The 57671-nt window shown below is 69.9% G+C and carries 46 protein-coding genes and 1 riboswitch; of the genes, 26 read left to right on the forward strand and 20 right to left on the reverse strand.

The window, feature by feature from the left end:
- The 3 genes from AB0I66_RS36590 to AB0I66_RS36600 all read right to left on the reverse strand — a co-directional run.
- On the reverse strand, nt 1-875 hold an 875-nt coding region (locus tag AB0I66_RS36590), incomplete at its 3' end, for an alpha-amylase family glycosyl hydrolase (protein ID WP_363212383.1).
- Nucleotides 872-2992, reverse strand: coding sequence for an alpha-1,4-glucan--maltose-1-phosphate maltosyltransferase (locus AB0I66_RS36595; RefSeq protein WP_363212384.1), 2121 nt, complete (start codon nt 2990-2992; stop codon nt 872-874). The genes AB0I66_RS36595 and AB0I66_RS36590, both read right to left, overlap by 4 nt.
- Before the next feature lie 377 nt (nt 2993-3369).
- Nucleotides 3370-4584: a S8 family peptidase gene (locus AB0I66_RS36600; protein WP_363212385.1), complete on the reverse strand. Its 1215-nt coding sequence runs from the start codon at nt 4582-4584 to the stop codon at nt 3370-3372.
- A 345-nt stretch (nt 4585-4929) separates the two neighbouring features.
- On the opposite strand from AB0I66_RS36600, the gene glgP reads away from it, so the two are divergent.
- Complete coding sequence (glgP, locus tag AB0I66_RS36605; protein ID WP_363212386.1) at nt 4930-7560, forward strand: alpha-glucan family phosphorylase; 2631 nt, start codon at nt 4930-4932, stop codon at nt 7558-7560.
- A gap of 71 nt (nt 7561-7631) precedes the next feature.
- On the opposite strand, the gene AB0I66_RS36610 is transcribed toward glgP, so the two are convergent.
- The 4 genes from AB0I66_RS36610 to AB0I66_RS36625 all read right to left on the reverse strand — a co-directional run bounded on the left by AB0I66_RS36610 (nt 7632) and on the right by AB0I66_RS36625 (nt 15711).
- Nucleotides 7632-9266 (reverse strand): M4 family metallopeptidase, encoded by a 1635-nt coding sequence (locus AB0I66_RS36610; protein WP_363212387.1) that lies wholly within the window; start codon nt 9264-9266, stop codon nt 7632-7634.
- A 297-nt stretch (nt 9267-9563) separates the two neighbouring features.
- Nucleotides 9564-11618, reverse strand: coding sequence for a M4 family metallopeptidase (locus AB0I66_RS36615; protein ID WP_363212388.1), 2055 nt, complete (start codon nt 11616-11618; stop codon nt 9564-9566).
- Nucleotides 11619-11980: 362 nt separating this feature from the next.
- Nucleotides 11981-13813 carry an ABC transporter ATP-binding protein gene (locus AB0I66_RS36620; protein ID WP_363212653.1) on the reverse strand — a complete coding sequence of 611 codons (1833 nt, stop codon included), beginning with the start codon at nt 13811-13813 and terminating at the stop codon, nt 11981-11983.
- Between the two features lie 65 nt (nt 13814-13878).
- Complete coding sequence (locus tag AB0I66_RS36625; RefSeq protein ID WP_363212389.1) at nt 13879-15711, reverse strand: ABC transporter ATP-binding protein; 1833 nt, start codon at nt 15709-15711, stop codon at nt 13879-13881.
- A 207-nt stretch (nt 15712-15918) separates the two neighbouring features.
- Between AB0I66_RS36625 and AB0I66_RS36630 the strand changes: the two genes are divergently transcribed.
- Genes AB0I66_RS36630 through AB0I66_RS36645 form a run of 4 tightly spaced genes read left to right on the forward strand, consistent with a single transcriptional unit; the run spans nt 15919 to nt 19526 of the window.
- Nucleotides 15919-16821 (forward strand): ABC transporter ATP-binding protein, encoded by a 903-nt coding sequence (locus AB0I66_RS36630; protein WP_363212390.1) that lies wholly within the window; start codon nt 15919-15921, stop codon nt 16819-16821.
- Nucleotides 16818-17612 carry an ABC transporter permease gene (locus AB0I66_RS36635; RefSeq protein ID WP_363212391.1) on the forward strand — a complete coding sequence of 265 codons (795 nt, stop codon included), beginning with the start codon at nt 16818-16820 and terminating at the stop codon, nt 17610-17612. Before AB0I66_RS36630 ends, AB0I66_RS36635 begins: the two co-directional genes overlap by 4 nt.
- Nucleotides 17613-17638: 26 nt before the next feature.
- Nucleotides 17639-18904, forward strand: a complete 1266-nt coding sequence (locus tag AB0I66_RS36640) for a sensor histidine kinase (protein WP_363212392.1) — start codon at nt 17639-17641, stop codon at nt 18902-18904.
- Nucleotides 18897-19526: a response regulator transcription factor gene (locus tag AB0I66_RS36645; RefSeq protein ID WP_363212393.1), complete on the forward strand. Its 630-nt coding sequence runs from the start codon at nt 18897-18899 to the stop codon at nt 19524-19526. The genes AB0I66_RS36640 and AB0I66_RS36645 overlap by 8 nt, the downstream gene beginning before the upstream one ends.
- Before the next feature lie 10 nt (nt 19527-19536).
- Here the strand turns inward: AB0I66_RS36645 and AB0I66_RS36650 are convergent, their stop codons facing one another.
- The 3 genes from AB0I66_RS36650 to glgX form a co-directional block, all read right to left on the reverse strand.
- Nucleotides 19537-20919: a carbohydrate-binding protein gene (locus AB0I66_RS36650; protein WP_363212394.1), complete on the reverse strand. Its 1383-nt coding sequence runs from the start codon at nt 20917-20919 to the stop codon at nt 19537-19539.
- A 684-nt stretch (nt 20920-21603) separates the two neighbouring features.
- Nucleotides 21604-22557 carry a LysR family transcriptional regulator gene (locus AB0I66_RS36655; RefSeq protein ID WP_363212395.1) on the reverse strand — a complete coding sequence of 318 codons (954 nt, stop codon included), beginning with the start codon at nt 22555-22557 and terminating at the stop codon, nt 21604-21606.
- 68 nt (nt 22558-22625) lie between these two features.
- Nucleotides 22626-24962 carry a glycogen debranching protein GlgX gene (gene glgX, locus AB0I66_RS36660; protein ID WP_363212396.1) on the reverse strand — a complete coding sequence of 779 codons (2337 nt, stop codon included), beginning with the start codon at nt 24960-24962 and terminating at the stop codon, nt 22626-22628.
- A gap of 221 nt (nt 24963-25183) precedes the next feature.
- On the opposite strand from glgX, the gene AB0I66_RS36665 reads away from it, so the two are divergent.
- The 7 genes from AB0I66_RS36665 to AB0I66_RS36695 all read left to right on the forward strand — a co-directional run bounded on the left by AB0I66_RS36665 (nt 25184) and on the right by AB0I66_RS36695 (nt 32452).
- The gene (locus AB0I66_RS36665) at nt 25184-26383 is read left to right on the forward strand and encodes an Ig-like domain-containing protein (protein WP_363212654.1); all 1200 of its coding nucleotides are present in this window, start codon (nt 25184-25186) and stop codon (nt 26381-26383) included.
- A gap of 157 nt (nt 26384-26540) precedes the next feature.
- Nucleotides 26541-27785, forward strand: coding sequence for an Ig-like domain-containing protein (locus AB0I66_RS36670; RefSeq protein WP_363212397.1), 1245 nt, complete (start codon nt 26541-26543; stop codon nt 27783-27785).
- Between the two features lie 84 nt (nt 27786-27869).
- Nucleotides 27870-28640 (forward strand): enoyl-CoA hydratase-related protein, encoded by a 771-nt coding sequence (locus AB0I66_RS36675; protein ID WP_363212398.1) that lies wholly within the window; start codon nt 27870-27872, stop codon nt 28638-28640.
- 296 nt (nt 28641-28936) lie between these two features.
- Nucleotides 28937-29440 carry an ATP-binding protein gene (locus AB0I66_RS36680; RefSeq protein WP_363212399.1) on the forward strand — a complete coding sequence of 168 codons (504 nt, stop codon included), beginning with the start codon at nt 28937-28939 and terminating at the stop codon, nt 29438-29440.
- Between the two features lie 373 nt (nt 29441-29813).
- The gene (locus AB0I66_RS36685) at nt 29814-30611 is read left to right on the forward strand and encodes a polysaccharide deacetylase family protein (protein WP_363212400.1); all 798 of its coding nucleotides are present in this window, start codon (nt 29814-29816) and stop codon (nt 30609-30611) included.
- Complete coding sequence (locus AB0I66_RS36690; protein WP_363212401.1) at nt 30611-31798, forward strand: hypothetical protein; 1188 nt, start codon at nt 30611-30613, stop codon at nt 31796-31798. Before AB0I66_RS36685 ends, AB0I66_RS36690 begins: the two co-directional genes overlap by 1 nt.
- Before the next feature lie 99 nt (nt 31799-31897).
- A complete protein-coding gene (locus AB0I66_RS36695) occupies nt 31898-32452 on the forward strand; it encodes a glycoside hydrolase family 25 protein (RefSeq protein ID WP_363212402.1) in 555 nt (184 codons plus the stop codon).
- Nucleotides 32453-32468: 16 nt separating this feature from the next.
- On the opposite strand, the gene AB0I66_RS36700 is transcribed toward AB0I66_RS36695, so the two are convergent.
- The 4 genes from AB0I66_RS36700 to AB0I66_RS36715 form a co-directional block, all read right to left on the reverse strand.
- A complete protein-coding gene (locus AB0I66_RS36700; RefSeq protein ID WP_363212403.1) occupies nt 32469-33068 on the reverse strand; it encodes an SMI1/KNR4 family protein in 600 nt (199 codons plus the stop codon).
- Nucleotides 33069-33176: 108 nt separating this feature from the next.
- Nucleotides 33177-33950, reverse strand: a complete 774-nt coding sequence (locus tag AB0I66_RS36705; RefSeq protein ID WP_363212404.1) for an endonuclease domain-containing protein — start codon at nt 33948-33950, stop codon at nt 33177-33179.
- A gap of 76 nt (nt 33951-34026) precedes the next feature.
- Nucleotides 34027-34686, reverse strand: a complete 660-nt coding sequence (locus tag AB0I66_RS36710) for an NAD(P)-binding domain-containing protein (protein ID WP_363212405.1) — start codon at nt 34684-34686, stop codon at nt 34027-34029.
- A 109-nt stretch (nt 34687-34795) separates the two neighbouring features.
- Entirely contained in the window at nt 34796-35809 is a 1014-nt protein-coding gene (locus AB0I66_RS36715; RefSeq protein ID WP_363212655.1) for a zinc-dependent alcohol dehydrogenase family protein, read from the reverse strand.
- A gap of 107 nt (nt 35810-35916) precedes the next feature.
- Between AB0I66_RS36715 and AB0I66_RS36720 the strand changes: the two genes are divergently transcribed.
- Entirely contained in the window at nt 35917-36861 is a 945-nt protein-coding gene (locus AB0I66_RS36720) for an AraC family transcriptional regulator (protein ID WP_363212406.1), read from the forward strand.
- 91 nt (nt 36862-36952) lie between these two features.
- Here the strand turns inward: AB0I66_RS36720 and AB0I66_RS36725 are convergent, their stop codons facing one another.
- Nucleotides 36953-37645: an FCD domain-containing protein gene (locus tag AB0I66_RS36725; RefSeq protein ID WP_363212407.1), complete on the reverse strand. Its 693-nt coding sequence runs from the start codon at nt 37643-37645 to the stop codon at nt 36953-36955.
- A 314-nt stretch (nt 37646-37959) separates the two neighbouring features.
- On the opposite strand from AB0I66_RS36725, the gene leuA reads away from it, so the two are divergent.
- Both leuA and AB0I66_RS36735 read left to right on the forward strand, forming a co-directional pair.
- On the forward strand, nt 37960-39666 hold the full coding sequence (gene leuA, locus AB0I66_RS36730; protein WP_363212656.1) for a 2-isopropylmalate synthase: 1707 nt from the start codon (nt 37960-37962) through the stop codon (nt 39664-39666).
- Nucleotides 39663-40463 (forward strand): ATP-binding cassette domain-containing protein, encoded by an 801-nt coding sequence (locus AB0I66_RS36735; protein WP_363212408.1) that lies wholly within the window; start codon nt 39663-39665, stop codon nt 40461-40463. Before leuA ends, AB0I66_RS36735 begins: the two co-directional genes overlap by 4 nt.
- A gap of 55 nt (nt 40464-40518) precedes the next feature.
- On the opposite strand, the gene AB0I66_RS36740 is transcribed toward AB0I66_RS36735, so the two are convergent.
- Nucleotides 40519-40734 carry an EF-hand domain-containing protein gene (locus tag AB0I66_RS36740; protein WP_363212409.1) on the reverse strand — a complete coding sequence of 72 codons (216 nt, stop codon included), beginning with the start codon at nt 40732-40734 and terminating at the stop codon, nt 40519-40521.
- 81 nt (nt 40735-40815) lie between these two features.
- Here AB0I66_RS36740 and AB0I66_RS36745 point away from each other — a divergent pair, with 81 nt between their 5' ends.
- The gene (locus AB0I66_RS36745) at nt 40816-41475 is read left to right on the forward strand and encodes a GNAT family N-acetyltransferase (RefSeq protein ID WP_363212410.1); all 660 of its coding nucleotides are present in this window, start codon (nt 40816-40818) and stop codon (nt 41473-41475) included.
- Between the two features lie 22 nt (nt 41476-41497).
- Here the strand turns inward: AB0I66_RS36745 and AB0I66_RS36750 are convergent, their stop codons facing one another.
- From AB0I66_RS36750 to gcvT, 4 genes are all read right to left on the reverse strand, one after another.
- The gene (locus AB0I66_RS36750) at nt 41498-42868 is read right to left on the reverse strand and encodes an L-serine ammonia-lyase (RefSeq protein ID WP_363212657.1); all 1371 of its coding nucleotides are present in this window, start codon (nt 42866-42868) and stop codon (nt 41498-41500) included.
- Between the two features lie 161 nt (nt 42869-43029).
- On the reverse strand, nt 43030-44289 hold the full coding sequence (gene glyA / locus AB0I66_RS36755; protein ID WP_363212411.1) for a serine hydroxymethyltransferase: 1260 nt from the start codon (nt 44287-44289) through the stop codon (nt 43030-43032).
- A gap of 30 nt (nt 44290-44319) precedes the next feature.
- The gene (gene gcvH / locus AB0I66_RS36760; RefSeq protein ID WP_363212412.1) at nt 44320-44697 is read right to left on the reverse strand and encodes a glycine cleavage system protein GcvH; all 378 of its coding nucleotides are present in this window, start codon (nt 44695-44697) and stop codon (nt 44320-44322) included.
- Between the two features lie 58 nt (nt 44698-44755).
- Nucleotides 44756-45889 (reverse strand): glycine cleavage system aminomethyltransferase GcvT, encoded by a 1134-nt coding sequence (gene gcvT / locus AB0I66_RS36765; RefSeq protein WP_363212414.1) that lies wholly within the window; start codon nt 45887-45889, stop codon nt 44756-44758.
- Nucleotides 45890-46036: 147 nt separating this feature from the next.
- Nucleotides 46037-46142: riboswitch (glycine riboswitch) on the reverse strand.
- 153 nt (nt 46143-46295) lie between these two features.
- Here gcvT and AB0I66_RS36770 point away from each other — a divergent pair.
- The 10 genes from AB0I66_RS36770 to AB0I66_RS36815 all read left to right on the forward strand — a co-directional run bounded on the left by AB0I66_RS36770 (nt 46296) and on the right by AB0I66_RS36815 (nt 57627).
- Nucleotides 46296-46970: an AAA family ATPase gene (locus tag AB0I66_RS36770; protein WP_363212658.1), complete on the forward strand. Its 675-nt coding sequence runs from the start codon at nt 46296-46298 to the stop codon at nt 46968-46970.
- 61 nt (nt 46971-47031) lie between these two features.
- The gene (locus tag AB0I66_RS36775) at nt 47032-47835 is read left to right on the forward strand and encodes an enhanced serine sensitivity protein SseB (RefSeq protein WP_363212415.1); all 804 of its coding nucleotides are present in this window, start codon (nt 47032-47034) and stop codon (nt 47833-47835) included.
- Between the two features lie 125 nt (nt 47836-47960).
- The gene (locus AB0I66_RS36780; RefSeq protein WP_363212416.1) at nt 47961-48734 is read left to right on the forward strand and encodes an enhanced serine sensitivity protein SseB C-terminal domain-containing protein; all 774 of its coding nucleotides are present in this window, start codon (nt 47961-47963) and stop codon (nt 48732-48734) included.
- Nucleotides 48735-49087: 353 nt separating this feature from the next.
- Nucleotides 49088-50092, forward strand: a complete 1005-nt coding sequence (locus AB0I66_RS36785; protein WP_363212417.1) for an ABC transporter permease — start codon at nt 49088-49090, stop codon at nt 50090-50092.
- 101 nt (nt 50093-50193) lie between these two features.
- Nucleotides 50194-51963, forward strand: a complete 1770-nt coding sequence (locus AB0I66_RS36790) for an ABC transporter substrate-binding protein (protein WP_363212418.1) — start codon at nt 50194-50196, stop codon at nt 51961-51963.
- 122 nt (nt 51964-52085) lie between these two features.
- A complete protein-coding gene (locus AB0I66_RS36795; RefSeq protein ID WP_363212659.1) occupies nt 52086-53087 on the forward strand; it encodes an ABC transporter permease in 1002 nt (333 codons plus the stop codon).
- Nucleotides 53084-54181: an ABC transporter ATP-binding protein gene (locus AB0I66_RS36800; RefSeq protein ID WP_363212419.1), complete on the forward strand. Its 1098-nt coding sequence runs from the start codon at nt 53084-53086 to the stop codon at nt 54179-54181. The genes AB0I66_RS36795 and AB0I66_RS36800 overlap by 4 nt, the downstream gene beginning before the upstream one ends.
- A 35-nt stretch (nt 54182-54216) precedes the next feature.
- Complete coding sequence (locus AB0I66_RS36805; RefSeq protein WP_363212660.1) at nt 54217-55413, forward strand: dipeptide ABC transporter ATP-binding protein; 1197 nt, start codon at nt 54217-54219, stop codon at nt 55411-55413.
- 108 nt (nt 55414-55521) lie between these two features.
- A complete protein-coding gene (locus AB0I66_RS36810) occupies nt 55522-56913 on the forward strand; it encodes a M1 family metallopeptidase (protein WP_363212420.1) in 1392 nt (463 codons plus the stop codon).
- A gap of 45 nt (nt 56914-56958) precedes the next feature.
- On the forward strand, nt 56959-57627 hold the full coding sequence (locus tag AB0I66_RS36815) for a trimeric intracellular cation channel family protein (protein WP_363212421.1): 669 nt from the start codon (nt 56959-56961) through the stop codon (nt 57625-57627).
- Nucleotides 57628-57671: the final 44 nt, after the last annotated feature.

The raw sequence follows: 57671 nt of genomic DNA on the forward strand, positions 1-57671 counted from the left end.
GGCATGACGGGGAAGTGGAAGGCCATGTGGCATTCGTCGCCGCCGTCTTTGAAGTCGCCGAAGTAGTCGACGACGTCTTCGGGCCATTGGTTGGCTTCGGCGAGCAGGACGGTGTCGGGGTAGTGGGCGTCGATTTCGGCGCGGACGCGTTTGAGCAGGCCGTGGGAGCGGGGGAGGTTTTCGCAGTTGGTGCCCTCTTCGGCGAAGAGGTAGGGCACGGCGTCCAGGCGGAAGCCGTCGATGCCCAGGTCGAGCCAGAAGCGCAGGGCGGAGATGATTTCTTCCTGGACGGCCGGGTTCTCGTAGTTGAGGTCGGGCTGGTGGGAGAAGAAGCGGTGCCAGAAGTACTGTTTGCGCACCGGGTCGAAGGTCCAGTTGGAGACCTCGGTGTCGACGAAGATGATGCGGGCGTCCTGGTACTGCTTGTCGTCGTCCGCCCAGACGTAGTAGTCGCCGTAGGGGCCCTCGGGGTCGCTGCGGGACTGCTGGAACCACGGGTGCTGGTCGCTGGTGTGGTTCATCACGAAGTCGATGATCACGCGCATGCCCCGCTGATGCGCGGAGTCCACGAACTCCACGAAGTCGGCGAGATCGCCGAACTCCGGAAGGACCGCGGTGTAGTCCGATACGTCATAACCGCCGTCCCGCAACGGCGACTTGAAGAACGGCGGCAGCCACAGGCAGTCCACGCCCAGCCACTGCAGATAGTCCAGCTTGGCGGTGATGCCCTTGAGGTCGCCGATGCCGTCGCCGTTGCTGTCCTGGAAGGAGCGGACCAGGACTTCGTAGAAGACCGCGCGCTTGAACCACTCGGGGTCGCGGTCCTTGGCGGGCGTGTCCTCGAATGTGTCCTGGACGGGCTCGTTGATGATCATGGTGTGGGTGACCCTCCGATCAACGGTGAGGACGGTCGCAGAACCCGGCTGTGCTCATCCGGGGAGAAATCCCCGGGCTCCCGGCCGACGAGCAGCACATGCGCGCCGCCCGGACCGAGCCGCACGTAGTTGGCCCTGCCCCAGTGATAGGTGTTGCCGGTGAGCTCGTCGCGCACCGGCACGGACTCATGCCAGTGGAGGCCGAGTTCCGGCATGTTCAACGAGACCGTGGCCTCCTGGGTGTGGTGGGCGTCGAGGTTCACGACCACCAGAACCGTGTTCGATCCGTCCTTGCCACCGGCCGTCTTCGAGTACGCGATCACCGCTTCCTGATCCGTGGGGTGGAAGTGCAGGCCACGCAGTTGCCGCAGGGCGGGGTTGGAGCGCCGTACGCGGTTCAGCGTGGTGATGAGGGGCGCGATGGTGGAGCCGGTGCGCTCCGCCGATTCCCAGTCGCGCGGGCGCAGTTGGTACTTCTCCGAGTTCAGATACTCCTCGCTGTCGGCCCGTGCCGGGGCGTTCTCGCAGAGTTCGTATCCGCTGTAGACGCCCCAGGTCGGCGCGAGGGTCGCGGCGAGCACCGCGCGGGCCTCGAAGGCGGGGCGGCCGCCGTTCTGCAGGTAGGCGTGCAGGATGTCCGGGGTGTTGACGAAGAAGTTCGGCCGGAGGTAGTGGGCGGTCTCGCCCGCCAACTCACGCGCGTAGTCCGTGAGTTCATCCTTGGCATTGCGCCAGGTGAAGTAGGTGTAGGACTGCTGGAAGCCGATGGCGGCCAGGGTGCGCATCATGGCGGGGCGGGTGAAGGCCTCGGCCAGGAAGATGACGTCGGGGTCGGTGGCGTTGATGTCGCCCAGGACCTGCTCCCAGAAGGCGACGGGTTTGGTGTGCGGGTTGTCGACGCGGAAGATGCGCACGCCGTGGTCCATCCAGAACCGCAGCAGGCGTACGGTCTCGGTGATCAGTCCGGGCATGTCGCGGTCGAAGGCCAGGGGGTAGATGTCCTGGTACTTCTTCGGGGGGTTCTCGGCGTAGGCGATGCTGCCGTCGGCGCGGTGCTGGAACCACTCGGGGTGCTTTTCCACCCAGGGGTGGTCGGGGGAGCACTGCAGGGCGAAGTCGAGGGCGACTTCCAGGTGCAGGTCGCGGGCGCGGTGCACGAAGGCGTCGAAGTCCTCCAGGGTGCCCAAGTCGGGGTGGACGGCGTCGTGGCCGCCTTCGGGGGAGCCGATGGCCCAGGGCACGCCGACGTCGTGGGGGCCGGGGGACAGCGAGTTGTTGGGTCCCTTGCGGAAGGTGGTGCCGATGGGGTGGATGGGCGGCAGATAGACGACGTCGAAACCCATCGCGGCGATGGCCGGGAGGCGCTCGGCGGCGGTACGGAAGGTGCCCGACCGCGGCGGCTGCCCCTCCCGCACCACCGCGCCCTCCGAACGCGGGAAGAACTCGTACCAGGACCCGAACAGGGCCCGCTCCCGCTCCACGAGCAGCGGCAACCGCTCCGACTCCGTGACGAGTTCGCGCAGCGGATGCTCGGCGAGGACCGCGTCCACCTCCGGGGTGAGGGCGGCGGCGAGGCGCGCCGTGGCAGGGCGAGCCGTGTCGCGCAGGGCCTCGACGGCGGTGCTGAGGGTGCCGCGGCTGCTCACCGGGGCCCCGGCCGCGGCGCGTTCGTGGAGGCGGGCGCCTTCCTCCAGGACGAGCTCGGTGTCGATGCCCGCCGGAATCTTGATGTGCGCGTGGTGGCGCCACTGGGTGAGCGGATCACCCCACGCCTCGACGGTGTACGTCCAGTGTCCCTCCGCGTCCGGGGTGACGTCCGCGCCCCACCGGTCGGTGCCGGGGGCCAGCTCGCGCATCGGCGTCCATGGCCCGGGGCGCCCCCGCGGGTCGCGCAGGACGACATTGGCGGCGACCGCCTCGTGCCCCTCGCGGAAGACGGTGGCGGTGACCTGGAAGGTCTCGCCGGCCACGGCCTTGGCGGGCCGTCGTCCGCCGTGCACGAGCGGCGCGATGTCGAGGACGGGTATGCGGCCGGTGAGGGAGCCGGGCCGGGCGGGGGAGGGGGGCGGATCCTGCGGGTCCGGCGGGTGCTGCTGTGGTGCCGGGGGTGTGGGCACTCTTGTGGAGGCCTTTCCCGAGGCTTGTCCCGAGGGCGTCGCCGACGGGCGAGTTGAGGGCATTACCGCTCCTGTCCGCGTTACATGAGTGGGGCGGATACGGGGTTCTGGAGGGGTTCAGCGACTGCGTGCCGCGCTTGTGGCCGTACTTGAGTCGTGACTGACCGTACTGAGCCGTGTGCGTACCGGGGGAGCCTTCCCACCAACTTCGGGTGGGCAATCCGACGCTTTGTTGCCTACTGATGCGTAAGGCCCCATAACAAGACCGGCGTCCTATCGAGGGTGCTTCGGGATCGCCCAGGAGGCAAGGCCGCACCCGCACACACGAAACCGGCCCCGCCATGTGCGGCGGGGCCGGTCGGGTGCTGCGCCGTGCTCTACGGGTTGTTGACCTGCAGCAACTTGTTCGGGGATCCGAGGCCGGCGCCCGTCACCTTGCCCGGCACCGCCTGCTCGGTCAGTGCCTTGCTCACCTCGGCCGGGGTGGCCGCCGGGTGATCGGCGAGGAAGAGCGCCGCCGCGCCCGCCGCGTGGGGCGAGGCCATGGACGTCCCCGAGAGGGTGTCCGTGGCGCCGTCGTCCGTGTTCCACGCGGAGGTGATGCCGACGCCAGGCGCGAACAGGTCCAGGCTGCCGCCCCAGTTGGAGAAGCTCGCCTTGGCGTCCTTGACGTCGGTCGCACCGACCGTGATCGCCTCCTTCACACGGGCGGGCGAGAACAGGAACGCGGGAAGCCCGTCGTTGCCGGCCGCGACCGTGTAAGTGACCCCGGACGCGATCGAGTTGCGTACGGCGGCGTCCAGCTGTGCGTTGGCCGTGCCCCCGAGGCTGAGATTGGCGACGGCGGGCTTCTTCGCGTTCTTCGTCACCCAGTCGATGCCCGCGATGACCTGCGCGGTCGTCCCCGACCCAGCGTCGTCGAGCACCCGGACGCCCACGACGTCCGCCTTTTTGGCGACGCCGTGGCTCTCGCCCGCGACGGTCGCCGACACATGCGTGCCGTGGCCGTTGCCGTCCTGGGCCGTGGCGTCGTTGTCGATGAAGTCCCAGCCGCTGCTCGCACGGCCGCCGAAGTCCTCGTGCGAGGCCCGGATCCCGGTGTCGATGACGTACGCCGTCACACCCTGCCCCGACGACTCGGGGGAGGTGTAGGACTTGTCGAGCGGCAGATTCTTCTGGTCGATCCGGTCGAGGCCCCACGAAGGCGGGTCCTTCTGGGTGTGGTCCAGGGACACGGTGCTGTCCTGGAAGACCGAGGCGACCCTGGGGTCACCCGCGAGTTTCTCGGCCTGTGCCGAGCCGGCGCGCACCGCGTAGCCGTTGAGCGCGGTGCCGTAGGTGTGACGTATCTTCGCCCCGTACTTCGCGGCGAGGTCCTTGCCCGCCTCGGACGGGGCGGTGGTCCCGCCCTTGAGCGTGACGATGTAACTCCCGCTGATGGAACCGGGCTCACCGGCGCCGAGTATCTCCCCGAGCGGGGGGGCGGCGGGATCGGCGTGTGCGGGCAGCGTGATGGCCGAAAGTACCACCGCCGTGCTGGCGGCGGTGACGGCCCCGGCCCACCGCAGACGCTTCGTACGCGACAGAGTCATACGCTGGTTTCCCTCCCCAACTTGACATGCGACTCGCGGAGTTGGAGCGGTCTGTGCCGGATTCCCCGTATCCTCCACGAGCGCCATTGGCAGCCTCTCGTGCGGCGTGAGGGCCTACAAGACCACACGGCGTGGGGGAATCGGCCATACCGCCGGTGGGAGTGCTGTGAGGGTTGCGCCGATTTCCGGACGGATTCGGGATGCCTGCGACAGGTGCGGGACCACGGGGTGACCACCGGTTCCTCTGCCGTGCGCGTCCGTGCGCCGTAGTTGCGAAGGGGCGGGCACCGCTACCGTCTACGCGTAGGTCGATAGGTAACGATCCCCCGTAGAGGTGGAGTCGCTGTGAAGGCCATCCGTCGATTCACCGTACGTCCCGCCCTTCCCGAGCCCCTCACCCCGCTCTCGGAGCTGGCGCGCAATCTGCGCTGGTCCTGGCACAGCGGAACCCGTGAACTGTTCGAGGCCGTCGACCCCGAGCAGTGGGCCGCGTCCGGGTGCGACCCCGTGCGCCTGCTCGGCGGCGTCTCGCCCGCGCGACTCGCGCAGCTGGCCGGGGACGAACCCTTCCTGCGGCGGCTCGCCGAGGCCTCGGAGGGGCTTCGGGAGTACGTCACCGGGGCCCGCTGGTATCAGGAGCAGGCCGCCGAGCGCGGGGGTGAGCTTCCGCGCGCCGTCGCCTACTTCTCGCCCGAGTTCGGCATCACCGCCGCTCTGCCGCAGTACTCCGGAGGGCTCGGCATCCTCGCGGGCGACCATCTGAAGGCGGCGAGCGACCTCGGGCTTCCGCTCATCGGGGTCGGTCTTCTCTACCGGCACGGCTACTTCCACCAGTCCCTGTCCCGCGACGGCTGGCAGCAGGAGACCTACCCGGTGCTCGACCCGAACGAGCTGCCGCTCACCCTCCTGCGCGAGGCGGACGGAACCCCGAGCCTGGTCGCGATCGCCCTTCCCGGCGGGCGTTCGCTGCGTGCGCACGTATGGCAGGCGAGCGTCGGGCGCGTGCCGCTCCTCATGCTCGACTCGGACGTCGAGGAGAACGACGCGGGCGCCCGCGAGGTGACCGACCGGCTCTACGGCGGCGGCAGCGAGCACCGGCTGCTCCAGGAGATGCTGCTCGGCATCGGCGGGGTGCGCGCCATCAGGACGTACTGCCGGCTGAGCGGGCACGCCGAGCCCGAGGTCTTCCACACGAACGAGGGCCACGCGGGCTTCCTCGGACTCGAACGGATTCATGAGCTTGCGCGGGACGGCGTGGAGTTCGACGCGTCACTCGAAGCCGTGCGTGCCGGGACCGTCTTCACCACCCACACGCCCGTACCCGCCGGGATCGACCGCTTCGACCGTGAGCTGGTGGCCCGGCACTTCGGCCCCGACGCCGAACTGCCCCGCATCGACGTCGAACGGATACTGCGCCTCGGCATGGAGACGTACCCCGGCGGTGAGCCCAACCTCTTCAACATGGCGGTGATGGGCCTGCGGCTCGGGCGCCGCGCCAACGGCGTCTCCACCCTGCACGGCAAGGTGAGCCGCGAGATGTTCGCGGGCCTGTGGCCGGGATTCGACGCCGAGGAGGTGCCGATCGCCTCTGTCACGAACGGCGTGCACGCCCCGACCTGGGTCGCTCCCGAGGTGTTCCGGCTCGGCGCCCGGCAGATCGGCGCGCAGCGCACGGAGGACGCGCTGTCGGTGGGCGGCTCCGACCGGTGGGACGCGGTCGCCGAGATCCAGGACGCGGACATCTGGGAGCTGCGGCGCGAGCTGCGCGGACAGCTGGTGACGGAGGTCAGGCAGCGGCTATACGCGTCCTGGCGTCAACGGGGTGCTGCCAGCGCCGAGTTGGGGTGGATCGACGACGTCCTCCACCCGGACGTCCTGACGATCGGCTTCGCTCGCCGCGTCCCCTCGTACAAGCGCCTGACGCTGATGCTGCGGGACCGCGACCGGCTGATGGAGCTGCTCACCCACCCGGAGCGGCCGATCCAGATCGTGGTGGCGGGCAAGGCGCACCCGGCGGACGACGGGGGCAAGCGGCTCATCCAGGAGCTGGTGCGCTTCACGGACGACCCGCGGGTCCGCGACCGGATCGTGTTCCTGCCCGACTACGGCATGGCGATGGCGCAGAAGCTGTATCCGGGGTGCGACGTCTGGCTGAACAACCCCCTGCGTCCCCTTGAGGCGTGCGGGACCAGTGGGATGAAGGCCGCCCTGAACGGCTGCCTGAACCTGTCGGTCCTCGACGGCTGGTGGGACGAGTGGTTCGAGCCGGACTTCGGCTGGGCGATCCCCACGGCGGACGGGGCGGCGACGGACGACGACCGCCGGGACGACCTGGAGGCCGCGGCGCTGTACGACCTCCTTGAGCGCAGGATCACGCCCCGCTTCTACGAGCAGGGGCCGGGGGGCCTGCCCGACCGGTGGATCGAGATGGTGCGCCGGACCTTGACCCGGCTCGGGCCGAAGGTGCTGGCCGGGCGGATGGTGCGGGACTACGTGGAGCAGCTGTACGTGCCCGCCGCGCGGGCGCATCGCACGCTGGGCGCGGACGCCGCGGCGGACCTCGCCGACTGGAAGGCGCGGGTGCGTGCCGCCTGGCCGCGGGTCGTCGTCGACCACGTCGAGGCCTCGGCGACGGGCGCCACCGCCGAACTGGGGGCCACGCTCTCGTTGCGGGTCCGCGTGCATCTGGGCGACCTGACCCCGGACGACGTGGAGGTGCAGACGATCGCGGGCCGCGTCGACCCCGAGGACGTCATCGCGGACGCGAGCCCGGTACCGCTGAAGCCGGTGGGCGGACCCGACGCGGAGGGCCGCCGCCTCTACGAGGGCCCGCTGTCCCTGGACCGCACGGGGCCGTTCGGCTACACGGTGCGGATTCTTCCGGCCCACCGACTGCTGGCGAGCGGGGCCGAGTTGGGTCTTGTCGCGGTGCCTTCGGAGGGGACGGGGGAGGCTGCGGGGGTGTTGTTGAGGTAGGGGCGGGGGCGCTCCCCGGAAACGCCGGACGGGCCGGAGGATTCCGGCCCGTCCAGTGGTGCTGTGAAGTGTTACTTGACGTTCACGCCGGTCCAGGCCGCCGCCACGCCCTTGGCCTCGGCGGAGTCGGCGCCGTACAGGTCCGTCGCCGCCTTCAAGGTGCCCTCGCGGGCCGCCTTGTAGTCCGTCGTCGTCGTGAAGTACGACGTCAGGGCCTTGAACCAGATCTTCTCGGCCTTGTCACGGCCGATGCCCTCGACCTTGGAGCCGTCGGCGGTCGGGGAGTCGTACTTGACGCCGTTGATCTCCTTCGCGCCACTGCCCTCGGAGAGCAGGTAGAAGAAGTGGTTGGCGATGCCCGAGGAGTAGTGGACGTCTACGTTGCCCGCCTCCGCGCTCCAGTTGTCCAGGGAGTTGCCGTCCTTGGAGGGCTTGTCCATGTAGCGGAGCGGCGTACCGTCGCCGTTGATGTCGATCTTCTCGCCGACCATGTAGTCGCCGATGTCCTCGGGGTTCTTGGCGTTGAACTCGACCGCCGCCGCGAAGATGTCGGAGGTGGCCTCGTTCAGGCCGCCCGACTCACCGCTGTATTCCATGTTGGCGGTCGCCGCCGTGACGCCGTGCGTCATCTCGTGCGCCGCGACGTCCATCGAGGTGAGCGGCTTCTTGTCGCCCTCGCCGTCGCCGTACGTCATGCAGAAGCAGCTGTCGTCCCAGAACGCGTTGACGTACGCGTTGCCGTAGTGGACCCGTGACGTGGCGCCCTTGCCGTCGCCCTTGATGCCCTCGCGGCCGTGCACGCCCTTGTAGTAGTCCCAGGTCAACTGGGCCCCGTAGGCGGCGTCGACGGCGGCGGTCTGGGCGTCGTCCGGCTTTCCGGTGCCCCAGGTGTCGTCGTCGTCCGTGACGAGCTTGCCCTCGCCGCTCTGGCCGTGGGCCAGGTCGTACGTCGAGTGGCCGCCGCGCGCGTCGTCGATCAGGTCGAAGCCGCTCGAACCCTTCTTGGAGCCGACCTCGACGTCGCCGCTGTACTGGCTGTGGCCCGCGCCGTTCTCGATGGCCTGGTACTGGAAGAGCTTCTTGCCCGTGGCCGCGTCGGTGATGACGTGCAGCTTGCTGGGCGTGCCGTCCTTCTGGACGCCGGTGACGACGGTCTCGTGGGCGAGGACCGGCTTGCCGGACGCGGCCCAGACGACCTTGCGCGGCGTCTGCGCGTCGGCCTTCTTGGTGTCGCCCGACTTCGAGGCGGTCGACTCGGCGGACTGCGCCGCCGACTTGGTGGCGACCTTCGCGGAGGTGGACGCGACCTTGATGGTGGCCTTGGCCGCCTTGGTCACGCTCTTGACCGAGCCGCTCTTGGCGGTGTGGACGACCAGGTCGCCGCCGAGGACGGGAAGGCCGTCGTAGGTGCGCTCGTAGCGGGTGTGCGTGGTGCCGTCACGGTCCTTGACGACATCTCTGACGACGAGCTTCTCCTTGGCGCCCAGGCCGATCTTCTCGGCGGTGGCCGCCTTGTCCGCGTTCGCGTCCTGCAACAGGCCGGCGCGGGCGGTGGAGGAGAGCGCGACGGGCGCGCCGGAAGGGGCCGCGGCCTGGTCGGGCTGCGCGGAGGCTCCGGTGGTCAGGCCGCCGGCGAGCAGTGCTCCGGCGGCGACAGCGGTGGCGATGGCCAGCGTGGAGCGCTTCCGGGATATGTGGGGGGTCACGCATGCTCCTTCTGTGGGGGGCCCGGGCGGCGTTGGGGAGCCGGCCGGGCTGAAAGATGCGGTGCGGGTGTACAGATGTTCTGTTGTGTCGTGCGAGGGAAGAGTGTCAGTTGGGCCAGGTGCATGTCAGGTACCTGACCGCAGGTTGGCCGGAAATCGTCCGTTGAGCGATGGTCCATGTACGCAATGCGAACGGGGAGTTGCGTGGTGACCCGTACCCGCCCGTAGACATGGCTGCGCCGCTCCGGGGAGTCGATCCACCCGGAGCGGCGCAAGTCGGTGCGTGTACCTACCGGTTTACGGGAACGTCAGCTTCCAGCTGTTGATGCGGCCGACGTCCTGCGCGGCCACGTCCTGGACCTTCAGCTTCCAGGTGCCGTTGGCCGCCTCGGACGAGGCATTGACCGTGTAGGTCTCCTGGATGTTGTCGGCGGAGTCCGACGAACTCGAGTTCTTCAGGCGGTACGTCGAGCCGTCCGGGGCGACCAGGTCGACGACCAGGTCTCCGCGCCAGGTGTGCACGATGTCGACGCCGACCTTCAGGGCGGCGGGAGCGTTGCCCGTGCGGCCGGTGACGTTGATGGACGAGGTGACGGCCGCGCCGCGGTCCGGAATGGCGACGTCGGTGGTGTTCTCGAAGTCGGTGCCACCGCCGGGGCCGCCACGCGTGCCGACGTTGACCGCGGCCCAGGCATCGCCCACCGCCTTGTACTCGGCGCTGGTGGTGCCGTACAGCTCACCGGCCACCGCGAGGGTCCCGGTGCGGGCCGCCGCGTAGTTGGTGGTCGTGGTGAACTTCGTCGTCAGCGCCTTGAACCAGATGAGCGACGCCTTGTCACGGCCAATTCCGGCCACAGGCAGGCCGTCCGAGGTGGGCGAGTCGTACGAGACGCCGTTGATCACCTTGGCGCCGCTGCCCTCGCTCAGCATGTAGTAGAAGTGGTTGGCGACCCCGGACGAGTAGTGGACGTCGATGTTGCCGATGCCCGAGTACCAGGAGTCCTTCGACCCGCCGTCCTTGGAGGGCTTGTCCATGTAGCGCAGCGGGGTGCCGTCGCCGTTGATGTCGATCTTCTCGCCGACGAGGTAGTCGCCCTTGTCCTGCGCGTTGTTGGCGTGGAACTCCACGGCCGCCGCGAAGATGTCGGACGTCGCCTCGTTCAGGCCACCGGACTCACCGCTGTACGTCATGTTGCCGGTGGCCGCCGTGACGCCGTGCGTCATCTCGTGGGCCGCCACGTCGATGGACGTCAGGGGCTTGGCGTTGCCCGAGCCGTCGCCGTACGTCATGCAGAAGCAGGCGTCGGACCAGAACGCGTTGACGTAGTTGTTGCCGTAGTGGACCCGCGAGTACGCGCCGACGCCGTCACCCCGGATGCCGGAGCGGCCGTGCACGTTCTTGTAGTAGTCCCAGGTCAGCGCGGCCCCGTAGTGGGCGTCCGCGCCGGCCGTCTCCGCGTTGGACGCCTGGCCGTTGCCCCACACGTCGTCCGGGCCCGAGAAGAGCGTGCCGGTGCCGGACGTGCCGCGGTTCAGGTTGTACGTCTTGTGGTTGCCGCGACCGGTGTCGGTCAGGGTGTAGTTGGACCCCGACTGCGCGGTGCCCAGCGTGACTTGACCGCTGTACTGGGTGTTGCCCGTGCCGTTCTCGATGCCCTGCCACTGGAAGAGCTTCTTGCCGGTGGCCGCGTCCGTGATGACGTGCAGCTCGTTCGGGGTGCCGTCGTGCTGCAGCCCGCCGACCACCGTCTCGTACGCGAGCGTCGGCTCGCCCTCGGCCATCCAGACGACCTTGCGCGGCTCGCGGTCCGCGTCGGTCTTCTTCGACCCCTCGGCCTTCGCCGCGCCGAGCGCCTGCTTCTCGGCGGTCGCGGCCTTCACGTCGGCGCTCATGTCGACGCCCTTGAGCTGCGCCTTCGCGGCCTTGGTGACGCCCTCGGTCTTCCCCGACTTCGCCTCGTCGACCACCAGGTCGCCGCCGAGGACGGGAAGGCCGTCGTACGTGCGCTCGTAGCGGGTGTGCGTCGTGCCGTCGCCGTCCTTGGTGACGTCACGGACGACGAGCTTCTCCTTGGCGCCGAGTCCCAGGTCCTTGGCCGTCTCCGCCTTGGTGGCGTTGGCGTCCTTGAGGAGCGCCGCACGCTGGGCGGGAGTGAGCTTCACGGGCAGGGAACCGGGGTCGGCCTTGCCTATTTTCGCGGCGGCCGGGGCTTTGGACTGCGATATCGCGGGGTCGTCGGCGGATGCCGGGCCCGTCTGGAAGGCCACCGCGATGAGTGCGGCGACGGCGGTCAGGGCGCCCGCGGCGGTGGCGCGTCTGTGGGAGGCAGGTCTGTGAGAGGTGCTTCTCAACACGGACTCCTTCTGCGTGGCCGCGGGATACGCGGCCAGGGGGACCGGGCGGCGCGGTCGTGCCGTCCGGGCAGAACAAGGCAGAACGTGGAGCTGGGAATTCAGGGGTCGAGCGGGGTGGAGCGAGGTGTCGCTGGGAATCGAGGGGAAGAGTGGCACTGGCGCGCATTGTTTGTCAGGGGTGCGTCAAGAGTTGGCCGGAACTGGTCCGCTGCCCGGTGGCTCACGTTCGATATACGGAGGGGTCGCCCGAGGTGAGGGGCTCCCGATTGTTCGACGAGAGCCCCGCACCGCCGGGCCGGAGCGGCGTGGCTGATTCCGCACCCTTCGGCGAGGCGCGGGAGTCGGCTTGAACCGTTCGGCTACCCCACCACGCTGTCCCGCCACGCCCGGTGCAGGTCCGCGAACGACCCGTTGCCCTCGATGAGTTCGGCCGGGGTGCCGTCCTCCACGATGCGGCCGTGCTTCATCACGAGCACCCGGTCGGCGATCTCCACCGTGGAGAGCCGGTGGGCGATCACCACGGCGGTCCGGCCACGAAGGACCGTGTGCATGGCGCGCTGCACGGCCCGCTCTCCCGGGATGTCGAGCGAGCTGGTCGCCTCGTCCAGGATCAGTACCGCCGGATCGGCGAGCAGCGCCCGCGCGAAGGCCACCAACTGGCGCTGGCCTGCGGAGATACGACCGCCCCTCTTGCGTACGTCGGTGTCGTAGCCGTCCGGCAGGGACGCGATGAAGTCATGCGCGCCGATGGCCTTCGCCGCCTGCTCGATCTCCTCGCGGGTGGCGTCGGGGCGGCCGATGGCGATGTTCTCGGCGACGGTCCCGGAGAAGAGGAAGGCTTCCTGCGTCACCATCACCACGCCACGCCGCAGCTCGGCGTTGGCGAGGTCGCGCAGATCGACGCCGTCGAGCAGGACCCGGCCGTCCGTCGGGTCGTAGAAGCGGGCGAGGAGCTTGGCGAGCGTCGACTTGCCCGCGCCGGTGGAGCCGACGACGGCGACGGTCTGCCCGGCGGGCAGCGTCAGGTCGAAGCGGGGCAGGACCTCGCCGCCGGTCCGGTAGGCGAACCGCACGCCGTCGAAGTCGACCTCGCGGCCGGGGTGTTCGGAGGCGAGGGCGGGCAGTGGCCGGGCGCGGTCGGGGTGCGGCTCGGGCACGGAGGGAGTCTGGGCGAGCAGCCCCGCGACCTTCTCCAGGGACGCGGCGGCCGACTGGTAGGAGTTCAGGAACATCCCGAGCCGGTCGATCGGGTCGTACAGGCGCCGCAGGTACAGCACGGCGGCGGCGAGGACGCCGAGGGCGAGGGTGCCGTCGGTGACGCGGTAGGCGCCCCAGAGGACGATGCCGGCGACGGCGGTGTTGGCGACGAGCCGGGAGCCGACCACGTAGCGGGCCATCTCCAGCATGGCGTCGCCGTTGGCCCGCTCGTGGTGCCGGTTCAGCACGCCGAACTCCGCCTCGTTGGCGCGCTCGCGCCGGAACGCGCGGACCGGACGGATGCCGTTCATCGTCTCGGCGAACTTCACGATGACGGAGGCGATCGCCGTGGACCGCTCCCCGAAGAGGGGGCCCGCCCGGCGCTGATAGCGGCGTACGAGGAGGTAGAGCGGCACGAAGGACGCCACGGCCATGGCACCGAGGCTCAGGTCGAGCCAGAGCAGCATCGCCGAGATGTAGACGAAGGACAGGATGACGGTGATCAGCTCCTGCAACCCTTCGCTGAGGAGTTCCCGCAGGGATTCCACGTCGGTGGTGGACCGGGAGATGAGCCGCCCCGAGGTGTACCGCTCGTGGAAGTCCACGCTGAGGGCCTGCGCGTGCCGGAAGATGCGCCCGCGCAGATCGAGCAGCACGTCCTGGTTGACGCGGGCGGAGGCGACGATGAACGCGTACTGGAAACCGCCGGAGGCGCCCGCGCAGAGCAGATATCCGATGCCGATGGCGACGAGCGGCCCGTAGTCGTCGGCACGGACGGCGGGCACCCCGCTGTCGAAGGCATACGCGACGAGCAACGGCCCGCCCTGCACGGCCGCCTGCTGGAGGAGCAGCAGCACGGCCGCGAGGATCACGCGCCCACGAAGGCGCGAGAGCAGGGACCGCAACAGGGCGGAGGTGGCACCGGCCGGCGCGGGAAGAGCATCCCGATCAAAGTCATCTACACCCCCGCCACCTGCGCCCGGCTGCTCGATCACCTGCTCGCCGGGGTCGAGGGCTTGATCCTCCGTGTCCGTCGTCCGAGAGGCCGGAGTCGAAGCGGTCACCGCACACCCTCACCTTCCGCGGACGCGGAGTCCGCAACTGTCTCCGCCCCAGACATCAGCCACGCGTACTCCGCGTTGTCGCGCAGCAGTTCCTGGTGGGTGCCGACTGCCGTGATCCTGCCTGCGGAGAGGAGGGCGACCCGGTCGGCGAGGAGGACCGTGGAGGGGCGGTGGGCCACCACCAGGGCCGTCGTGTCCCGCAGGACGCGGCGCAGGGCCGCTTCCACCAGGGCCTCCGTGTGGACGTCCAGCGCCGAGAGCGGGTCGTCCAGGACCAGGAAGCGGGGGCGGCCGACCACCGCGCGGGCCAGGGCCAGGCGTTGGCGCTGGCCGCCGGAGAGGCTCAGGCCCTGCTCGCCGACCTGGGTGGCCGTTCCCTGCGGCAGGGCGTGGGCGAAGTCGGCCTGGGCGACATCGAGGGCACGGAACAACTCCGCTTCGCCCGCCGCCTCCCCGGCCCCCATCAGGACGTTCTCACCCACCGTCGCGGAGAACAGCGTCGGCTCCTCGAAGGCGACCGCCACCAGCGTGCGCAGCCGCTCGCGGTCCATCTCCGCGATGTCCTCGCCGTCCAGCGTGATGCGGCCCCCGCTCACCTCGTGCAGCCGCGGCACCAACGCCGTCAGCGTCGTCTTGCCGCTGCCTGTCGCCCCGACGAGCGCGAGCGTCTCGCCGGGACGGACGTGCAGATCGATCCGGTCGAGCGCGGGCGGCGCCCCGGCCGGCGCGTCCGGGTAGCGGAACTCCACGCCGTGGAAGCGCAGTCCGGTTGCGGGGCGATCACCCGCGGCAGGGAGGCCGCCCTCCGTGGAGGACTCCGGCTCCGCGTCCATCACCTCGAAGTACCGCTCCGTGGCCGTCGCCGACTCCTGGCTCATCGCGAGCAGGAACCCGATCGACTCCACCGGCCAGCGCAGCGCAAGCGCCGTCGAGAGGAACGCGACCAGCGTGCCCGTGGACAGGCCGCCGTCCGCCACCTGCACCGTCCCCAGGACCAGCGCCGCACCGATCGCGATCTCCGGCAACGTCATGATCGCCGCATCGACCGCGGCGAGCAGCCGCGCCTTGGCGAGCTCCGTCCCCCGCAGCGTGTGCGACAGCTCGCGGAACGCCCGCGCCTGACTGCGGTGGCGGCCGAAGCCCTTGATGATGCGGATGCCGAGCACGCTCTCCTCGACGACCGTCGTCAGATCGCCGACCTGGTCCTGCGCCCGCCGGGCCACGGCCATGTACCGGCCCTCGAAGTAAGCGCCGACGATCATCAGCGGCACCAGCGGGGTCAGCAGCACGAGGCCGAGCGCCCAGTCCTGCGCCAGCAGGATCGCCATGCCGACCACGATCGTCGCCCCGTTCACGACCAGGAACGTCAGCGGGAAGGCGAGGAACATCCGCAGCAGCATCAGATCCGTGGTGCCGCGCGACAGCAACTGGCCCGAGGCCCAGCGGTCGTGGAAAGCCACCGGCAGCCGCTGCAGACGGCGGTAGAGATCCGCCCGCATCGACGCCTCCACCGAGGCGAGCGGCCGCGCCACCAGCCATCGCCGCAGACCGAAGAGCAGCGCCTCCGCTACACCGAGCAGCAGCAGGAGCAGCGCCCCGAGCCACACCCCCGCGAGGTCCCGGTCCGCCACCGGGCCGTCCACGAGCCACTTCAGGACGAGGGGGAACACCAGCCCCGTGCAGGACGCGACGACGGCGACAAATGCCGCGCCGAACAGGCGAGTTCGGACCGGGCGGACGTACGGCCACAGGCGCAGCAGCGTCCGTACGGCGGACTTTTTGGCCGCTGGATCCGCTGGGTCCTTGGTCGGTGCATCTGGGTTCGGCATCAGGAGCGAGCCTACGGACGGCCACTGACAGAACCCACCGAGTTTTGGCCCGTCCATGGTCATCCGCTGGTCCTAGGACCGGGCCGCTCCCCGCTCGGAAGCGGGCCGCACCAGCGCAGTCGTACCCCTCGGTCAACCGATCGGCTGATGCCCCTTCGAGCGCGATGGGCGATGCCCCGGCCCCCGCCCACCGGCCAGGCTCGACCCATGCCCATCATCGAAGTGCACGACCTGCGCAAGGCATACGGCGGACGGCCCGTCGTCGACGGCGTCTCCTTCGCCGTCGAGGAGGGCGAGATCTTCGGCGTCCTCGGACCCAACGGCGCCGGCAAGACCACCACCGTGGAATGCGTCGAGGGGCTGCGCGTACCCGACACCGGCACCGTCCGCGTCGCCGGACTCGACCCCGTCGCCGACCACGACCGCGTCACCCAGATCCTCGGCGCCCAGCTCCAGGAGAGCGAGCTGCAGGCGAAGCTCACCGTGCGCGAGGCGCTCGAACTGTACGCCGCGTTCTACCCGAACCCCGCCGACTGGCACCCCCTCGCCGAACGCCTGCGCCTGACGGACAAGCTGGACAGCCGCTTCGGCAAGCTCTCCGGCGGCCAGAAGCAACGCCTGTTCATCGCACTCGCCCTGATCGGGAACCCGAGGGTCGTCGTGCTCGACGAGCTGACCACCGGCCTCGATCCGCGCGCCCGCCGCGACACCTGGCAGCTCATCGAGGAGGTACGCGACAGCGGTGTCACCGTCCTGCTCGTCACGCACTTCATGGAGGAGGCCCAGCGCCTCTGCGACCGCATCGCGGTCATCGACCGGGGGCGGATCGCCGCGCTCGACAGCCCCGCGGGCCTCATCAGCCGGGCCGCGGGTTCCACCGTCATGTCCTTCACGCCGTCCGCGCCGCTCGACGAGCGGGAGCTCGCCGCGCTGCCGCAGGTGGTCTCCGTCGACCACCGCGACGGCCGCTACACCCTGAACGGCACCGACGCGACCGTCGACGCCGCCATCACGCTGCTCGCCAGACACCACATCACCGCCCACCAACTACGGGTGTCCGACGCCACGTTGGACGACGCGTTCCTCGACCTCACGGGAGCATCGGCATGAGCGCCGCCGTCACCGCACCCCGGGGCCCCGCGAACCGGGGCACGGAGAAGAACAGGGCTTCCGCCGCCGTGCTCAAGGCCGAGTTCAGGATCTTCCGGCGGGAGCCCGGCTCCCTCTTCTGGATCATGGCGTTCCCCACGGTCCTCCTGCTGATCCTCGGCTCGATCCCCTCCTTCCGGGAATCCCAGGACTCGCTCGGCGGGCTCAGGACGGTCGACCTGTACGTCCCCGTGACGGTGCTGCTCTCGCTGATCATGGCGGGCCTGCAGGCCATGCCGCCGTTTCTCACGGGCTACCGCGAACGCGGCATCCTGCGCCGCATGTCGGCCACGCCGGTCCGCCCTTCCGCCGTGCTCGGCGCGCAGATGGGCCTGCACGGCTCCGCCGCCCTCGTCTCGGCCCTGCTCTCCCTGGCCGTGGGCCGCCTCGCCTTCGACGTGACCCTGCCGCGCCAGGCCTTCGGCTACGCGATCGCGCTGCTCCTCGCCGTCCTGTGCGGGCTCGCGCTCGGCGCCATGGTCTCCGCGATCTCCCGTACGACGAAGGCGGCGACCGCGATCGGCTCCGCCGTCTTCTTCCCGATGATGTTCAGCGCGGGCGTCTGGCTGCCCGTGCAGGCCATGCCGGACGCGCTCGCCCGCATCGTGGAGATCACTCCGCTCGGCGCCGCCTCCCAGGCGCTCGGCGAGGCCGCCGCGGGCGACTGGCCCGGCTGGGTCCACCTGGGCGTCCTCGCGCTGTGGACGGTGGCCCTGACGGCCGGTGCCTCGCGCTGGTTCCGGTGGGAGTGACGTGGGCCGTCGAGGACACTGGGGCGGTGAGCACGAGCACGGCGGACGCCACGAGGTTGATCGAACAGCGGTGGGCCTTGTTCCACCGCTGGGGTCCCTACGCCCTGATGGGCTTCGGCCTGGTCATGTCCCTCGCCACGAGCGGCGTCGTCGGCATGACCCGGGGCGACTGGTACGTGGCCGGGGCCCTGATCGGCGCCGGCCTCGCGCTCCAGCTCGGATGGGGCGCGCTCGCCGCCTCCCGCCCCGGCCCCTCACCCACGGGCACCGGCTACTACGTCCTGCGCTGGACGATCGGCTTCGTCCTCACCTGGATCAACCCGTTCTTCGCGTTCTACGCCGTCGTCGCCTACTTCGACTCCGAGCGGCTGCTCCCCAAGCGCCTGGTCAAGCCCGGCCTGTTCCTCACCGCCGTCACCATGTCGGGCTCCCAGTCCGGTGGCCTCCCGCCGGACGAGGAGCTCGGCTGGGGCGTCTTCGGCGGGCTGCTCGCGGTGAACGTCGCGCTGCTCGCGGTCTTCGCCCACTTCGCCACGCAGGAGGACCAGCGGGCCCGCGACGCCGCCGCCACCATCGTCGAACTGGAACACACCAACAACGCTCTCCAACAGGCCATGGACGAGAACGCCGCCCTGCACGCCCAACTCCTCGTACAGGCACGGGAAGCAGGCGTCGCGGACGAGCGTCGCAGGCTGGCCGCGGAGATCCACGACACCATCGCGCAGGGTCTGACCGGCATCATCGCCCAGCTCCAGGTCGTCGCCTCCGCATCCGACGAGACCCTGGCCCGCGAACACCTGGGCCGCGCCGCCGACCTGGCCCGGCACAGCCTCGGCGAGGCCCGCCGCTCCGTCCACAACCTCTCCCCGACGGCCCTGGAGCACGACGCGCTCCCCGAGGCCCTGAAGAAGACGGTCGTGGAGTGGTCCGAACGCACCGGCGTCCGGGCCGCGCTCACGGTCACCGGCACCGCGGAGCCCCTGCACGAGGAGATCGAGGCGACGCTCCTGCGGATCGTCCAGGAGGCCCTGTCCAACGCCTCCCGGCACGCGGCGGCCACCCGCCTCGGCGTCACCCTCTCGTACATGGACGACGAAGTCGCCCTGGACGTCCGGGACGACGGCCGCGGCTTCGACCCGCTCACCCTGGTCCAGCGCACCGGCTCCGGCGGCTTCGGCCTCGACGGCATGCGGGTCCGCGCCGAACGCGTCGCGGGCTCGTTCACGGTCGAATCGGAGCCGGGGCACGGGACGGCGCTGTCGGCTCGCGTACCGTTGGTCCGCCATGGCTGATCTGATCACTCTGCTCATCGTCGACGACCATCCCGTCGTACGGGACGGTCTGCGCGGCATGTTCCGTTCGGACCCCTGCTTCGAGGTGCTCGGCGAGGCCGCCGACGGCGTCGAGGCCGTCGCCCTGGCGGAGCGTCTGGACCCGGACGTCGTCCTGATGGACCTGCGCATGCCCGGCGGCAACGGCGTCGACGCGATCGCCGAGCTCAACCGGCGCGGCTCCCGCGCCCGGGTCCTGGTCCTGACCACGTACGACACGGACTCGGACACCCTGCCCGCGATCGAGGCGGGCGCGACGGGCTATCTCCTCAAGGACGCGCCCCGCGACGACCTGTTCACCGCGGTCCGCGCGGCGGCGCAGGGCCGCACCGTCCTGTCGCCCGCGGTCGCCTCCCGGCTCGTCTCACGCGTGCGTGCCCCCGGCAACGAAGCGCTGAGCACCCGGGAACGGGAGGTGCTCGCGCTCGTCGCCAAGGGCACGTCGAACCGTGCGATCGCCGCGGAGCTCTTCATCAGCGAGGCCACGGTCAAGACCCATCTCACGCACGTCTACGGCAAGCTGGGCGTCAACGACCGGGCCGCGGCCGTCGCGACGGCGTACAGCCGCGGCATTCTGAGCTGACCTCCGAGGGTCAGGCGCGCTGCCAGAGAGCCGGCGTGTTCGGCGGCTCCCAGCCGGTCTGCGCTTGGTGGCCCTGGAGGCAGCGGTAGGTCGAACCGCCGTACGTGACGGTGTCACCGGGCGCGTAGACCTTGCCCGCGGCCCACGTGCCGCCGGGCTCGGGGTCGCCGGGACCGGGACCGGGGCCGGGGTCGCCGCCGCCCGTGGTCTTCAGCGTCAGGCCGAACTGCTGGAGCAGCGGATTGATCGGCTGATGGAAGGTCGTCCCGCCGCTGGAGCAATTGCCGGACCCTCCCGAGGTGACGCCCTGCGCCTGGCTGCCGGATATGTAGGAGCCGCCCGAGTCGCCGGGCTCCGCGCACACCGTCGTACGCGTCACGCCGCTGATGGTGCCCTCGGGGTAGGTGACGCTGGTGTTGTGCTGCTGGATCGTGCCGCAGTGCCACCCCGTAGTGGAGCCGGAACGGCAGATCGACGCACCCACCGGGGACTGCGTGGAGCCCCCGACGCCGACCCGTTGCCCGCCCTGGCCCTTCACGTACGGGGTGGCGGTCCACTGGGAGTTGGTGGCGACCCAGGCCATGTCCCTGCCGGGGAAGATCGATGCCTGGAACGTGCCCTGAGCCACCTGGTTGTAGCCGGTGGTCGCGGTGCCGGCCCGCCCGCAGTGGCCCGCCGTGGCGAAGCCCTGCTGCGTGCCCTTGGTGATCGGGAAGCCGATGGAACACCGGCCGCCCATGTAGTACGCCTCCCCGCCCACGAGGTCGTACAGCGGACGTGGCCGTTCCTTGGTCTTCTCGACGCGCACGAGGGAGGAGTCGACCCCCGCGGCGGCGACGAGGGACTTCGCGGCGGGGGCGTGCACGGCACGCACCACGACGGCGTTGGACCGCACGTCGACGTACCAGACGGGAGCGTCGCGCGTGGCCGCCTCCTTGGCGGCCCGGTCCAACTCCTTCTTGGCCGCGTCCAGTTTGCCGACGGAGTGCGGCACGACCTCGGCCCGCGCGCCGCGGGCCTCGATCGCGCGGACGTCGGAGGCGTCGGTGGTGGCCACGGTGAGCCGCCCCGAGGTCGCGCCGTGCACCCAGGCGCCCGCGAAGTCACGGCCGAGCGCGGCCCGCAGGGCTCCCGCGACGGCGCCGGCCTCGGCCTCGTTGACCAGACGGGCCTCGGCCTGCGCCGACGTGAGGCCGAGATCCCGCTGCATGGCCTTCAGGACCTCGGGCGATGTCCTGCCGACGGCGGCGGTCTCGGCGGGGGAGGGCGAGGAGGATGCGGCGGGATCAGGCTGGGCGTGCGCGGTGCCGGGCAGACCCGCGAGGGCCAGGGCACCGGCCGCGACGAACGCGGCGCACGCCGCCGCGGCGCGTCTGTGGTGGATGGGAGGCATGGGACATCTCCTCGTTCGCGAGGGGGGGCGAGCGGACCGCCGAGGGAAACGGCCAGCGGATCACCCACAACGTAGAACCCTCAACTGCTCACCAGTAGCTGCCAGTTGCCCCCCTGCTCCGGTGTTATGGAAGCGGCGAAGGGGGATGCGGCTGCGCTGCGCAAGCGACGGTCAGGAGACGCGCTCGTGCTGGGTGAGCGGCGGTCAGGAGATGCGCCCGCCCGGAGCAGGTCGCGGTGAGGGGATGTGCCCGTGGTGGGCGAGCGGCGGTGAGGGGGTGCGCTCGTGGTGGGTGAGCGGCGGTGAGGGGATGCGCCCGCCCGGAGCAGGTCGCGGTGAGGGGATGTGCCCGTGGTGGGTGAGCGGCGGTGAGGGGGTGCGCTCGTGCTGGGTGAGCGGCGGTGAGGGGGTGCGCCCGTGCTGGGTGAGCGGCGGTGAGGGGGTGCGCCCGTGCTGGGTAAGCGGCGGTCAGGAGACGCGCCCGCCCGGCGCAAGTCGCGGTGAAGGGATGCGCCCGTGGTGGGTGAGTAGCGGTGAGGGGATGCGCCCGTGGTGGGTGAGTAGCGGTGAGGGGATGCGCCCGTGGTGGGTGAGTAGCGGTGAGGGGATGCGCTCGTGCTGGGTGAGCGGCGGTGAGGGGATGCGCCTGCTCTGGGTGAGCTGTGGTGGGGAGGCGCGGATGTGTCAGGGGAGTTGTGGGGAAGGCGTTGCCAGCCATGCCGTGTAGCTGTCGCTGCGGGCCGCTGCCTCCGCGTGCGCCGCACGGGCTTGTGCGAAGACCGTCGGCGTGGTGTCGTGCGCCGGAGCCGTCGGGTGCCAGCCCAGGAGATGGCGCCAGTACAGCGGTGACCCCGAGAGGGGGCGGGTCACCACGCCCGGTGTCGGCGGGAACGTCGCGCGGCACAGCCCCACCGCCCGCCCGACCTGCACCAGGTGCACGCAGGACGCCACGTCCGTCTCGTACACCGAGGACGGCGTGAAACCCGCGCGGGCGCACGCCGCCGTGAAGCAGTCCGCGAAGCAGCCGTCGCCCGGCACGTCCGTCCACGCCTCGTCGGCGAGCAGCGCCAGGTCGATCTCCCGGCGGCCGGCCAGCGGGTGGTCCGTCGGCAGCATGACGAAGACCGGGTCGCGGGCCACCTCCCGCCACACCAGGAGCTCGCTCTCGGGCGGCGTGCTCGCCCCGCACGTTCCCACCAGTGCGAAGTCGAGGCGCCCGTCGGCCGTGCGGGAGGCGATCTCCCGCTCCGACCAGGAGATGTAGGTGGTCACCGGCACCCCCGGGTGCGCGGCGGCGAGCCGGTCCACCAGGGCGCCGAGCAACGGCCCGTGCGTCGCGCCGAGCCGGAACCCCGCGCCGCCCTCCCAGGCCGTGGCGAACCGCAGCGCCTCCTCCCGCAGACCGCTGACCGCGGGCAGCACCACCCGGGCGCGGGCCAGCACGAACTCCCCGAGCGCGGTGGCCCGTACCCCGTGCCGCCCCCGTTCGAAGAGCTCCCCTCCCAAGGCGCGCTCGATCCGTTTCAGCTGCGCGCTCAGGGCGGGCTGCGCGAGCCCCAGCACGGTGGCGGCCTTGGTGAGGCTGCCCGCGTCGGCGATCGCCCGGATCGTCTTCAGGTGCCGCAACTCCAGGTCCATGCGCCGAGCTTGACCGGTGCGGCGGACCGCGGCAATGGGCAGGTACGGACCAATGCCCTCACCCGACGTCACCCGCCCGCGCCCGCCTCCGCGGCCCCCTCCCGCACCCGCAGCAACAGCACCGACCGCCCGGCCACCGTGACCGCCGTGTCGGCGCGCAGGACCGTGCCGGGCGCCTCCCCCTGCTCCTCCAGGGACGTGTCCACCACCACCTCGTACTCCCGTGCCCACGGCGCCCCCGGCAGCACGAAACTCCCGGCCCGGTCCGCCGCGTGCAGGATCGCCAGGAAGCTGTCGTCGACGACCGGCGCGCCCCGAGCATCACGCCCGGGTATGTCACGGCCCGACAGATACATGCCGAGCGTCGCGGCCGGCGCGTACCAGTCGCCCTCCGTCATCTCCGTCCCGCGCGCCGTGAACCACGCCAGGTCCCGCAGCCCGTCCGCCGAATGCGCACGCCCGGAGAAGAAGGCCCGCCGCCGCAGCACGGGATGCCGGTGGCGCAGGGCGATCAGACGGGACGTCAGGTCGAAGAGCGCAGCCCACCCCGGCTCGTCGAGCAGCCCCCAGTCCACCCAGCTGACCTCGTTGTCCTGGCAGTAAGCGTTGTTGCTGCCCCCCTGCGTACGCCCCATCTCGTCCCCGGCGACGAGCATCGGCACCCCGGTCGACAGCAGCAGCGTCGTCAGCAGGTTGCGCAGCTGCCGCCGTCGCAGCTCCGCCACCCGCTCGTCGGCACTCCCGCCCTCCACGCCGCAGTTCCAGGACCGGTTGTCGTCGGTGCCGTCCCTGTTCCCCTCCCCGTTCGCCTCGTTGTGCTTCCGCTCGTACGACACCAGGTCCCGCAGCGTGAACCCGTCGTGCGCCGTCACGAAGTTCACCGACGCGTACGGACGGCGCCCGCCCCACGCGTACAGATCGCTCGACCCGGAGAGCCGGTAACCCAGATCCCGCACATCGGGCAGCGCACCCCGCCAGAAGTCCCGCACCGCGCCCCGGTAGCGGTCGTTCCACTCCGTCCACAGCGGAGGGAAGGCCCCCACCTGATAGCCGCCGGAGCCCACGTCCCACGGCTCGGCGATCAGCTTCACCCGCCGCAGCACCGGGTCCTGCGCGATCACCGCGAGGAAGGGCGACAGCATGTCGACGTCGTGGAACGAGCGCGCCAGGGCCGCCGCGAGATCGAAGCGGAACCCGTCCACCCCCATCTCGGTCACCCAGTAGCGCAAGGAGTCCGTGATCAGCCGAAGGACGTGCGGCTGCACCACCTGGAGCGTGTTCCCGCAGCCCGTGTAGTCCGCGTACCGCCGCGCGTCGGACGGCTGAAGCCGGTAGTAGCCGCGGTTGTCGATGCCCTTGAGCGAGAACATCGGACCCAGCTCGCCCGCCTCCGCCGTGTGGTTGTAGACCACGTCCAGGATCACCTCGATCCCGGCCTCGTGCAGCGCCCGCACCATCCGCTTGAACTCCCCGACCTGCTCGCCTCTCGTCCCCGACGCCGCGTACGCCGCGTGCGGAGCGAAGTAGCCGATCGAGTTGTAGCCCCAGTAGTTGCGCAGGCCCCGCTGCAGGAGATGGTCCTCGTGGGCGAACTGGTGCACGGGCAGCAGCTCCACCGCCGTCACGCCGAGCCGCACCAGATGGTCGATCGCCGCCGGATGCGCGAGCCCCGCGTACGTACCCCGCAATTCCTCCGGAATCCCGGGGTGCAGCTTGGTGAAGCCGCGTACGTGGACCTCGTAGATGACCGAATCCGCCCACGGCGTCTTCGGGCGCCGGTCGTCCGCCCACTCGTCGTCCGGCGCGTCGTCGTGCACCACCACGCCCTTGGGGACGAAGGGCGCCGAGTCCCGGTCGTCCCGCACGGTGTCGGCCACGTGCTGCTGCGGCCAGTCCCGCACATGCCCGTACACCTCGGGCGGCAGCCCGTGCGTCGCGAAGTCGCCGTCCACCGCGCGCGCGTACGGGTCGAGGAGCAGCTTCGCCGGGTTCCAGCGCGCGCCCGTCCACGGGTCCCAGCGGCCGTGCACGCGGTAGCCGTAGCGCCGGCCCGGACGGACGCCCGGCACGAAGCCGTGCCATATCTCGTGCGTCAGCTCGGTCAGCGGCGCGCGGGTCTCGACGCCCCGGTCGTCGAAGAGGCAGAGTTCGACGGCTTCCGCGCCCCCCGCCCACAGCGCGAAGTTGGTGCCCGCGACCCCGTCGGGCCCCACCCTGAACCGCGCGCCGAGCGGCGTCGGCGCCCCCGGCCACACGGGCACCGCGGGCGCGACCGAGGCGGCCCGCGGCGCGGCGCGCGACTGCGTGGACGTGCCGTTCACGACAACGGCCTCCCCGCTCACGGCGGCCGCGCCGGTCCCGCGCCGCCCACCCCGGAGTGCTTCCTGTTCGGCTGCGCTGGACACCCATTCGCCTCCTGCGGCTCGACCCCTGCCGCGTCCCGGCGGCGGTGGCGTACCCGACCGGACGGCACGTGCGGACCCGCGGGTCCGTGCCGTCCTCCCCACTGTTCTGCCCAGCGCGTGCGTCGCACTCACGTTTCCCCAGGAGGGGGACGGTCGTTGCTACGGACGTGAGACAGGTAGCGAGGCGCGCTCGGCGCGCAGGGGCCGCGCTGGCCGCCGTGGTGACATGGGCAGGACTGCTTGCCGGAGCCGCGGGATGCAGCGGCGACGGCGACGGCATCGACAGGCTGATGGGCAAGCCACGGTCGCCCGCCGACGCGATCCGGGTGACGCCCGACGACGGCAGCAAGGGAGTCAAGGGAGACGAGAGGCTCCAGGTCGAGGTCCCCGACGGACGCCTCGAATCGGTGAAGGTCGTCCGGGTGCAGGACGCGCGGGAGCAGACCGTGCCCGGCCGCATCGACGAGGACGGCATGACCTGGCGGCCACTGGACGAGGGCGGCCTCGCGCTCGCCGCCAAGTACTCGGTGGACGCCGTCGCCCTCGACGGCCACGGACGCCGCTCGGCCCGGCACACCACGTTCACGACGGCCGTCCCCGACGAGCGCTTCATCGCCTACGTCTCGCCGGAGGACCGTTCCACCGTCGGCACCGGCATGATCGTCTCCCTGGAGTTCAACGAGGAGATCGAGAACCTGGAGGCCGTCCAGCGCGCCATCAACGTCACCGCGAAACCCGCCGTGGACGTACGGCCGCACTGGTTCGGCAAGACCCGCGTGGACTTCCGCCCCGAGAAGTACTGGAAGCCCGGCACGAAGGTCACCGTCGGCCTGCGCCTGCGCGACGTCGAGGCCGCCCCCGGCGTCTACGGCCTCCAGGACAAGAGCTTCTCGTTCACCGTCGGCCGCAGCCAGACCTCCCTGGTCGACGCCGCCGAGCACACCATGGAGGTACGCCGCGACGGCGAGCTCCTCTCCACCGTGCCGATCACCGCGGGCGCCCCCAAGACCACGACGTACAACGGGAAAATGGTCGTCACGGAGATGCTGGAGGTGACCCGGATGAACAGCCGCACCGTCGGCTTCGGCGGCGAGTACAACATCCCCGACGTGCCGCACGCGATCCGCCTGACGACGTCCGGCACCTTCCTGCACGGCAACTACTGGGCGCCGGACGCCCCCGGCAACACGAATGTCAGCCACGGCTGCGTCGGCCTGCGCGACGTGAAGGGCGGCAGTTCACAGACCCCGGCGGGGTGGTTCTTCGACCGCACCCTGATCGGTGATGTGGTGGAAGTCGTCAACAGCGATGACAAGAAAGTCGCTCCTGACAACGGCCTCGGTGGCTGGAACATGGAGTGGAAGGACTGGACGGCGCAGCCCGGACCGAAGCCGAAGGCCGAGCCCACGGACCGGCGCTGAGGCAGGGCCCGCACCCCATGCGCAGTTGGGACTGAACAGTGACATTGGCGGGGAGTCATCGGTCAGGGCCGTGTGGTTATCTAGCGCAGGCGCGTGTCTGTGCGCGCTGAGGCACTGGGGTGCGGGCCTGACCAGGCCGTGCGAGGGGAGACACATCTTGAACGGGCGACCGATATCGGGGACGTCGGTTGGTGCGCGGGGGCGTGCACGACGACGGGGGACCAAGGGCCTCTTTGCGGTGGCATCGGGTGTGACGCTGCTGTTGGTCACGGCGTGCGGCGGGGGCGGCGGCTCGGACGCGGGCGGCGACGGCAAGGACAAGGCGGCCGACAAGAACGCGCCGTCGACGGCGGTGGTGACCATAGCCCCGAAGGACGGCGCCGACTCGGTGGCCACCAGCGGCGCACTGAAGATAGCCGCCGACAAGGGCAAGCTTTCGCAGGTCAAGGTCGAGGACAGCAAGGGCAATCCGGTCCCGGGCAAGATCACCTCGGGCGGCGCCAGCTGGACGCCGGCGCATCACCTGGCCGCCTCCACGAAGTACAAGGTCCACGCGATAGCCAAGGACTCCGAGGGACGTGAATCGGCCAAGGACACGTCGTTCACGACGCTGACGCCGAAGAACACCTTCATCGGCCAGTTCACGCCGGAGGACGGCTCGAAGGTCGGCGTGGGGATGCCGTTCTCGGTCCACTTCAACCGGGGCATCACCGAGCCCGAGGACGTCGAGAAGGCCATCAAGATCAAGACCGAGCCGGCCGTGGACGTCGAGCCCCACTGGTTCGGCAACGACCGCATCGACTTCCGCCCCGAGAAGTACTGGAAGGCGGGGACGAAGGTCACCGTCGACCTCAACCTCGACGGTGTCGAGGGCCGGCCGGGCGTCTACGGCGAGCAGGCCAAGACCCTGAAGTTCACCATCGGCCGCAGCCAGGTCTCCACCGTCGACGCCAAGTCCCACCAGATGAAGGTCGTCCGGGACGGCAAGCAGATCAAGAAGATCCCGATCACCGCGGGCGCCCCCGGCACGACGACGTACAACGGCCAGATGGTCATCAGCGAGAAGCTCGCGGTCACGCGCATGAACGGCGAGACCGTCGGCTTCGGCGGCGAGTACGACATCAAGGACGTCCCGCACGCGATGCGCCTGTCCACCTCGGGCACGTTCATCCACGGCAACTACTGGTCGGGCGGCGCCTTCGGCAACACCAACGCCAGCCACGGCTGCATCGGCCTGAGCGACGTGCGCGGCGGCTACAGCAAGAAGACGCCCGCGGGCTGGTTCTTCGCCAACTCCCTCATCGGGGACGTCGTGGTCGTGAAGAACTCCGCGGACAAGACGATCCAGCCCGAGAACGGCTACAACGGCTGGAACATGTCCTGGGAGAAGTGGAAGGCCTGACCGGTCGCCACTATGGCCTGACCGGTCACCACTATGGCCTGACCGGTCGCCACTCCCGTGCGGGGCACGGCTAACGTGCCCCGCATGACATCTGTGCATCTCGAAGTCGCCGAAGGCGTCGGCACGATCCGCCTCGACCGCCCCCCGATGAACGCGCTCGACATCGCCCTGCAGGACCGGCTCAAGGAGCTGGCCGAAGAGGCGACCCGGCGCGACGACGTACGCGCCGTGATCATCTACGGCGGCGAGAAGGTGTTCGCGGCGGGCGCGGACATCAAGGAGATGCAGGCCATGGACCACACGGCGATGGTCGTGCGGTCCAGGGCTCTGCAGGACTCCTTCACCGCGGTCGCCCGCATCCCCAAGCCCGTCGTCGCCGCCGTCACCGGCTACGCGCTCGGCGGCGGCTGCGAGCTGGCTCTCTGCGCCGACTTCCGCATCGCCGCCGACAACGCAAAGCTCGGCCAGCCCGAGATCCTGCTCGGCCTGATCCCCGGCGCGGGGGGCACCCAGCGGCTGTCCCGTCTGGTCGGCCCGTCCAAGGCCAAGGACCTCATCTTCACCGGCCGCATGGTCAAGGCCGACGAGGCGCTCACAATCGGTCTGGTGGACCGGGTCGTGCCCGCCGCCGAGGTGTACGAGCAGGCGCACCAGTGGGCCGCGCGGCTCGCGCAGGGGCCCGCGCTCGCGCTGCGCGCCGCCAAGGAGGCCGTGGACGCGGGCCTGGAGACGGACATCGACACCGGGCTCGCGATCGAGCGCACCTGGTTCGCCGGTCTGTTCGCCACCGAAGACCGTGAGCGTGGCATGCGCAGCTTCGTCGAGGAGGGTCCCGGCAAGGCCAAGTTCCTCTGAGATTTCTCTGCGGACCGCTGAATTTCCGTCAGGGCACGATCAGTTGAGGCCGCGTCAGCCAAAGTGTCCCCCGAAGGAGCGGATTATCCCCGGCTTAAGAGAACCTTAAGCCTGGGTGCTTCGAGGCCGTAAGTGATCACCCGTAAGCGGGTAGTCATCGCAGGTCAGCGGGGGTGCGACAGGGCTCGTACTGCCGCTGGCATATGCCTACCCAGCCCCCCGGAACGGATGGTTCCGGGGGGCTTATTCCGTCGGAACGGCCCCGGAACGCGCTGTGTGCGGCCATGATGGGGGGCATGGCGGGGCTGGAGGGTATCGAACAGCCGCGGCGACACGGGAGTGCGACCGCGGCGCGCTGGTCGCCGGCGGTCGAGGACGAACACGCGCTCAAGGCGCTCGAGTTGTTCGGCAATCCGACGGACGCGGAGGTTCCGCTGCCGTCGCGCCCGGAGTCCGCCGCCATCGCGCGCCGGCTCGCCCAGGTCGTGGTGCTCCGGCACTGGGGACTCTCCCCGAAGCTCACCGAGGACGCGGTGCTCCTCACCTCCGAACTCGTCGGGAACGCCGTGCGGCACACCGGTGCCCGTGTCTTCGGGCTGCGGATGATGCGGCGGCGCGGCTGGATCCGGATCGAGGTGCGTGACCCCTCGCGCGGACTGCCCTGTCTGATGCCCGTCCAGGAAATGGACCTCAGTGGCCGCGGTCTCTTCCTGGTCGACAAACTCTCCGACCGCTGGGGCGTGGATCTGCTGCCGCGCGGCAAGACGACGTGGTTCGAGATGCGGGTCGCCGACCGCTGAAACGCGAAAGCCCCCGGTCGCCGGTTGTGGCGCTGCGGGGGCCTGCGCGGGGCGCCGCGGACAAAGGGGTGTGGTCCACGGACACCGTTGACGACCTGAGCCCGGGTCAATGGGGGTCGTGAATCCGACTATGGCAGACGGGGGCCGACGATCCAAAAGTCCTGATCCGGTCATAGGTAGGCAAATCGTGACAGTTTAAAGGTGAATCCTTGGTGAGCTGGGACACCTGCCTGGTAAACGCTGGTTAAGTTCCGGCTGTGACAGGTGTTCCGCAAGGGGCGTCAAGGTGGCCGACGGCCTTCCGGGCCCGACCCGCGGGGCTCGCACGCGGACAATAAGCGGCTTTCGCCCGCTTTACCCATTAAATGGTCGGGTGACCGAGACCGACCGCCGTGGAGCCCTGCGCACGGGCGCCGGCCTTGCCGCCGCCGGCGCGCTCACCGCGGGCGCCCTCACCGCAGGCTGCTCCGCCCTCAGGGCCGCCCCCGCAGACCACCGCGCCGCATCCGCCACCCGGCACCCCGCCGCCGGAACGCCCCGCGCCGCCCCCGCACCCCACCGCTTCCCCGGCCTCCCCGACCAGATCGCGCACAGCCCCCGCGGCCGGCCCCAGGTCGCCCTCACCTTCCACGGCCAGGGCGACCAGGCCACCGCACGGTCCATCCTCGCCATCGCCGAGAAGGCGGACGCCAGGATCACCGTCCTCGCCGTCGGCAGCTGGCTCGACGAGCACCCCGACCTCGCCCGCCGCATCCTCGACGGCGGCCACGACCTCGGCAACCACACCCACCACCACGTCACGATCAACGAGCTGCCCGAGGCCGACGCCTACGCGGAGATCACCGGCTGCGCCGACCGCCTGCGCCGCCTCACCGGCTCCATCGGCACGTGGTTCCGCCCCTCGCGCGCCGAAACCGCGACCCCCCTCGTCGCCCGTCTCGCCCGCCGCGCCGGTTACCCGCACGTCCTCTCGTACGACGTCGACTCCCTCGACTTCACCTCGCCGGGAGCCGGGGCCGTCACCCGCAAGATCACCTCAGAGGTACGCGCGGGCTCCGTCGTGAGCCTGCACTTCGGGTACGCGGACACGGTCGCCGCGCTCCCCGCCGTCCTGGAAGAACTGGACCGCCGCAACCTGCGCGCGGTGACGACCACGGAGTTGCTGACCTGATGACCCTGCACCTGAACCTCACCCGGCGCACCGGAGCGGTCGTCGCCGCCGGTGCCGTCGTCGCCGCGGCGCTGGCCGGCTGCGGCGGCGAGCCCCGCGAGGACGAAGCCCTCGGCACCAAGGGCATCCACGAATCCACCAAACCCAAGGCCGCGCCGGGCCTGCCGGGCATGCCGCCCGTCCTCGACCCCAAGGACGTCTACGCGGCCGACCGCCCGGGCAAGCTCTCCCCGGTGGTCAAGGACTTCCCGTCCCGGATCTACGTCCCCAACACCAACTCCAACACCGTCTCGGTCATCGACCCCAAGTCGTACGAGGTGATCGACACGATCGACGTCGGTGTCCAGCCCCAGCACGTCGTCCCCTCCTGGGACATGAAGACGCTCTGGGTCAACAACAACCGCGGCCACACGCTCACCCCCATCGACCCGAAAACCGGAAAGGCGGGAAAGCCGGTAGCCGTCCATGACCCGTACAACCTCTACTTCACGCCCAACGGCAAATACGCGATCGTGATGGCCTCGATGGACCGCGAACTGGTCTTCCGCGACCCGCACACCATGAAGAAGGTCAAGACCGAACCGGTCAGCTGCTACGGCGTCAACCACGCCGACTTCTCCGCCGACGGCCGCTACTTCATCGTCTCCTGCGAGTTCTCCGGCGAACTCCTGAAGGTCGACACGGAGAAAATGAAGGTGGTCGCCCAGCAGAAGCTGCCCTTCAAGGGCGCGATGCCGCAGGACGTGAAGATCTCGCCCGACGGCAAGACCTTTTACGTGGCCGACATGATGGCGGACGGCATGTGGGTCCTGAGCGGCGACAAGTTCGACAAGCCGAAGCTTTTGCCGACGGGCAAGGGCACCCACGGGCTGTACGTCAGCCGGGACTCACGCGAGATGTACGTGTCCAACCGCGGCGAGGGCACGGTCTCCGTCTTCGACTTCCCCAAGAACAAGCTCACCAAGAAATGGAAGCTCCCCCAGGGCGGCAGCCCCGACATGGGCGGGGTCTCGGCGGACGGCAACACCCTCTGGCTGTCGGGCCGTTACGACTCCGAGGTCTACGCCGTCGACACCCGCACAGGAGTCCAGACCGCCCGCATCCCCGTCGGGGGCGGCCCGCACGGGCTCGCGGTCTATCCGCAGCCCGGCCGCTACTCGCTCGGACACACGGGGATCTTCCGCTGAGCAATACACCTGAGTATTACAACGGTTGACCACCACGGCCACCGGGCACCACAAGGGTAGATCCAGCCGACCTCCCCTCTGCCTTCCAGGAGGCTGCCCGTGCTCAAAGGCATCGACGTCAGCTCGTACCAGTCCACGTTCGACACGGACGGCATCTCCTTCGTCATCATAAAAGCGACGGAGGGCCGTTCGTACGTCAACCCAAGACTGACGGCGCAGACGAAGCGAGCACGGGACGGCGGCTGCGTGGTCGGCTTCTACCACTTCCTGTGGCCGGGCAACATCAAGGCCCAGGCAGAGTATTTCGTCAGCAAGGCCCCCGAAAAGGCGGGGGACTTGCTGGCGGTGGACTGGGAATGGACGGGCGAACACACCCGAGCAAGCAATGCGGAAAAGGATCGGTTCATCCGCGAGGTGAAGAGGCTGCGGCCGAAGCACCGGGTGGCCTTGTACACGAACCGGGATTTTTGGCTCAACCACGACACCACGTCGTACGCAGGTGACGCCCTCTGGATCGCCGACTACGTAACGGCGGGCAAGCCCCGCATCCAGGCGAAGTGGCGCATCCACCAGTACACGTCGACACCCCTGGACAAGAATGTGGCGGACTTCGCGAGCAAGCAGGCAATGCGGGACTGGGCCACGGTCGACTGACCGTTGGCAGGCAGGGCTACATGCCGCGGTCCGGCCCGCTCCACGGCTCCGGTCGTTCATCGACGGTCATCGGGAGGTGCCGCAGCCGTACGGGGCCGGGATAGAAGGCTGAGGTGTTGGGGCCGGCCATGTCCTCGCCGATGAGATAGCGGTAGAGCCATTCGGCGAAGCTCATGTCGTACCGTGCCCAACCGCCCTCGCCGTCTTCGACCAGAATCCACGGGGCTGTGTCGTCCGCGGTCGCGAGGAACAGTGTCTCGCCGCGGTCGGTGCTGGCGATCGGCCATAGTCCGTTGTGCGTGCCGAAGCTCAATTCCGCGAGCCCGAACAGCAGGCGAGGGTCCTCCTCGGGCTCAAGATCGTCCCAGGAGACCGCGGACCAGGCGCGGGCCGTGTCGCGTATCCAGTCGCCCAGGTTCCAGCGTTCGGTCGCGGGATGATGCAGGTACAGGTGCCCGTTGAGCTGGATGGGAGCGTACGCGTCCACAAGGACCTGGTAGTCGGTCGGCAGCCGGATGCCGAGTTCTGCCTGAAGGAGCTCCCAGGCGGAGGGGCTCGTGTAGCGGTTCTGCGCCTGGCCGAGCATCGCCATCACTGCGGGCAGGTAGTCGGCCATGACGCTCCTCGCTGCTGTGCCGTCTTCTACAGCAGGATCATCCCAGCCCGGAGATCCCGCCGATCAGGCTGTCGGCCTGCGACGGTGGGATCCATTGGGCGGGAGGCGTCAGCCTAGTTTTCGAGCCAGTTGAGACGACCTCCAAGCTTCTTCCGCCGCGAGCGGTTCTTCCCGGAACCTCTTCGCGGGTGGGCTGTTGATGTAGTCGTTCAGCAAGCCAAATGTGCGCAGGTGGGCCGGAAGAGCTTCATACCAGGCGAGTCCGTAGGCGTTGCAGTTCGAGCAGACGAGGCCACGGACGCATGCGCCGCAACTCCTGCCCACCTTGCAACAGGAGTGGTCGTGATCGACATGCGGGGTCCGTATCCTTGCCTCATTGATTCCACATATCGCACAACGCTCGCCCTGGAACCGCCAGAGCCGGTCGAGGAATTCCTTGGTCACGTTGTAGTGACTGAGCCGGACGCGCTCGGAATTGCATGGTTTGCAGTAGGGCCGTAGGGCGCCTGCGCGGTTCACCGTTGAATACGCCGATGTCGGCTTGCTCTCGCCACACCCGAGGCACTCGACGAATCCGCTCTCGACCATTGCCTGGTAGGTCGCGTTGTCCCTCTTCCCTCGTAGAGGGGCTAACGGACGCCCTGCGTAATGCTGTTGGTAGTGACCATTGCACAGGCCTTTGGCCAAGGCAGCCCTCTGGCAGCTGTCGAATTGGCAGTTCTGGTGAGTGCCGTCAGGCGTCGAGGTGCGTCGTATACACGAGAGCGCCTTGCCTCTGTGGATCTGTGTGTAGTGGGTCCGGCACATCCCTTTCGTGAAGGCATGCCTGTCGGATGTGCGGTCGCACGCCCACCCGTTTCCGTTGGCCGAACAGATTCGCATGGATCGATCAACGAATCGGGTGGGCGCGGGTCACCTCGGTGCCATGGAGGGGCGCCGAGGTGACACGGCAGTTCGATTAGGCGCGCCACTCCGCCGTGCGTTCCGGGGAGGCCTCGGAGAGGGCCTTGGTGATTGCTTCTGTGTCCTTGGCCAGGCCGTAGACCGGGGTGCCGGGCTGTTGGCGCCAGGATTCGTCCTGGCCGCCGTTGTCGACGGTGTCGAAGCCGATCTCGTCGATGAGGTCGCGTACGACCTTCTTCGCCGCCTCGTCGTCGCCGGAGACCGGGAGGGCGACGCGGCCCGGGGTGCCCTTGGGCTGAGGCTTGTCGAGGATGTCCTGGGCGTACGTGCCGTTGAAGGCCTTGATGACCGGGTGGCCGATCTGGCGCTCGGTCCAGCGGCTCTCGGTCAGGCCCTCCTCGATCTCGGCGATCTTCCCGTCACGCTGCTGGGGGTAGTAGTTGCCGGTGTCGATGACGGCGACGTTCTCGGCGGCGCCGTCGAGGAAGCCGGACGGCAGGTTCGGGACAGCCTTCAAGGGGATCGTCACGACGACGACCTGGGCGCCGCGTGCGGCTTCCTCGACCGGTACGGCCGTGGCGCCGGTCTCCTCGACGAGGTCGGTGAGGGTGTGCGGGCCACGGGAGTTCGCGACGGACACGTCGTGGCCGAGGGCCGTGAGGCGACGGGTGAGGTTGCCGCCGATGTTGCCCGCGCCGATGATGCCGATCTTCATGACTGACCCTTCCGGGGGTGGTTCGCCGGTGTCCTAACGTAACGGAGCCAACCTCCGGAACGGGGGATGTATTCCGGGCCGGGCGGTACGGCCGGGTGAGGCGGACTCTTCAGAGTTTCACCACGATCTTGCCGATGTGCGTATTGGACTCCATCAGGCGGTGCGCGTCCTGGATGCGGTCGAGACCCTCGAAGACCTCGGCGATCGGTGGGCGGAAGGCGCCGTCGCGCAGTCCCTGATTGAGGAAGGCCGTGGAGCGGCGGCGCCCTCCCGGTGTGGTGGTCAGGGTGAAGTTGGCGTAAAAGTGGATCTTCAGGGCCGGCAGCCACGGGAGTTCCGCGGGGCGCGGGTCCAGCCAGCCGTAGGCGACGACGGTGCCGCCCTCCGGTATGAGCGCCTGTGCCAGGGTGCGGAAGGCAGGGCCGCCGATCGGGTCGAAGATGAGCTCGACACCGTGCCCGCCGGTGGCCTGCTTGGTCTCCTGCACGACGTCTTCGGGGTCCTTGTCTTCCGTGACGATGACGTCCGCCGCGCCCAGGTCCAGGAGCGGCTGCCTCTTCGTCTCGGTGCGGGTCGTGGCGATCGGGATGGCTCCGATCCGCCGGGCGACCTGGATCGCGGACGTCCCCACCCCGCTGGACGCGCCGGTGATCAGGACGTGGTCCCCGGGCCGCAGCCCGCCCGTCTCGACCATGCCGCCGTACGCCGTGGTGTAGGTGAGCCAGGCGGCGGCTCCGGTGATCGCGTCCACTTCCGCCGGGCGGGGGACGACCGCGGACTCGGGCAGTACGACGCGCTCGGCGTACACGCCCTGGGTGCTCATCTCGATGCCGGGTCCGGTGAACACCGTGTCACCCACGGCGAATTCGGTGACACCCTCGCCGGTCTCCTCGACGACGCCCGCGGCTTCGTAGCCGAGCCGGGAGCCGGGGAGGGTGGGCTGGTAGTAGTAGCCGCCCGAGCGGAAGAGTGCCTCGGCGCGGTTGAGGCCCAACGTTTCGACACGGATGAGGACTTCACCCGGGCCGGGGCCTGTCAGGTCCACCTCGTGAAGGGTGAGGACTTCGGGGCCACCGATCTCGTCGAAAAGGACGGTGCGAACGCTGCGTGCTGTGCGAGGCATTGTCATGCCGGTGACGCTATGCGGCCCGTGCGAGACGATCCATGGCCGCCGGTCTCGTTCTTATGCCCGTACGTCTTGCTGTCCGAGGTGAACGCTACGGTTTGGACATGGACGTACTCAGTGACGCGATCGCCGCCATGCGGACGGGGCGGCCCCACTCCTCCCGTACGTACAACCACGCCCCTTGGGGCATCGGTTTCTCCCCGTCGAACGGCGCGGGGTTCCATGTGGTGCTGCAGGGCTCGGCCTGGCTGCTCCCGGCCGGGGACGGCGCGGAGCCGATGGCGCTCGGGCCCGGTGACGTGGTCTTCCTCGCGCACGGGAAGGGACACGGCCTGGCGAGCGCGCCCGGGGTGCCGCTGGAGGAGTTCGCTCTCGAAGCGGACGGGTCCTGGCCGAAGGCGTCGGGGAGCGCGGGCGATGGGGCGGCCACGGTCCTGCTCTGCGGGGCCTATCAGCTCGACAAGGCCCGCGCCCACCCGCTGCTCGCCGGGCTGCCCGAGGTGGTGCACCTGCCGGCCAAGGTCGGCGAGCACGCCTCGCTGCGGGGCACGGTGGAACTTCTGGGCGCCGAACTCGCGGAAGCGCAGCCGGGGTCGGACGCGGTCGTACCCGCGCTACTGGACACGATGCTGCTCTACATCCTGCGGGCGTGGTGGCTGCGGGAGCATCCCGCCGGGCAGCCGGCGGGGTGGGCGGCGGCGCTGCGGGACCCGGCGGTGACGGCCGCGCTGCACGCCATCCACGACGATCCCTCGCGGCCGTGGACGGTCGGGGAACTCGGCGCGCGGGCGGGTCTGTCGCGTGCCGCGTTCGCCCGCCGGTTTGCGGCGACCGTGGGGACGCCCCCGCTCGCGTATCTGACGTGGTGGCGCATGACGTCGGCCGGGCGGCTGCTGCGCGAGGAGGCTCTGCCGTTGCGGCAGGTCGCCGAGCGGGCGGGCTACACCTCGGAGTTCGCCTTCTCCAAGGCGTTCAAGCGGGAGTTCGGGATGGCGCCGGGGCAGTACCGGCGGCTGCGGGCGGCCGGGCGGCCCAGCCTCGCTGTGTGACCAGGCGCACCCGCGACCGCCTTCAACCGGACGGGGAGGCTCGCTCAAGCATGGTTGCCGGCATCGCGACCCACAAGGCGCGGGGCGTCGGCTAGCGGTGGGCCAGCAACCGGCCCAAGGTGTTCTGGAGTTCGGCCTGGGACACGCGTGCCGCCTCCTCCTCGTCTCTCGCCTCGACGGCCCGTACGAGCGCTGCGTGGGCTTCGTCGCCGTGGTTTGGTTCCTTTGTTCGTACGTCGATCAGGTCCAGGAGATGGAGCAGGCCCTCCCGCAGTACGGGGGCGAACTCCGCGAAGAGGTCCGTGAGCACGGGGTTGTGGGCCGCCGCCACGACCGCCGCGTGCAGGGCGATGTCGGCGTCGATGAAGGCGGCGTCGCCCGCCGAAGCCGTGGCCCTGCGGCCTTCGAGCGCGGCGCGCATCGCGGTGATGTCCTCGTCGGTGCGGCGCATCGCCGCGAGGCGTGCCGCCTGTACCTCCACCAGCATCCGCACCTCGTACACGTCCGAGACCGCCGCCCGCCGCAGCCGCGTGGGCCAGTCCGCGAACGGCTCCGTCGCGATGACGAAGACTCCGGCGCCCTGCCGGGCCTTGACGAGGCCGGCCCCCGCCAGAGAGCGCAGGGCCTCGCGGACGGTGGAGCGGCCGATGCCCAGCTCCTTGGCCAGGGTCGTCTCGCCCGGGAGTTTGCTGCCGATGGGCCACTGGCCGCCGGTGATCTGTTCGCGCAGGCGGTGGGTGGCCTGTTCGACCAGGGGGCTGGGGCGCAAGGAGGGGAGAGGCATCCGGGACCTTTCGTCGAGAGGCATCGACGCTTACTTGCCTGAGGGGTACTTGTCTGCGAGGTACTTGTCTGAGGAGCACTTGTCTGAGGAGCTGACGTGTGCCTAGTGTAGGCCCGTGATCTTCCGCGGTCTCCTCCTTCTCGGCTGCCGCGGCGGGGCCTGAAGCGACCGGCACCCCGCCGCGGGGTGCCGTGCTGCCGGTCGGCAACCGACCGCGAGCAGAAGGAGCACCGCTTCCCGTGAGCGCAACCGCCGCCACCCCCGCAGCACGTACAGGCATCACGTACGACTGGAACCCCCAGCGTCCCGGCCCCATGCCGCACCACCGCTACCGCCCCTATCAGGACCGCGTCAACGTGCCCGCCGGCGAACGGAGTTGGCCCAGTGCCCGCATCGAACGCGCCCCCCTCTGGGTCCCCGTCGACCTGCGCGACGGCAATCAGGCGCTCGCCGAACCGATGGACCCCGCCCGCAAGCACCGCTTCTTCGATCTGCTCGTCTCGACGGGGTTCAAGGAGATCGAGGTCGGCTATCCGTCGGCCAGCCGCGCCGACTTCGACTTCGTGCGCGACCTCGCCGCGCTCGCGGCGAGCGGCGGCATCCCTGACGACATCAGCATCGTCGTCTTCACGCCCGCCAGGCCCGACCTCATCGACCGCACGTTCGAGTCGATCGAGGGGCTTCCCCGCGCCGTCGTGCATCTCTACATCCCCACCTCGCCCGTCTGGCGCGACGTGGTGCTCGGGCGGTCGCGCGCCCAGGTGCGCGAGGTCGTCACGGAAGCCGCCGTCCGCATGGCCCGCCTGGCCGACGCGCGGCCGGACGCGGACATCCGTTTCCAGTTCTCGCCGGAGACCTTCAATCTGACCGAGCCCGACTACGTACTCGAACTCTGCGACGGACTCACCGAGTTGTGGGACGCGAGCCCCGACCGTCCCGTCACGCACAACCTGCCGGCGACCGTCGAGATCGCGACCCCGAACGTGTACGCCGATCAGATCGAGTACCTGCACCGCCATCTCGCCCGGCGCGACTCCGTCATCCTCTCCGTCCACCCCCACAACGACCGCGGGACCGGCGTCGCCTGCGCCGAGCTCGCCGTTCTGGCCGGGGCCCAGCGCGTCGAGGGCTGCCTCTTCGGCAACGGCGAGCGCACCGGCAACGTGGACCTGGTGACCCTCGCCCTGAATCTGTACTCCCAGGGCGTGGACCCCATGGTCGACTTGTCCGACATCGACGCCGTCCGCGAAGTCGTCGAGCACTGCAACCGGCTCCCCGTTCACCCCCGCCACCCCTACGCGGGCGACCTCGTCCACACCGCGTACTCCGGAACCCACCAGGACGCCATCAGCAAAGGATTCGCCGAACACGCCCGCCGGGCAGCCGAGTTGGGGGTAGCGGAGAGCGAGGCGCCGTGGGGCGTGCCGTACCTGCCCATCGACCCCGCCGACATCGGCCGCAGCTACGAAGCCGTCATCCGCGTCAACTCCCAGTCGGGCAAGGGAGGGGTGGCGTATCTGCTGCACACGCGGCACGGTCTCGACCTGCCGGGCCGCATGCGGCCCGACTTCTCCCGCGTGGTGCAGGAGGCGACCGATGACAGCGGTGAGGAGGCGAGCGCCAAGGAGCTGTACGAGCTGTTCCGCGCGACCTATGTCGCGCCGGGGGAGGGAGGTGGCGAGGCGGAGCTGAGCTCCTGGACCACCGACCGGGCACCGGACGGCGCCCATCGGTTCGTCTGCACCCTGCAAGTCGGCGACCGGGGAGGGGATTTCGAAGGGGTGGGCAACGGCCCGCTCTCCGCGTTCGTCGACGCGCTCGCCGCCGCCGGGATCACCGTCGACGTCCTCGACTACCGCGAACACGCGGTCGGGAAGGGCGGCGGCAGCGAGGCCGTCGCGTACGCGGAGTGCCGGGTGGGTGACGTCGTCCGCTGGGGCGCGGGTCTGGACACCTCGCTCCTGACCGCGTCCGTGCGGGCCGTTCTCGCCGCCGTGAACAGGGCGGGGGCCACCCGGTGACACCGCCGAGCCCCGTCCTGCACGCCGACACCGTCACCGTCGTCCGCGAAGGGCGCCCCATCCTCGAAGAGGTCACCCTCACCGTCCGCCCCGGCGAGCACTGGGCGCTGCTCGGCGCGAACGGCGCCGGAAAGTCGACCCTGCTCGGCCTCTGCGGAGCCGTCACCCACCCCACGCACGGCACGGTCGAGGTGCTCGGCCGCCGCCTCGGCAGCGTCGATCTGCGGGACCTGCGCGCCTACGTGGGTCATGTGAACCCGCGCCATCCGCTCCGTACGCCCCTGCGGGTACGCGACGTCGTCCTGACCGGGCTCACCAACAGCGTGGAACCGCTGCCCCGTTGGCGCCCCACGCCCGAGCAGGAGGAGCAGGCCGGCCGTCTGATCGCCATGCTCGGCCTCGCGCACCGCACGGACGCCCGCTGGCCCACGCTGTCCCAGGGCGAGCGCGGCCGGACCCTGATCGCACGCGCGCTGATGCCGCGCCCGCGGCTCGTCCTGCTCGACGAACCGGCCACCGGGCTCGATCTCGCGGGCCGTGAAGGCCTCCTCGAAAGCCTGGACACCCTGCGCGAGACGCATCCCGGGCTCGCCACCGTCCTGGTCACGCACCACCTGGAGGAGCTCCCGGCGGGCACGACGCACGCGCTGCTGCTGCGCGACGGCCGCGTGCTCGCCTCCGGCGCCGTGGACGACGTACTGACGAGCGATCAGGTCAGCAAGTGCTTCGACCACCCGGTGCGGCTCGAGCGCACGGAAGGGCGGTGGAGCGTGCGGGCGGCGCGGCGCGCCCGCTGAGCACGCGGGAGGGGCCCGGTGCTTTCGCGTGCCGGGCCCCTCCTGCGTGCGGCCACTACTTCTTGTTCAGGCTCGCCCAGAACTCGTCGAAGGAGAGGCGCTTGTCCTTGTCGGTGTCCTTCGTGCCGATCACGGCCTCGGCCACCGTCTCGGTGACGTAGAAGTCCCCCATCTTGGCCATGGCCGACTTCCACTCCGCCGCTGTGATGAAGCCGTCGCCGTCCGCGTCGAACTGGTCGAACGTCTTGCGCGCTTCCTCGATGTCCGCCACCGGATCCACCCCTTCTTCGTGCACTGCTGACGAGGGCTAGGGTATCGGCCGTCCGAGGACGCGATCACAAGGAGTACGCCCATGGCCAGCACCCCTGCCTCGCTCGGCGCGATCCTCGACGCGGCGGCCCACGGTCGGTTCCCGCCGCCCGACGGCACGACCACCGTCGTGCCGCAGCCCTGTCACCGCGACGCGGGCGTGATCGCCTTCACCGCGCACTCGGTGGTGTTCACGGACGAGGACCCGCGATGGGTGCACGCCACCCTCGCGGCGCTCGACTGCGATCCGCTGGCCGCAACGATGAACCCGCGCTTCCTCGCCGCCTTCCTGGACCGCACGGGCCGCGTGACGGACACCACCGACCTCCTGACCGTGGCCGACACCCTGCCGGGCGCCCCCGACCCGGCCCTGGACCTGCGCGAGATCGACGACCCCGACCACCCCCGGGTGACACGCGCCCGCAAGCGCCGCGACGACGTACGGGTGTGGGCGTCCGCCGGAGGCGGGGTGCTGGTCCTGGGTCGCGGACTCGCCGGGCGCTGGGAGGCGGCCATCGAGGTCGACGAGGACGTACGCCACCGGGGCCTGGGCCGCGCGCTGGCCCTGGCCGCCCGGCACCTGGTGCCCGGCGTGTCCCACGTGTGGGCGCAGCAGTCCCCGGGCAACGCGCGCAGCGTGCGGGTCTTCCAGGCGGCGGGATACCGGCCGGTGGGCGCGGAGGCCCTGTTCGTGGCGCGGTGAAGGCCGCCGGTGGCCGGGGGACTCAGCACTCGATGATGTTCACCGCGAGCCCGCCCCGCGCCGTCTCCTTGTACTTGACGCTCATGTCGGCGCCCGTGTCCTTCATGGTCTTGATGACCTTGTCGAGGGACACCTTGTGGCTGCCGTCGCCGCGCATCGCCATCTTCGCCGCGGTCACGGCCTTGACCGCCGCCATGCCGTTGCGCTCGATGCACGGGATCTGGACGAGGCCGCCGACCGGGTCGCAGGTCAGGCCGAGGTTGTGCTCCATGCCGATCTCGGCCGCGTTCTCGACCTGCTCGGGGCTGCCGCCGAGCACCTCGGCGAGGGCGCCCGCCGCCATCGAGCAGGCGGAGCCGACCTCGCCCTGGCAGCCGACCTCGGCGCCGGAGATCGAGGCGTTCTCCTTGAAGAGCATGCCGATCGCGCCGGCCGCGAGGAGGAAGCGGACCACGCCGTCCTCGTCGGCGCCGGGGATGAAGTTCATGTAGTAGTGCAGGACCGCCGGGATGATGCCCGCGGCGCCGTTCGTCGGGGCGGTCACGACGCGGCCACCCGCGGCGTTCTCCTCGTTCACGGCCATCGCGTAAAGGGTGATCCACTCCATGGCGCGGGCCTGCGGGTCGCCCTCGGCCCGGAGCTGGCGTGCCGAGTTGGCGGCGCGGCGGCGTACCTTGAGGCCGCCCGGCAGGATGCCCTCGCGGGACATGCCGCGCGAGACGCAGGACTGCATGACGCCCCAGATGTCGAGCAGACCCGAGCGGATCTCCTGCTCCGTGCGCCACGCCTTCTCGTTCTCCAGCATCAGCGCGGAGATGGAGAGGCCGGTCTCCTTGGCCAGGCGCAGCAGCTCGTCGCCGGTGCGGAAGGGGTGCTTGAGGACCGTGTCGTCCGGCACGATCGGGTTCTCGCCGGCCACCGCGTCGTCGTCCACGACGAAGCCGCCGCCCACGGAGTAGTACGTCTTCTCCAGGACGAGTCCGCCGTCGTGGTCGTAGGCGAAGATCGTCATGCCGTTGGCGTGGTACGGCAGGGCCTTGCGGCGGTGCAGGACCAGGTCCTCGTCGAAGTCGAAGTCGATCTCGTGCATGCCGAGGACGTTGATGCGGCCGCTCGACTTGATCTGCTCGACGCGGTCGTCCGCCGACTCCACGTCGACCGAGCGGGGCGACTCGCCCTCCAGGCCGAGCAGCACCGCCTTGGGGGTGCCGTGGCCGTGGCCCGTCGCGCCGAGCGAGCCGTAGAGCTCGGCCCGTATGGCGGTGGTGTGGGCCATCAGGCCCTCGTTCTTGAGGCGGCTCGCGAAGATGCGGGCGGCGCGCATGGGACCGACCGTGTGGGAGCTGGACGGGCCGATGCCGATCGAGAACAGGTCGAAGACCGAGAGGGCCACGAGAAACTCCAATGGTGGTTGGTAGACGCCGTTGTCTGCCGGGGTGGTGCAGAAAGCAGGGCGTGAGCCGGGGCATGGGCCGGGGCACCGCACTCACTGTCCTCACTGTCCAGTGTGCGCGGTGCCCCGAAGGTCCGTACGAAAGAAAGCGTACGAAAATGCTACAGGTTGGGGTACAGCGGGTGCTTTTCCGCCAAGGCGGAGACGCGGGCCTTCAGGGATTCCGCGTCGAAGCCCGGCTTCAGCGCCTCGGCGATGATGTCGGCGACCTCACGGAAGTCGTCCTCCTGGAAGCCACGGGTCGCGAGCGCGGGCGTACCGATCCGCAAGCCCGAGGTGACCATCGGGGGGCGCGGGTCGTTCGGGATCGCGTTGCGGTTGACCGTGATGCCGACCTCGTGGAGGCGGTCCTCGGCCTGCTGGCCGTCGAGCTCGGAGTTGCGCAGGTCCACCAGGACCAGGTGCACGTCCGTGCCGCCGGACAGGACGTCGACGCCGACGGCCTTCGCGTCGTCCTGCACCAGGCGCTCGGCCAGGATGCGGGCGCCGTCCAGGGTGCGCTGCTGGCGCTCCTTGAACTCCTCCGAGGCCGCGACCTTGAAGGAGACGGCCTTGGCCGCGATCACGTGCTCCAGCGGGCCGCCCTGGAAGCCGGGGAAGACCGCGGAGTTCAGCTTCTTCGCGAACTCCTTGTCGCGGGCCAGGATGACGCCGCCGCGCGGGCCGCCGAGGGTCTTGTGCGTGGTGGAGGTGACCACGTCCGCGTACGGCACCGGGTTCGGGTGCAGACCGGCGGCGACGAGACCGGCGAAGTGCGCCATGTCGACCCACAGCTTCGCGCCGACCTCGTCGGCGATCCGGCGGAACTCCGCGAAGTCCAGCTGACGCGGGTAGGCGGACCAGCCCGCGATGATCACCTTGGGGCTGTTCTCCTTGGCCAGGCGCTCGACCTCGGCCATGTCGACCAGACCGGCCTCGTCCACGTGGTACGCGACCACGTTGAACTGCTTGCCGGAGAAGTTCAGGCGCATGCCGTGGGTGAGGTGCCCGCCGTGCGCCAGGTCCAGGCCGAGGATCGTGTCGCCGGGCTTGGCGATCGCGAAGAGGGCGGCCTGGTTGGCGGAGGCGCCGGAGTGCGGCTGGACGTTGGCGTACTCGGCGCCGAACAGGTCCTTGATCCGGTCGATCGCGATCTGCTCGGTGACGTCGACGTGCTCGCAGCCGCCGTAGTAACGGCGGCCGGGGTAGCCCTCGGCGTACTTGTTGGTGAGGACCGTGCCCTGGGCCTCCATGACGGCGACCGGAGCGAAGTTCTCCGAGGCGATCATTTCCAGGGTGGACTGCTGACGGTGGAGCTCGGCGTCGACGGCGGCGGCGACGTCCGGGTCCAGCTCGTGGAGAGGGGTGTTGAGAAGCGACATCAGGTGGTCCCTAAGGGTCTTCGGGGGGCTTCAGCTGCCGGAGAACTCGGTGTACTCGTCCGCGGAGAGCAGGTCCTTCGGCTCCTCCGTGATCCGTACCTTGAAGAGCCAACCACCCTCGAACGGGGCGGAGTTGACCAGCGAAGGGTCGTCCACGACGTCCTGGTTCGACTCGACGACCTCACCGGTCACCGGCGAGTACAGGTCGCTGACCGACTTGGTCGACTCGAGCTCGCCGCACGTCTCGCCCGCGGTCACCGCGGCACCGGCCTCGGGCAGGTCGGCGTAGACGACGTCACCGAGCGCGTTGGCCGCGTGCTCGGTGATGCCGACCGTCGCCACACCGTCCACGGGGGCCGAGAGCCACTCGTGCTCCTTGCTGTAACGCAGCTGCTGGGGGTTGCTCATGACCTGAATTCTCCTGTACGCGGGGGAGTGCTGATGGACGAGGCTGTTGTGCGGGGTGTCACTTCTGGCGCTTGTAGAACGGCAGCGCCACGACCTCGTACGGCTCGTGCGTGCCCCGGATGTCCACTCCGACACCCTCGCTGCCGGGGGTGGCGTGCGCCGCGTCGACGTACGCGATGGCGATCGGCTTGCCAAGGGTCGGGGACGGGGCACCCGAGGTGACCTCGCCGATGACCTTGCCGTCGGCGACCACGGAGAAACCCGCGCGCGGGACCCGGCGGCCCTCGGCGACCAGACCGACCAGCTTGCGCGGGGGAGCGGCCTCGGCGCGCTCGGCGGCCGCCGTGAGCGCCGCGCGCCCCACGAAGGTGTCGGACTGCGAGGTCTTCTCGAACTTGACGACCCGGCCGAGGCCCGCGTCGAAGGGCGTCAGCTCCGCGGTCAGCTCGTGCCCGTACAGCGGCATGCCCGCCTCCAGGCGCAGCGTGTCGCGGCAGGAGAGCCCGGCGGGGACCAGGCCCGCGGGCTCGCCCGCCTCCATGAGCGCGCCCCACAGCTTCTCGGCGTCGCCGGGTGCGACGAAGAGCTCGAAGCCGTCCTCGCCGGTGTAGCCCGTGCGGGCGATCAGCGCGGGCACGCCCGCGACCGTGCCGGGCAGGCCCGCGTAGTACTTCAGGCCGTCCAGGTCGGCGTCCGTGAGTGACTTCAGGATGCCGGGGGACTCGGGACCCTGGACGGCGAGCAGGGCGTACGCGTCACGGTCGTCGCGGACCTCGGCGTCGAAGCCCTCGGCGCGGGCGGTCAGCGCGTCGAGCACCACCTGGGCGTTCGAGGCGTTGGCCACCACCATGTACTCGGGGGCCTCGGGCTCGCCGAGCCGGTAGACGATCAGGTCGTCCAGGATGCCGCCGTCCTCGGCACAGATCATCGTGTAGCGGGCGCGGCCGACACCGATGGAGCCGATGTTGCCGACGAGCGCGAAGTTCAGGAGGTCCACGGCCTCGGGCCCCGAGACCGTGATCTCGCCCATGTGGGAGAGGTCGAAGAGACCGGCCTTGGTGCGCACGGCGTTGTGCTCGTCGCGCTCGCTCGCGTACCGCAGCGGCATGTCCCAGCCCGCGAAGTCGGTCATGGTCGCGCCGAGCGCACGATGCACGGCATCGAGTGCGGTCAGACGGGGGGCAGTACTCATTCGTGGAACTCCCAGGGGCATGACGGGCGAGGTCGATCCTCCCCATCTGTCATCGGAACCTGAGAGGTTCACCACGACCCGTACGTATGGGGGTCATGACTTGCACCTTGGGTGGAGCCGCGCAGGCGGCCCGCTTTTCAGATGTGCCTCGCCCGCGCGGTACGGGGCCTGAGAGATTCAAGGGAGGGACTTGCTCCTTCGGCGCCCCGGTGCGTCATGTGACGGCCACCGGGAACTCTCCCGCGCGGATTCAAACGGCCTGTATGGAGTTTGCGCGCACATCATTGCACGCGCCTGCGTCACAGGGCAGTGCCAGTCCAGTAATGCTGTTGTGCCGCATTACCTTCTCTTTACACTTGCCGGGGAAGCTGCGGGAAGCAGGTACGTGACCGCTAAGGGGAGGCCGATCACGGTGCGCAGGACGAGCGTCTACGCGACCAACACAGGGGTGGCCCTGCCCAAACAGGCCGCCGCCCCCACCAGGGAGAGCTGCGGCCCCCTGCCGGCGGCCGTCGTCCGCGACCTGCGGCAGCGGACGGGCCACAGCCCCTACCGCCTCACGTTCGGCGAGGGCGACCTGATCGTGGTCTCCGGCCTGCCGGGCAGCGGCAAGTCCACGCTGATGCGCAGGGCCGTCGCGGGCCCGCGCATCGACTCGCAGGACACCCGCGACCGCTGGGCCCGGCGCATGCCGGGCCTCCTGCCGTACGCGGTGTACCGCCCGCTGGTCCGCATCGCGCACTACGCGGGCCTGCGCAGAGCCCTGCGCTCCGGCGAGGGCGTCGTGGTGCACGACTGCGGCACCCAGGCCTGGGTGCGCCGCTGGCTGGCCCGCGAGGCGGCGCGGCGCGGCACGACCCTGCACCTGCTGCTGCTCGACGTGCCGCCGGACACCGCCATAGAGGGGCAGCTCGCGCGCGGGCGCGGCGTGTCGCGGTACGCCTTCGCGCGCCACCGCAGGACGGTCGGCCGGCTCGTCGGCGCCGCCGAGCGCGGTGACCTGCCGCGCGGCTGCGGTTCGGCGGTGCTCCTGGACCGGACGGCGGCCGGGGTCCTGCGGGGGATCGGCTTCGAGGGCTGAGCCGCCCGCCGCGTTAGGGTCGTGCCGCAGGCAGAGCGGGACCGATCAGGGGTTAGAAGAGATGGACATTCCGGCGCAGGCGCACGCCCATCCCTATGGAGGATGGCCGGGCAACGAACTCGAAGAGGTGCTCGCGGCATCCCTGGGCACCCCCGGCGCGCCCCAGGCGTCCGCCGGGGCCCGCATCGTCGAGGTGCTCGGCCGCAGCCACCTCTGGGTCCCGCTGCCGAACGGCGGGGCACCGGACAGCGGCACCCTCGACCTGCCCACGCTGGAGATCGACGGCCAGGCATACGTCCCCGTCTTCAGCTCCGAGCAGCAGTTCCGGCAGGCCACCGGCGGGCACATGGGCTGCACGGTGGCGCCCGCCGTGGAGTTCGCGCGCGGCCTGCCCCCGCAGCTGGGCATCGCGGTCAACCCGGACGGCACGGTCGGTGTGCCGCTGCCGCCGCCCGCCGTCGCCGAGCTCTGCCGCGCCGGGCGCACCCCGCTGGACGGCCCCGCGACCGGCGGCCGCGTACGCCTCTTCGAACCGGACTGGCAGGAGGACCCGGTGGACTTCCTGTCCGCCGCCGCCCGCGAGTTCGAGGCCACCGGCGTCGTCCTGAGCGCCCGCCGCTGCCTGGCGAGCGTCGAGGGCGGCGACCCCTCGCTGTTCGTCGGCGTCGAACTGACCTCCTGGGAGGGCAACGCGCGCGAGCTCCCGATGGAGGCCCTGGGCCGGGCCCTGGGGCAGGCCCCGGTGGCCTGGCCGGTGAACCTGGTGCTGCTCGACGTGGCCCAGGACCCGGTCGCCGACTGGATGCGCGAGCGCGTCAGGACCTTCTTCGGCCGGACTCAGGGACACGAGCACGGTCATGTGTAAGGACATGTGCAGGTACGTGTGTGAGGGTGCCGTACGTCAAGTCGGTGTCAGGATCGCCGCTTAAGCTGGTTTCATGAGCCGGAGTTCCACCGGGTCAGCGGGTCATCGCGAAGGGGCGGTTAAGGGTGAGTGCGTCGGGCACGGCTGCGGCCGGGCAGGTCGAGCACATGCTGCGCCAGGTGACGCCGGGGCGCTATGACGCCTACGAGGCGCTCCTGCGGGCGCTCGCCGCCGACCAGGTGTGGATGCTGCTCTGGCACGGCCAGGCCGGATCCCCCGACGCGCAGTACGGGAACATGGAGGTCGAGGGACTCGGTTACGCGCCGTGCGTGACCTCGGCCCAGGAGCTCTCCGCCAGCGGCTGGAACCGTTCGTACGAGGTGGTGGGCGGCCTCGACATCTCCCGCACCCTCTTCCCCGACCACTACGGCCTCTGGCTCAACCCGCACGCGCCCGGCGGCGGTGTCGGCATCCCCTGGCTCGACCTGCGGCGCATCGCGTCGGGCCTCGACCTGCTGCCCGCGGGGCCGCTCAGGCTCACCGAGCCGGCCATCGAGATCCCCCAGTTCTACGCCCTGCTCACGCAGAACGCCCACCGCACGCCCGCGGTCCGCTCGCTGCGCCGCGCCTGGGTGCAGCCCGCGCTCGGCGCCCCGTATCTGGCCATCGGCCTCGATGTGTACGACACCGCCCCGGCGTCGGTCGACGGGGTGCGCACGATGATGCAGCAGTCGATCGCCGCGGTCCCCGACGGCCTGCCCGTGTCGACGGTCGCGATGTCCGACGGGTACGACCCGGTGGCCATGTGGCTGCGCGCCAACGCCCGCCCGTTCTACGACCGCGAGGCCCAGCCCGCCCCGGCGCCCGCGGGCGGTTACGGCTACCCCGCGCAGTACTGAGGCGGACCGCGACCCGCCCCGGCAGGGCCTGGAACCGGCCACCGCGGCTCGTATACCTGCCCCGACTGTCAGGATGTCCGTTCTGATGGCGGAGGGGGGCTATGGGCCCCCGTGGCGCCTTGCGACCCAACTGCCCCGTGTTCGCCCCTCGTTCACCTGCGTCCGGATAACGGAACACCTCGAACAGCATCACGGTTGAGCATCCTTTCCCCGACAAGGCTGGTAACAGATCGCAACCCCGATGAAGACTCCCGCAAGTGGGGCGCTTCGCCCCTGTGTACGACGGACTGATCACGTCGCTACAGCGGCAAGTGCGGGCCGGTCACCACCGGTTGAGAGGGGTCCCTGCCACGATGACGGCACCATTGCATGACACACCTGCGGACGCGGACCCGACGGCGGACGTCGCTCCCGCAGCTGATGCAGGGGTGAGGAAGGTCGAGGGGCGGTCCCTCAAGCAGATCGCCTGGAACCGCCTGAAGCGGGACAAGGTCGCGCTGGCCGGCGGCATCACCGTGCTCGTCCTGGTCTTCGTCGCCGTCTTCGCACCCCTGATCGTCTCCCTGCTGGGCCACCCGCCCAACGAGTTCCATCAGGATGAGCTGGAAGACCTGACGAACCTGCCCAAGGGCGCGTTCGGCGGGATGAGTTGGGACTTCCTCTTCGGAGTGGAGCCCAACAAGGGCCGCGACGTCTTCAGCCGCATCGTCTACGGAGCCCGCATCTCGCTCCTGGTGGCGTTCCTCGCCGCTGTGGTGGCCGTGGTGCTCGGCACGTTCTTCGGCATCATCGCCGGTTACTTCGGCGGCTGGGTCGACGCGCTGATCAGCCGGGTCATGGACGTGCTGCTCGCCTTCCCGCAGCTGCTCTTCGTGATCTCCCTGGTCTCGGTCCTCCCCGACGACCTGCTCGGTCTCACCGGCAGCGGCGTCCGCATCGCCGTGCTGATCCTGGTGATCGGCTTCTTCGGCTGGCCCTACGTCGGGCGCATCGTCCGAGGTCAGACCCTCAGCCTGCGCGAACGCGAGTACGTGGAAGCGGCCCGCAGCCTCGGCGGCGGCCAACGGCACATCCTCTTCCGTGAGTTGCTGCCGAACCTGATCGCGCCGATCACCGTGTACGCGACGCTCATGATCCCCACCAACATCCTCACCGAAGCGGCCCTCAGCTTCCTCGGCGCAGGTGTACGTCCGCCGACCGCCTCCTGGGGCGGCATGCTCCGGGACGCCCTGGCGACGTACGAGCACGATCCGATGTTCATGGTCTTCCCCGGCCTGGCGATCTTCGTGACCGTGCTTGCCTTCAACCTCTTCGGTGACGGGCTGCGCGATGCCCTGGACCCCAAGGGAACTCGTTGAACAGCTCCAAATGGCTTGCCCCTGCCGCAGCGTCAGGTGGCTCTTCCCATGGTTCCAAGGCAGTCAAAGCCAAGGACCGCGAATCTCGGAGGATGCGAGAAATGCCCACAGGTTCCTCTAAACGACGGTTGACCGCAGGCGCGGCCCTCGTCGTGGCGGCGCTGGTGACCACCACGGCGTGCGGCGGCGGCAGCGACGACGACGACAGCAAGGGCGCCGGCTACAACGCCGCCATCGGCAAGGTCGCGAACGCGTCGAAGAAGACGGGCGGAACGCTCAAGTTCATCGCCAAGCAGGACCTGGACTCGGCCGACCCGCAGCGTGCCTACTACGGCATGACGTGGGACTTCATGCGGTTCTACACCCGCACGCTGATCACGTACGACACCAAGCCGGGTGCCGCGTCCAACAAGCTCGTCCCGGACCTCGCCGAGGACACGGCGAAGATCAGCTCGGACGGCAAGACCTACACGTACAAGCTGCGTGACGGTCTCACCTGGGAGGACGGCTCGAAGCTGACCTCCAAGGACATCAAGTACGGCATCGAGCGCATCTGGGCGACCAAGGTCATCACCGGTGGCCCCGGTTACCTGAAGTCCACGCTTGACCCCAAGGGCGAGTACAAGGGCCCCTACGAGGACAAGTCGAAGGACAAGCTCGGTCTGAAGGCGATCGAGACGCCGGACGACAACACCATCATCTTCAAGCTGCCCAAGAAGAACGGCGACTTCGAGCAGATGCTCGCGATGCCGTCGGGCACCCCGGTGAAGCAGTCCGAGGACACCGGCGCCAAGTACACCCAGCGCCCGTTCTCCTCCGGCCCGTACAAGTTCCAGAACTACAGCGCGGGCAAGAGCATCACGCTGGTCCGCAACAAGAACTGGAAGAAGTCGTCCGACCCGGTCCGTCCCGCGCTGCCGGACAAGATCCAGGTCACCATCTCGGCGAACCTTGAAGAGAACGACAAGCGCCTGATGGAAGGCGACTACGACATCGACATGAATGGCACGGGCATGACCCAGTCGGGTCGTACCACCGCCATTCAGGACCACAAGGGCAACGTCGACAACATGCAGACGGACTTCGTCCGTTACGTCGCCCTGGTGACCAAGACGAAGCCGTTCGACAACGAGGCCTGCCGCAAGGCCGTCTTCTACGCCACGGACTTCGCGAGCCTGCAGAAGACCCGTGGTGGCGAGGTCGCCGCCGGTGAGATCGCCACCAACGTCTTCCCGAAGTCGATCAAGGGTCACGACGACTACGACCCGTACGGCATCAAGGAGCGCAAGGGCAAGCCGGACGCCGCCAAGGCGAAGGCCGAGCTCAAGAAGTGCGGCAAGCCGGACGGCTTCTCGACCAAGATCTCGGCGCGCACCAACCAGCCGGGCGAGGTGGACGCCGCCACGGCGCTCCAGGAGCAGCTGAAGAAGGTCAACATCAACGCCGATGTCGACCAGATCGACGGCGCCGACTCCTCCAGCATCACCGGTTCCCCCTCGGTCGTGAAGAAGCGCGGCATCGGCATGACGATGGCGGGCTGGGGTCCTGACTTCCCGACCGGCCAGGGCTACGCCCAGCCGCTGTTCGACAGCCGTTTCATCAACGAGAACGGCAACTACAACGAGTCGCAGATCGACGAGCCGAAGATCGACAAGTTCTTCGACGACGCGATCGGCACCGTCGACCCCGACAAGGCCGGTCAGATCTACACCGACCTGGCCCACGAGATCGTCGACAAGGCCTACTGGATGCCCTTCATCTACGAGAAGAACATCAGCTGGCGTTCCTCGCGGGCGACCAACGTCTACTCGTCCGCCGCGTACAGCGGTCGCTACGACTACGTGTCGCTCGGTGTGAACGACAAGAAGTAGTCCCCGCCCGCAACAAGGCAGTCCCACCGCCGAATCCCGCCAGTCCGAAGGGCAGGTGATGGCCTCGGGCGGTGGCCGGGGCCCCTCACAAGGGGGCCCCGGCCGCCGCCGGGCCGCGCACAGTGCTTGCTTATCTCATCCGGCGCCTGATCGCCGTCGTCGTCATGGTGCTGGTCGTACTGCTCGCGACCTTCACCGTCTTCTTCATGCTGCCCAAGTGGGCGGGACAGGACATCGCCGTCCTCTTCGCCGGGAAGTCGTCCGGTGCCGAGCAGCTCGCGGGCATCCGGATCAAACTGGGTCTCGACGACCCTCTGCTCGTCCAGTTCTGGGACTTCGTCAAGGGCATCCCGATGGGGCGTGACTACGCCAACGGGGCCGACGTGACGCACTGTCCCGCCCCCTGCTTCGGGTACTCGTTCCGTACCGAGGCGCCCGTCTGGGAGACCCTCAAGGACGCCCTGCCCGTCACCGCCGCGCTCGCCGCCGGCGCGTGTGTGCTGTGGCTGGTCGCCGGTGTCGCCACCGGTGTGCTCTCCGCGCTCAAGCGCGGCACCATCTGGGACCGCACGGCGATGATCACCGCCCTCGCCGGCGTCTCGCTGCCGATCTTCTTCACCGGCATGATCGCGATGGGGCTCTTCGTCCACACCCTCGGCTGGGTGGAGATCGAGGACACCCTCACCACGGAAGACCCGATCAACATCTGGTTCGAGACGCTGATCCTTCCGTGGATCGTGCTGGCGTTCCTGAACGCCGCCATGTACGCGCGACTCACCCGCGCCACCATGCTGGAAGTGCTCGGTGAGGACTACATCCGCACCGCGCGCGCCAAGGGGCTCGGCGAGTCCGTCGTCATCAGGCGGCACGCGCTGCGCTCCGCCATGACGCCGATCCTCACCGTCTTCGGCCTCGACCTCGGTGTGCTCCTCGGCGGCGCCGTGCTCACCGAGTCCACCTTCAACCTGCCGGGGCTCGGCCTCGAGGCGGTCAAGGCCATCAGCAACAAGGACCTGCCGGTGATCCTCGGCGTCACCTTGTGCGCATCGCTCGCGATCGCCCTCGCCAACCTCGTCGTCGACCTTCTGTACGCCGTCATCGACCCGCGAGTGAGGCTGGGATGACCGAACTGCACAAGACCGGAGCGGCGGTCGGAGAACCCGTCGCCGATTCGGTCGCTCCCACCGCCTTCCTCGAGGTGCGCGACCTCAAGGTGCACTTCCCGACCGACGACGGCCTGGTCAAGTCCGTCGACGGGCTCAGCTTCAAGCTGGAGAAGGGCAAGACCCTCGGCATCGTCGGCGAGTCCGGCTCCGGCAAGTCGGTCACCTCGCTGGGCATCCTCGGCCTGCACACCGCCGGGCAGTACGGCAGCCGCAAGCCGCAGCTGTCCGGCGAGATCTGGCTGAACGGCACGGAGCTGCTCAGCGCGGACCCGAACGAGGTCCGCAAGCTGCGCGGCCGCGAAATGGCGATGATCTTCCAGGATCCGCTGTCCGCGCTGCACCCGTACTACTCCATCGGGCAGCAGATCACCGAGGCGTACCGCGTCCACCACAAGGTGGACAAGAAGGTCGCCCGCAAGCGCGCCATCGAGATGCTCGACCGGGTGGGCATCCCCCAGCCGGACAAGCGGGTCGACAGCTACCCGCACGAGTTCTCGGGCGGCATGCGCCAGCGCGCCATGATCGCGATGGCCCTGGTGAACAACCCCGAGCTGCTCATCGCGGACGAGCCGACGACCGCCCTCGACGTCACCGTCCAGGCGCAGATCCTCGACCTCATCCGCGACCTGCAGAAGGAGTTCGGCTCCGCGGTCATCATGATCACGCACGACCTGGGCGTGGTCGCCGAGATGGCGGACGAGCTGCTCGTGATGTACGGCGGGCGCTGCGTCGAGCGCGGCACCGCGGAGAAGGTCTTCTACGAGCCCCAGCACCCGTACACCTGGGGCCTGTTGGGGTCGATGCCGCGCATCGACCGCGAGGAGATGGACCGTCTCGTGCCGGTCAAGGGCTCCCCGCCCAGCCTGATCAACCTGCCTACGGGCTGCGCCTTCAACCCGCGCTGCCCGTACGCCGACATCCCCAAGGACCAGATCACCCGCCGTGAGCGCCCCGACCTGCGTGAGGTCGAGCCCGGGCACTTCACCGCCTGCCACATGTCGCAGGACGAGCGCACCCGGATCTGGACCGAAGAGATTGCGCCGAAGCTGTGAAAGACGACACGAAAGACCAGGCGAAGGGCCAGGAGATGACGATCCCGGCGCAGAAGGAGACGCGGCAGGAGAGCTCGGTCGAGCCGCTGCTCAAGGTCGACGGCCTGGTGAAGCACTTCCCCATCAAGAAGGGGCTGCTGAAGCGCCAGGTGGCGGCCGTCCAGGCCGTCGACGGACTCAGCTTCGACGTGCGCCCCGGTGAGACGCTGGGCGTCGTGGGCGAGTCGGGCTGCGGCAAGTCGACGATGGGCCGCCTGATCACCCGTCTGCTCGAACCGACCGCGGGCCGCGTGGAGTTCGAGGGCGTGGACATCACGCACCTGGGCACCGGCAAGATGCGGCCGCTGCGCCGCGACGTGCAGATGATCTTCCAGGACCCGTACTCGTCGCTGAACCCGCGGCACACCATCGGCACGATCGTCGGTGCGCCGTTCAAGCTGCAGGGCGTCAAGCCCGAGGGCGGCCTGAAGAAGCACGTGCAGGAGATGCTGGAGCGGGTGGGGCTCAGCCCCGAGCACTACAACCGCTACCCGCACGAGTTCTCCGGCGGCCAGCGCCAGCGCATCGGCATCGCGCGTGCGCTCGCCCTGCGGCCGAAGCTGGTCGTGGCCGACGAGCCCGTCTCCGCCCTGGACGTCTCCATCCAGGCGCAGGTGGTCAACCTCCTGGACGACCTGCAGGACGAGCTCGGTCTCACGTACGTGATCATCGCGCACGACCTCTCGGTCATCCGGCACGTCTCGGACCGCATCGCGGTGATGTACCTCGGCAAGATCGTGGAGCTGGCGGACCGCAAGGACCTCTACTCCACGCCGATGCACCCGTACACCAAGGCGCTGCTCTCCGCGGTGCCCGTGCCCGACCCCAAGCGGCGCGGCGTCAAGAGCGAGCGCATCCTGCTGCGCGGTGACGTCCCCTCGCCGATCGACCCGCCCACCGGCTGCCGTTTCCACACGCGCTGCTGGAAGGCCACGGAGATCTGCGCGAAGACCGAGCCGCCGCTGATCCCCCTCGCCTCCGGTCACCAGGTGGCGTGCCACCACCCGGAGAACGCCGAGGACCAGCAGCCGGGCGACACGAAGCTGCTGCAGGTCGCCACCGAGGCGATCGAGGTGGTGTCCGTGGTGAGCAAGGCGGAGGAGACGGCCGAGGAGGCCGCGGCCCCGAAGAAGACCGTCGCGAAGGACACCCCGGAAGCGGAGTCCGAGGGTCAGGGGTCAACTGACAAGTAGCGCCTGATGACTTGGTAAAAATCAGTCACCAGGTCATGTACACGCCCATACGGGAGAGTGCAGAGTCTGCGTGTCCGTCTCACCGGAACACGCGCGAAGGGATGACTCATGGCACTCTCCCGTTCGGCACGTCTGGGGGCACTGGCCACCGCCGCCGCCTCCTTCTGCTTGATCGCCGCCGCACCCGCCCCGCACCCCGGCTCGCCCGGCGTCGGCGACCCGTACTTCCCGCTGCTCGGCAACGGCGGGTTCGACGTACGCCACTACGGCCTCGACCTGGCGTACAACCCCGACACCGACCGCCTCGACGGCCGCACCACGATCACCGCGCGCGCCACCCAGAACCTCTCCTCCTTCGACCTCGACCTCCAGAAGCTGGAGGTGACGAAGATCGAGGTGAACGGCAGACGCGCGAAGTTCACCCGCGACGGCGACGAGATCCGCATCAGCCCCCGCGACCACCTGCGCAAGCACAAGACGTTCACCGTGACCGTCACCTACGGCGGCGTGCCCGAGCCGCTGAGCGGTCCCATCGTCTTCGGCTCCGACTACGGCTGGATGAAGACCACCGACGGCGTCTTCGTCGCCTGCGAGCCCAACGCGGCCTCGACCTGGTTCCCCGCCAGCGACCACCCCTCGGACAAGGCCGCCTTCGACATCCGCATCAAGGCCCCCAAGGGCCTGACCGGCGTCTCCAACGGTCGGCTCGTCGACACGTACACCAAGGGCGGCCAGACCGTCGCCCACTGGCGCGAGTCCAAGCCCATGGCGACGTACCTCGCGACCGCGACCATCGGCAAGTTCGACGTGAAGAAGGGCAGGACCCCGGGCGGCACCCCGATCTACGTCGCCATCGACCCGGTCCTGGAGAACAGCAACAACGTCGACGTGTACGGCGTCACGGCCGAGGTCACCGACTACTGGTCGAAGGTCTTCGGCCCCTACCCCTTCGAGGAGACCGGCGCGATCGTCGACGACATGCCGCAGGCGGGCTTCTCCCTGGAGACGCAGACCAAGCCGGTCTACTCCGCGATCCGCAGCGAGTCGACCATCGCCCACGAGCTCGCCCACCAGTGGTTCGGCGACTCCGTCACACCCGAGAAGTGGAACGACATCTGGCTCAACGAAGGCTTCGCGACCTACTCGCAGTGGCTGTGGAGCGAGCACAAGGGCACCCAGACCGCCCGCGAGGCCTTCCTCGCCGGCTACAACTCACGCCCCGCCGACGCGCCCTTCTGGCAGACAGTCGTCGGCGATCCGCAGCGCGACACGATGTTCGCCTCCGCCGTCTACCAGCGCGGCGCCATGACGCTCCAGGTCCTGCGCGAGCGCATCGGTGACAAGGCGTTCTTCAAGCTGCTCCCGGCCTGGGCCGCGCAGCAGCGCTACAGCAACGCCACGACCGCCGAGTTCATCCGGCTCGCCGAGAAGATCTCGGGCAAGCAGCTCGACTCGCTGTTCGAGACGTGGCTGTTCACGAAGGGCAAGCCCGCCCTGTAACCGCCCCTTGCCGGGACCGCCGCGGCGGGCAGGTAAGAATGTCGCGTGATCCAGGATCTGTTCAGTCCCTCCGTCCAGCACGCGCTCGACATCGTCGGGATCTTCGTCTTCGCGATCTCCGGCGCCCTGCTCGCCGTACGCAAGAACTTCGACGTCTTCGGCATCGCCGTGCTCGCCGAGGTCACCGCCCTTGGCGGAGGACTCATCCGTGACGTGGTCATCGGGGCGGTGCCGCCCGCCGCCTTCGTCGACCTCGGTTACTTCATCACGCCGCTGTTCGCGGCCGCCCTGGTGTTCTTCCTGCACCCGGAGGTGGAGCGCACTCAGCTCGCGGTGAACGTCTTCGACGCGGCGGGCCTGGGCCTCTTCTGTGTCACCGGCACGACCAAGGCGTACGACTACGGCCTCGGCCTGACCGCGTCGGCGGCCCTGGGGCTCGCCACCGCGGTGGGCGGCGGCGTGCTGCGCGACATGATCGCCAACGAGGTGCCCTCGCTGGTGCGCTGGGACCGCGACCTGTACGCCGTGCCCGCGATCGTCGGGTCCGCGATGGTCGCGCTCTTCATCAACTACGACATGCTGAACGCCTTCACCAGCACCCTCGCCGTGATCACGGCCTTCGTCCTGCGGCTGCTCGCGCTGCGCTACCACTGGCGGGCGCCCCGGGCCTGGCACCGGCGTTCCACCGCGGTCGAGGTGGAGGAAGCGGGCTAGTGGGGGGAGCGAGCTAGTGGGGGGAGCGGCGAGCGGGCCCGGCA

The organism is Streptomyces sp. NPDC050439, assembly GCF_040655335.1.
Lineage (GTDB): Bacteria > Actinomycetota > Actinomycetes > Streptomycetales > Streptomycetaceae > Streptomyces.

What these genes read in the sequence shown, in the direction of transcription:
- AB0I66_RS36600 (WP_363212385.1), bottom strand. Translation starts at nt 4,584, where the DNA reads ATGACTCTGTCGCGTACGAAGCGTCTGCGGTGGGCCGGGGCCGTCACC.
- AB0I66_RS36625 (WP_363212389.1), bottom strand. Translation starts at nt 15,711, where the DNA reads ATGCCGAACCCAGATGCACCGACCAAGGACCCAGCGGATCCAGCGGCC.
- AB0I66_RS36630 (WP_363212390.1), top strand. Translation starts at nt 15,919, where the DNA reads ATGCCCATCATCGAAGTGCACGACCTGCGCAAGGCATACGGCGGACGG.
- AB0I66_RS36635 (WP_363212391.1), top strand. Translation starts at nt 16,818, where the DNA reads ATGAGCGCCGCCGTCACCGCACCCCGGGGCCCCGCGAACCGGGGCACG.
- AB0I66_RS36645 (WP_363212393.1), top strand. Translation starts at nt 18,897, where the DNA reads ATGGCTGATCTGATCACTCTGCTCATCGTCGACGACCATCCCGTCGTA.
- AB0I66_RS36650 (WP_363212394.1), bottom strand. Translation starts at nt 20,919, where the DNA reads ATGCCTCCCATCCACCACAGACGCGCCGCGGCGGCGTGCGCCGCGTTC.
- AB0I66_RS36655 (WP_363212395.1), bottom strand. Translation starts at nt 22,557, where the DNA reads ATGGACCTGGAGTTGCGGCACCTGAAGACGATCCGGGCGATCGCCGAC.
- AB0I66_RS36675 (WP_363212398.1), top strand. Translation starts at nt 27,870, where the DNA reads ATGACATCTGTGCATCTCGAAGTCGCCGAAGGCGTCGGCACGATCCGC.
- AB0I66_RS36680 (WP_363212399.1), top strand. Translation starts at nt 28,937, where the DNA reads ATGGCGGGGCTGGAGGGTATCGAACAGCCGCGGCGACACGGGAGTGCG.
- AB0I66_RS36690 (WP_363212401.1), top strand. Translation starts at nt 30,611, where the DNA reads ATGACCCTGCACCTGAACCTCACCCGGCGCACCGGAGCGGTCGTCGCC.
- AB0I66_RS36700 (WP_363212403.1), bottom strand. Translation starts at nt 33,068, where the DNA reads ATGGCCGACTACCTGCCCGCAGTGATGGCGATGCTCGGCCAGGCGCAG.
- AB0I66_RS36705 (WP_363212404.1), bottom strand. Translation starts at nt 33,950, where the DNA reads ATGCGAATCTGTTCGGCCAACGGAAACGGGTGGGCGTGCGACCGCACA.
- AB0I66_RS36710 (WP_363212405.1), bottom strand. Translation starts at nt 34,686, where the DNA reads ATGAAGATCGGCATCATCGGCGCGGGCAACATCGGCGGCAACCTCACC.
- AB0I66_RS36715 (WP_363212655.1), bottom strand. Translation starts at nt 35,809, where the DNA reads ATGCCTCGCACAGCACGCAGCGTTCGCACCGTCCTTTTCGACGAGATC.
- AB0I66_RS36720 (WP_363212406.1), top strand. Translation starts at nt 35,917, where the DNA reads ATGGACGTACTCAGTGACGCGATCGCCGCCATGCGGACGGGGCGGCCC.
- AB0I66_RS36725 (WP_363212407.1), bottom strand. Translation starts at nt 37,645, where the DNA reads ATGCCTCTCCCCTCCTTGCGCCCCAGCCCCCTGGTCGAACAGGCCACC.
- leuA (WP_363212656.1), top strand. Translation starts at nt 37,960, where the DNA reads ATGCCGCACCACCGCTACCGCCCCTATCAGGACCGCGTCAACGTGCCC.
- AB0I66_RS36745 (WP_363212410.1), top strand. Translation starts at nt 40,816, where the DNA reads ATGGCCAGCACCCCTGCCTCGCTCGGCGCGATCCTCGACGCGGCGGCC.
- glyA (WP_363212411.1), bottom strand. Translation starts at nt 44,289, where the DNA reads ATGTCGCTTCTCAACACCCCTCTCCACGAGCTGGACCCGGACGTCGCC.
- gcvH (WP_363212412.1), bottom strand. Translation starts at nt 44,697, where the DNA reads ATGAGCAACCCCCAGCAGCTGCGTTACAGCAAGGAGCACGAGTGGCTC.
- gcvT (WP_363212414.1), bottom strand. Translation starts at nt 45,889, where the DNA reads ATGAGTACTGCCCCCCGTCTGACCGCACTCGATGCCGTGCATCGTGCG.
- AB0I66_RS36775 (WP_363212415.1), top strand. Translation starts at nt 47,032, where the DNA reads ATGGACATTCCGGCGCAGGCGCACGCCCATCCCTATGGAGGATGGCCG.
- AB0I66_RS36785 (WP_363212417.1), top strand. Translation starts at nt 49,088, where the DNA reads ATGACGGCACCATTGCATGACACACCTGCGGACGCGGACCCGACGGCG.
- AB0I66_RS36790 (WP_363212418.1), top strand. Translation starts at nt 50,194, where the DNA reads ATGCCCACAGGTTCCTCTAAACGACGGTTGACCGCAGGCGCGGCCCTC.
- AB0I66_RS36800 (WP_363212419.1), top strand. Translation starts at nt 53,084, where the DNA reads ATGACCGAACTGCACAAGACCGGAGCGGCGGTCGGAGAACCCGTCGCC.
- AB0I66_RS36805 (WP_363212660.1), top strand. Translation starts at nt 54,217, where the DNA reads ATGACGATCCCGGCGCAGAAGGAGACGCGGCAGGAGAGCTCGGTCGAG.
- AB0I66_RS36810 (WP_363212420.1), top strand. Translation starts at nt 55,522, where the DNA reads ATGGCACTCTCCCGTTCGGCACGTCTGGGGGCACTGGCCACCGCCGCC.